This window comes from Desulfotomaculum copahuensis (assembly GCF_001655685.1).
Lineage (GTDB): Bacteria > Bacillota > Desulfotomaculia > Desulfotomaculales > Desulfovirgulaceae > Desulfotomaculum_G > Desulfotomaculum_G copahuensis.
Window position 1 is genome coordinate 1 of the sequence record NZ_LYVF01000178.1, and the last position, 50901, is coordinate 50901.

Sequence of the window (50901 nt, forward strand, 5' to 3'; positions counted from 1 at the left end):
GACGTCCTGCTTGAGCGTGCCGAACTCCTGCTTTAATTCATGCAATTCCTCGCGTACGGGTTTTAATTCTTCCTGAATGACGTTGCGGAGCATGCTTACCAATTCACTATTATCCGGCACTGTAATACCTCCTGCATGTCGGGTAAATTACTATTTAACAGGGCGGCATAATTTTCCTGCCATGGAAGATAAATTTTTCCGCCAATGTTTTTACCGCTTTAAGCGTAAAAAAGGGTTTTACCCGTGAAAGTAGAATATTTTTCCCGGGACGGAAAAACATTTGCTTTTTCCCGGATACTTGGGGGGATTTACTGTGGGTCGTCAGTTTACTTGCCGCGTCGAAAAAACTGGTCCGGTGCGGTTTTTGCGTCTGGATGGCGAGATCACCGGTGAAAGTGAAGCAAGCTTTAAAAACATGCCTGTGGGCGGGGCGGCAGACGGGGCGCTGGTGCTGGATTTTGCCGGAGTGGATTACATCAACAGTGCCGGCCTGGCGTTACTGATCGGTCTGATCCGGCGCTGCCGGCAGGAGAACCGGAGCGTGGGCGCGATAAACCTGTCGGATCATTACCGTAAAATTTTCCACATGGTCGGCCTTAATGATTACATCGCCCTGTTTGAAAGTGACAAGCAGGCCCGTATGGCCTTTTCTCCGCATTAAACCGGAGCGGGAAGTGATTGTTACCCGTGCATTTATCCAGGAGACTGCGGGCCGGACTGCTGTACATGGCTGCGGCAGCGGCGGCGGTGGCGGCGCTGGTGATCAGCCTGAGTAATTCTTTTCTCCAGGGGGTCACCCTGGAACAGCAGTTGAATTTTTACCTGCCGGTGGTGTTGGGGCAGTGCCTGTTTGTGGTGCTGGCCCTTTATACCATTTCGGTGGTTTACCTGAAACCGGTGTTTGGCACGCTGGACCTTTTGTCAGCCGGCCGGCCGGTGGCGGACGAATTGGCTGCCGCGGCCCGGCGGGCATCCTTCAATTATCCTCTGGATATGCTTATTTTCCTCACCCTCTGCGGTGCCGGGTTAAGCCTGATTTTTCATGCCGCCGAGTGGCTGTTCTTTTACCGGGGAAATATTCCGGCCCACTGGTGGGTATTGACCTTTCAGAATGCCGCCTTTGAATTGACCCTTGCCGTTTCCCTGGGTATGTTTTACTTCGCCTTTTCCCGCCGTCTCCTGCGGGAGCCTCTGGAGTTGACCACCGGCCTGGCCCCTGATGAAGGAAAAAGATTGACCGTCAAAGGGCGGCTGTTGCTTATCATCATTTCGCTGTTCATCATCAACGTCTCTTCTTTTTTTGCCTTCTACTTGCTTTTCCCCCTGAGCGGCCGGTCCGTGCCCGCCGGTTTGTACCTTGCCTATACCCTGCTGCTGCTGCTTTACTCTATGGTCGCCGGCCTGGCTGTCGCCGCCGATACAGGTGCCGACATCCTGCTGGTGGCCCGCCGGTTGGCTGAAATGGCCCGCGGTGCGGCTCCCGGCCGGCACCAGACTCTGACGGTGACTTCCCTGGACGAAGTGGGTGATCTGGTGGCCGCTTTTAACCGGTTGCAGCAGCAGGTAGCCCGGGTCTACCGTAATGTGGACCGTGAACTGGCCCTGGCCCGGGCCGTTCAAAAAGGGCTGCTGCCCCGGGAGTTCCCGGCGCTGCCGGGCTGGGAGGCCGCTGCTGTTTCACGGCCGGCCAGGCAGGTGGGGGGCGATTTTTACGATTTTGTATCTTTGCCGGAGGGCCGTTTTGGCCTGCTGGTGGGCGACGCCGCCGGAAAGGGGATGCCGGCGGCCCTGCTCATGGCGGCGGTGGTGGGCATCCTGCGTGCCGAAGCACCCCGGGGAGACAGTCCGGCGGCAGTGTTAAGCAAAGTGAATGATTTGGTCTGCAGCGTCCTGGCCGGGGGAATGTTCGTCACCGTCCTGTATGCCGTTTTTGAGCCCGCCAGCGGCCGCTGCACACTGGCCAGTGCCGGACACATGAGCCCGGTGCGTTTTTTTGCCGGCGGCGGCGAGCCGGAACTGGTGACTGCAGGTGCCCTTCCCCTGGGGCTGGAGCAGGGAGTGACCTACCGGGATACCACGCTGACCATTCCTCCCGGCGGGGGCATCGCCTTTTATTCCGACGGCCTGGTTGAGGCGCGGGACAAATCAGGTGAATTGTTTGGCTTTCCGCGCTTTCTCCGGCTGTTTCACAGCGCGGCCGCTACCGGCGGCGAAAGTTTTATTGCCATGGTGATGGATGAAGTGGAGCGCTTTGCCGGTGGTGAGCCGGCGGATGACCTGACCTTGTTGCTTTTGCGCCGGGCTGGCACCTCCGGCGGTGAAAAATCACCACCCGCCAGTGGACGGTGCTGACGGGTGAAACAAAAGCAGCGAGCAGGCTATATTTGTAAGGTTTTTGTAAGCCCGACCCCGTACTCTTGAAGAGGCGGGGATTTTTACCGCCCAAAAAAGAGGAGAAAGGGGCGGTTTGCGTGTATTAAGAAGCGAGCGAAAGGGAATTTGAGGTTGGTAAAAGGGTGTGGGAATCCGTTGGAATCGAGGGAGGTATATTTATCCATTCCGTCCAGCCCCGGTTTTGAGCGGGTGGCCATGGCAGCGGCCGCGGAACTGTTGCGGCTCAAAGGGGCCGGTGAGGAAGCGGCCCGGGATCTGGCCGCCGCCGTGGGCGAGGCCTGCCTCAATGCCATGGAACACGGCCACGGTTTCGACCCGCGCCTGCAGGTGCAGCTGAACTTCCGGGTGGCGGACGGTTGTCTGCAAGTGGCCGTCCAGGATGCCGGTCCGTCCTTTATTCTGCCGGAACGGGAGCCCTCGCTTCGGAATAAGATCGAAGGTGGGGAAAACCCGCGGGGTTGGGGTTTATACCTGATCAAAAAACTGGTGGACCGGGTGGAGCTGCAGCGTTATCCCGGAGGCAACCGGCTGCTGTTGACCAAAAAATTACCGGAAAGTTAACTGTTTGGCAGTTCGGCAAACTACTGAAAGGAAAGTGATCAATATGCCGGGCAGACTGGCTAAAATCATCGGCGGTTTCCTTTTCACTTTTGTTTGTATGCTCTTCCTGACCGGCGGGCAGTTGGCCGGGGCGGCCGTCTCACCCCTGGTTTTGGGACTGGGCGAGGCCCGGGAATATGGCTTTGGCGGAAGTTACAACAACTTCTGGGATCTGCGAAAAAACATTTCGGTCACCTACGGCAGTGGTGAATTCTTTTCCATCAACTACAGCAGCATTAGTCCACGTCTCACCTACCAGGGTGGAGAAGCAGGCGGTTTTCTGGATGCCGGCGCCGTACCAAAGCCGGCCGGGCAGGAAGCTTTCAATGTTACTCCCGCCTTGTTGTCCTATAGCAATACCAGGGACATTCAAGCCGGTCACCTGTACGTATTGCGGACGGCAACCCTGGGTTATTTTGCTTTATATGCCGATGACATTCAAATCGTTGATGACGAACCGCATTTGAACTTTACGCTTTATGAAATGAAAGGGCCGCCTTTCAAATCTCTCCCGCAGCCGCAACCACAGCCGCAGCCGCAGCCACAACCGGGTGAAAACAGTTCCGGGCAACAGCAAGCCGCTCCTTCCGGCAGCCAGACCATAACCCTGCCCGGCGGCGCGGTCTATACGGGCGAAGTCGCCAACGGCCTGCCCGATGGCGCCGGCAGCGCGATCTGGCCGGATGGAGCTACCTACCGCGGCGAGTGGAAAAATGGCAAGCAGCACGGCGAGGGTACCAAAACCTACGCCGGTGGAGACAAGTATGTCGGTGAGTGGAAGGACGGCCTCCGGGACGGCTGGGGTATTTATTCCTGGCTCGACGGGGACAAATACGACGGCAACTGGAAAGCGGGAAAAATGAACGGCCAGGGGAAATTTACCAGTGCCGGCGGCAAAGTTGAAGAAGGACTGTGGCAGGATGACCGGTTTATGGGCGGCGGTGTACCTGAGGGACAGAATTCCGCCCCGCCCGAAGGGACGAACAACCAGCCGGGGAATCAAGCGGTTCAGAAAACGCCGGCCGTTGTGCCTGCAAATCCGCCGGCTGTTGTTCCGGCAAACCCGCCGGCTGTTGTTCCGGCAAACCCGCCGGCTGTTGTGCCTGCAAATCCGCCGGCTGTTGTTCCGGCAAACCCGCCGGCTGTTGTTCCGGCAAACCCGCCGGCCGTTGCTCCGGCAAACCCGCCGGCGGGACAAAACCCGGTGGTGCTGCTGGACGGGAAAACTCTTTCCTTCGACGTGCCGCCGCTGGTTGAAAATGGCCGGACACTGGTTCCCCTGCGGGTGATCTTTACGGCCCTGGGGGCAACGGTGGATTGGGATGAAGCCACCGGCACGGTAAAAGCGGCCAAAGACGGCATCCAGATCAAGCTGCAACTGGGGGCGCGGACCGCCTACAAGAACGGTTCCCCGCTCAGCCTTGACGTTCCGGGCAAGACAATCAACGGCCGGACACTGGTTCCGCTGCGTTTTGTCAGTGAGGCCCTGGGGGCGAAGGTGGACTGGAACGAAAAATCGCAGACGGTTTCCATCGCCGGCAACAGCAGCAGCAACAGCAGCGGCCCGGCCCCGGCGGCGCCCGCCAATGCCGGCCGGCCGGGGACGGCCTGCTGGGTGGAAAGCGACTGCCGCCTGGTCCGGGACGGGCAGGTAATTTTTGAAGATCCACACTCCATTCAGTACCCGTTCATCAGTCCGGACGGAAAATGGCTGGTTTACTCGCACAATGAAGCGGAGGTTTACCTGGCCGGACTGGGCGACGGTTCATCCCGCGTTATTTACCAGCTGAAGGGAAATGATGCGGCTGGTTACGGGGTGATTCCCCTCGGCTGGTCGGCGGACGGCACCCGGATCCTGCTGCTCACTTATAACCATGGCGGCTTTAACGGCGGCAATGAACTGCTCATTCTGGACAAAAAAAGCGGTCAAACCAGCCTGGTGATTAAAGGAACCTCTTCCGCCAGTTGGGGCGGGGACGGGCGAATAGTAACGGCCGGTGCCGGCAGCATGAAAGTAATTGATCAATCCGGGCGGACCATCAAGGAATTGACCCTGCCCAAAGGGGGCTGGTTTTACCATGCCGAACATCCCTGCTTTACCCCGGACGGCAGCAAGGTGGTATATAATTTAGGCGGGGAATATTACCTGCACGATATCGGAAAAGACAGCTATCAGATGATCTTCAAGCTGGAAAATGATCCGGATTCCGGCAGCTATCCCCGGGTGGGCAATGACGGCCGCATCATCTGCGCCGATAACAAGGGAGCAGTATATGTATACGATCCGGCAAAGGGTACGGCCGCCGTCTTTTACGACAAAGCCCGGTGCAGCTATCCCAACTGGCAGTAGCCTGCTGTTCCGCACCATTATGCAAGACGCCGCCCGGTGTCCGGCGCAGGGTTTTTCGCCGGACACCCCTGACAGCGGCGGAGTTTTGGCGCAGGATGCACCAATTCACCCGAAGCACCGCTTATATCCGGCCGGGGCTTGACAATTCCTTGCAAAGGGCGGTTGATGACATGTTGCCACGCTTTCCGAAAAGCAAATTCCGGGCGCCGGCCCTGCCGGCTCACTACCTGCCCCGGGAGCGCCTGCTCACTGTTTTGAACGGGAACGCGGCCGGCCGCCTGACCTGTCTGGCCGCCGGCGCCGGCTACGGGAAAAGCACTCTGGCCGCCGGCTTCCTGCAACGGGTGCCGGATCTTTTTGTGTGGATCAACCTGGATGCAGATGATGCCGGTGGCGCTGTGTTCCTGCAGCTGATTCTAAGCGGCCTGGCCGGCGTTTTGCCGTCCTTTGGCGCGGTCCTGGAGCGGGAAGGCGTTCTGCACCAGGCGCACTGGCCGGGCCGGGGACGGCTGCTGGACATTGCGGCGGAGGTGCTGGAGGATGAACTGGCCGGACGCAGGCTTTTATTGGTGCTGGAGGACTACCAGCAGGTTGCCGGGTGCCCGGAGGCAGGCGCATTGCTGGACTCATTGCTCAAGCTGCTGCCTTCCCCGGTGCACCTGCTTGTTTTGAGCCGGCGGCCGGTGCATTTGCCATCCCTGCCCGCTCTGACGGCGGCGGGGCGGGCGGCGGTGCTGGGCCGGGAAGAACTGGCCTTCACCCGGGACGAGGCCGGGCGGTTTTTTGCCGCCCGGCCCGGTGTGCCCGTGCCGAACGCACTGATCGAGCAGGTCTGGCGGGGGATGGCCGGATGGCCGCTCGGCGTGCAGTTGGCCGCCCGGGCGATGGCCGCCGGCGGCGCATACAGCGGTCCGGACACAGGCGTCGCCTCCCTGATGGAGGAAGTGCTCAGGGGGGTTATAGCCGCCGAACCTCCGGCCGTCAGGGACGCGCTGCCGCTCACGGCTGTCTTTGAGGAGTGGGACGGCGAACTGTTTAACGCTGTTTTTTCCCGTCCGGACGGCTGCGCCCTGGCCGCTCACCTGTCCGGCAGCGGGCTGCCGGTGGAGCGCCTGCCCGGCGGCGGCTTGCGCTATCACCGGACTTTCAAGGCGTTTTTGCTCAAACTGCTCAAGGAAGACGGGCAGAAATACCGGGACACCCAGAGCCGGGCGGCGGATTATTTCCTGGCCCGGGAAAGCCCGGCGGAAGCCTTTCCCTGCCTGGTGGCGGCCGGTGAGCGGGGCCGGGCCGTCCTGGCCCTGCAACAGGCCGCCCGGCCGTTGCTCCGGCAGGGCCGCCTGCCAACCCTGGGCGCCATGCTGGAAACACTGCCCGGACCGGTGCTGGACACCCTGCCCGGCATTATCCTTGATTTCGGTGAAGCGTGCATTCACGCCGGGCGTTTTCGGGACGGACTGGCCTGGCTGCGCCACGCCGCCGGTGCTTTCGGCGCCGCCGGGGACGCGGCCGGCCTGACCAGGGCATTGTGCGCCCAGGGAGCGGCCTATGCCGCCCGGGGGGAGAGGGAAAACGCCCTGGCCGTGTACAATCAGGCGCTGGGGGAAGCCGCTGCGCAAAACAGCCTTCTGCGCAGCGTCGTTCTGCACTATCTGGCCGTCTGGACGGCCCGGGCGGGGGAGAAGGAGCGGCCGGAAAAATTTTTCCGTGCGGCGGCGGAATGCTGCCGGGAACATGGTGATCCGGCGGCAACAGCGGCGCTTCTTTTGGATCAGGCCTATTTTTACTATTATCGGCGCGGCCTGTTCCAGGAAGCACGCGCTCTGGTGGAGCGGGCCGCGCTGGCCGCGGCCACCGCCGGGGACCGGATGCTGACCAGCCGCAGCCGTCTGGTGGGCGGTGCGGTTTTGCTCCGGCTGGGACGGACCGCGGAGGCGCTGGAGAACTTTCTGCTCGCGGCCGGGGAGTGTCCGGAAGGGAAAGAAGACTTCCCGGCCGGTGTTCCGGCCCTGCTCGGGGCGGCGGAAGCTTTAAGCCGGCTGCCGGACCCGGATTGGCCGCGCATCGGTGAGCTTTACGACCGGGCGGCGACGGCGCTGGCGGCGCAGGAACCTTTTTTGGAAGCCGCCGTGCTGCTCTCCCTGGGGCGAAGCGCTTTTTACCGCCGGCGGGGGGATATGGTTCCGGCCCTGGAGGAAGCCGGGAACGCCCTGGAACTGGCCGCGGGCACCGGCGACTGCTGGCTGGAGGCCGTCGCCGGACTGAATCAGGCGGCAGCGTATATCCAAACCGGCGGTGAAATTGCAGCCGGCGCCCCGGCGCTGCTGGAAAAGGCGGCAGCCGCCTTTACTCTTGTGGGTGACGGCTATCATCTGGCTTTGATTGACTGCTGGCGCTATTATGACCGGATTTGCCGGAACGGCGGGGCGGACCGGAGGCTTGGGGAAAAATGCCTTTCACATTGCGGGCGGTTCCCGGCCCTGCTCCCGGGGGAAAAGGCGCTGGCCGAAAGTATCCCGGCCCGGCCGGCGGATGCCGGTGGGGAAAAGCCGGCAAAACCCCCGGAAAATCAACCGGCCGGCGGTGGCGGAAAAGCCGGCCCGCCGGTTACGGCAACAGCGGCATCGCCGCCGCTGCTGCGGATCTGCTGCCTGGGCCGGTTTCAGGTGTACCGGGGCGGTGTTTTGTTGGACGAGCGGCTCTGGCGCCGGCGCAAGGCCAAAACGCTGCTCAAATACCTGGCCCTGCACCGGGAAGGGAAGGCGCCCCGGGATGTAATCATGGAGCTGCTTTGGCCGGATCTGCCCGCTGATAAGGCCGCCAATGCCCTTTACGTAACTCTGCACGCCTTGCGCAAAGCGCTCAACCGGAGCCTGCCCGTGGAAGTGGAGTATGTGGCCGTTAAGGACGGCATGATTTACCTGGAGCCGGAGCTGCTGGCGGAAGTGGATTGCCGGCTGTTTGAAGAGGCCTGTGCCCGGGCCTTTGGCCGGGGGGAGGACGGTTCGGGCGGGGCGGCGGCCGATTTGGAAAGGGCGCGCCGTCTTTACCGGGGCGATCTGCTGGCCGAAGACATCTATGAAGACTGGCCGGCGGCCGCCCGGGAAAGATTGCGGCAGCTGTACTTGCAGGTGTTGACCGCCCTGGCCTCCCGCGCCCTGGCCGCCGGCCGGGAAGGGGAGGCGCTGGATTTGTGGCGGGAAGCGGTGGAGCGGGAACCGCTGGATGAAAAGGCACGCGCGCAGCTTGTCCGCCTGCTGCTGCGACTGGGACAGCGTGCCGCCGCCCGCCGCCACTTGCAGCAGATACGGGAACTGCTCCGGCGGGAACTGGGGATCAAGCCCGGGGATGAACTGACCGCACTTTCCCGGTTGTGCTGAGCGTTTCCGGCTACCTGCCGGGATAACGGCAAAGTTGTTTTTGTTTAAGGCGGAGCCTTTCTTATAGCACCAGCCGGCCGTCCCGGTACACGGGCACGACATCCAGGGCGTTGAGCCGGGCGCACCAGGCCAGGTCCGCGGCCAGCCCCATGCCGAGCAGTTTTTGCCCGTGGCGGGAGTCGTACATGATCTGCAGCGGGTTTTGCCGGTAGGCGCGGGCCAGGTGCAGGGCGGCCAGTGCCGCATCGGAAAGCTCCGGCCGGACGGCGGAGCCGGGAGCGTTCTTGCTGGTGGATGGCGCACGGAAGAAGGAGCCGCCCGCCCCGTCACCGGCGGATGCTGACCGCTCGCTGTGTCCGGCTGTTTTCGGCCCGGCGGGAAGAGCCCGGCCGGAGGAACCGGATGGCATCTGTCCGGCCGCTCCGGCGACCGCTTCGCCGCCAGCCGCCTGTTCGGCCTGGCCGGCGGCGGCCGCGCCGGCCAGGGCCAGCAGTTCCATGAGCACAAATCCCGCTGCGGCGGTGTCCTCTAGGGAAAAGCGCTCCCGGGTGCCGGCGCAGACCAGCGTCACATCCCGGCCGGCGGCCAGTGCCGCCGCAGCCGCCGCGCGGGCGTTGAGCAGGCTGCCGGCGTAGATCGCCGCCGCCGGCGCGGCGCCGTGGATGGCACGGGTGCCGTTGGTGGTGGTGAGCACCAGCGTTTTGCCCGCGATTACCTCCGGGCCGAATTCCAGGGGCGAGTTGCCGTGCGGGAAACCGGGCAGCTTCGCGCCGTCCCGTTCGCCGGCCAGCAGCACACCGTGGCTTTCCAACCCGTCCGCGGCATCTTGCCCCAGCCGCTCCGCCACCCGCCCGGCTTCGTCCACATCAACCACCGGCACCACCGCCCGGCAGCCGTTGGCCAGAGCGGTGACTATGGTGCTGGTGGCCCGCAGCACGTCAAAAACCACCGCCGTGCGTCCGGCCAGTTCCTCCGGAGCGATGGCGCCGGCGGTGAAAACCACGTCAATTTTCACATTTATCCCCTCGCAATGATCTTTCTGACAAGCTCCCACACCGCCCGCGGCGGTTCCATAAGGGAAAAGCGGGGTCATGTCCTGGTAATTCCGGGGCGGGCCCCCGCGCAGTCCACTGCGGCATCATCAGAGGAAACGAAAAGGGAAATACACCGGATTAATTCTTTGGCGGCCGGGGTGTTGCCTTTTGGGAAGGTGCATTTTTCCGGACAGATGAATGCAGTGCTCCCTTCCGGCGCCACCGCCGGAAAAAACATTCACGCCTCCGTCAGATTTGCCTTTTCACAAAAAAATATAATACCGCGCGGCGATTAAGTCAAACTACGTATATATGCACTGCCTGCCGTCGTTTCCCGGTTTATGTGCAAGAGCACGGATCCCTGCCGCCACCGGCCCGTCTGGAGCAACCGCTTTCACTTTTCCGGTCCGGGTGTAAAACCGGGAATGCTTGTAGTTTTGGCGGGATGGCGAAATGATTTCCATTATTGTATAAAGCATGGTAAGATATTGGGAGCATCGATAATACTGGGAGATGTCCCCCATGCAGCTTCACCTGCGCAAGCGCTACAAGCATTTCTCCCGCTACCGGGAGATCGCCAATGTTCTGGTACGGCACGGTTTCGGCTATCTGGCCCAGCAGTTCGGCCTGGCCGAATTCACCGGCCCGCGCCGTGAACACGCCGGTTCCCGGGAACAGCCGTCCCTTTCGCCCGCCGAACGGGTGCGCCTGGTGCTGGAGGAACTGGGGCCGACCTTCATCAAGCTGGGCCAGGTGCTGTCCACCCGCGCCGACCTGCTGGCGCCGGAATACATCCGCGAGTTGGAAAAGCTGCAGGACCGGGTGCCGCCGTTTCCCTTCGCCCAGGTGCGGGAGCGCATCCAGATGGAGCTGGGACAGCCGCTGGAGGAAATCTTCACCTCTTTCGACCCGGTGCCCCTGGCCGCCGCTTCCATCGGGCAGGTGCACCGGGCTACCCTGGCCGGCGGCCAGGAAGTGGCGGTCAAAGTGGAGCGTCCGGGTACGGAAAAAACTCTCTCCACCGACATCGAAATCCTCTATGACGTCGCCCGGCTGGTGGACAGGCACGGCCCCTGGCGCGAGTTTTACCGCTGGGAGGAGATGGTCGAGGAGTTTGAGCGCACCGTGCGGGAGGAAATCGACTTTGTCCGGGAGGGCCGCCACGCTGACACCTTCCGCCACCAGTTCGCCGGCGACCCCACCGTCTACTTTCCGGCGGTGCACTGGGACTACACCACCAGCAAGGTGCTCACCCTGGAATATGTGGAAGGAGTCAAGCTGAACGCCCTGGCGGAACCGGCCGGACAGGGTATCGACCGGCGCCTGGTCGCCCGCCGGCTGACCGACGCCCTGCTCAAGCAGATTTTACTGCACGGTTTCTTTCACGGCGATCCGCACCCGGGCAACCTGGCCGCCCTGTCCGGCGACCGGGTGCTGTTCATGGACTTCGGCATCGTCGGCCGGCTGGACGAAAACCTGCAGGAGCAGATCGGCAATCTGGTGCTGGGCCTGGTGCGCCGCAGCACCCCGCAGGTGCTGCGGGCGGTGGAAAGCCTGGGCGTGCTGCCGCCGCACGTGGACCGGGAAATGCTGCACCGGGATATCGACGCGCTGCGGGAAAAATATTACGAGGTGCCTTTGGGCGAGATCAGCCTGGCCGAATCTATGAGCGACGTGATGACGGTGGCCTTCCGCCACCGCATCCGGGTGCCCGCCCAGTTCACCCTGCTGGTGAAAACGCTGGTCACCCTGGACGGAGTGGCCGTGCAGCTCGATCCCGGTTTGAGCATCATCGAGCTGGCCCGCCCCTTCGGGCGGCGCCTGCTGGCCCGCCGCTTCAGCCCGGAAGGACTGCAGCGGCTGATTGTGGAGCACCTGGAGGACTATCACCACCTGTTCACCCACCTGCCCCGGCGGCTCGACCGGGTGCTGGACCAGGCCGGGCGGGGCGAAATCCGGATCAAGACGGTAAATCCGGAAATGAGTCGTATAGCCGGCCGGCTGAACGCCATGGTCAACCGGCTGGTGCTCGGCATCCTGCTCGGCTCGCTGATCGTTGGTTCATCCCTGCTGGTGGGCCGGGGATATACGGTCTTTTGGGGCCTGCCGCTGGCCGAAGCCGGTTTCACGGCCGGCGGGTTCACCGCCCTGGCCTTGATCATATCCATTCTGCGCTCCCGGCGGTTTTAGGCAGGCACGCGGGCAAAGCAGGCAAAGGGAAGGTTCTTTCGCCCCCCAATACATGCGGGCAAGGGGGCGGTTTTTTGTCCGCCCGGCAACTACCCGCCTTTTTGTCCAACAATCAAGCAGGCGGGCCACCACCTGTTCATATTCGCGCCCGGCAACTACACGCCTTTTTGTCCAACCCGGAGCCGGGTTTGGTGAAAATCCGGAAGCCGCACAAAATCAATTGCCCGGCGATCGCCACCACCGGGCATACGCCGTGTTCACGGCGGGAATGCTAAACGGCGGAGGTGGCGCCCGTGAGTCCCGTAAACCCGGAGAACCAGACCGGCCGGATCAAATGCCTGGTGGAGGAATGCAAGCACAACCGCGACTTTTACTGCACCGCCCCGCAGATCGATGTGCGCTCCAGCGGCGATCGCCTGGTGCACACGGAGGACGGCGTCAAATGCCACACCTTTGAAGCCGGGGAATAGCCGCGATATGCCGAATGAACTGGCAAGCTGAAATAATAGCGCAGCGCCATGGGTTGACGGGTTGCGGGCAGGTTCAAACGCCCGGGGGACGGCGCAAGGCCGAAAGGCGACAACGTAACCGCCCCCGTGTCGGCCGCCACCCGAACAGCCACGTAAAGGCAAGCGAACCGTCCCGGTTTGTCCCGTTTCCGTGCCCGGCCCGCTTTCCGCCGCCGGCTCCCCGGCTCTAAAGAAATTAATCCGTCAACCGACTATAAATATATGCCGGCCGGAAAGCCCGGTATGCCCGCGCGCACATGGTCGAATTTTTAGTCTTCCCGGCAGGAAGTTTGCCATTTGAAGAGAATACTGGTGAGCATACATATCTTTTCCCCCGCCCCCGGCCGTCAGAAAAGGTGAAAGGAGCTTCGCCATGAAACGGCCCAACCACAAGCCAAAATACGGCAGCATGGAACGCTGGCTGATTACCTATGCCGACATGATTACCCTGCTCTTGATTTTTTTCATCGTCATGTACACCTTGAGCCAGGTGGATATCAAGAAGTTTCAAAATCTGGCCGAATCATTAAGTAAGGCTATGGGTGGCGGGGGAGTCATCCTGCAAAACATGGGACCGTCGGTGGTGCCGGGGATCAGCGGCACCGAGATTCAGACGCCGCAAAATATGGCGGATCAAAAGGAAATGGAAAACATCCGCCGGGAACTGGAGCGCCAGATTCAGCAGAGCGGCTTGACGGCAAAAATTTCGGCCACCAGTGAGGAACGTGGTATTGTGCTCAGCTTCCAGGACAACGTGCTGTTCCAGCTGGGTTCTGCTGAATTGACCCCGCAGGCCGGGCGGATCCTGGCCAAAGTGGCGCCGATTATCGCGCAGACCCCCAATTACATCCGCGTGGAGGGACACACCGACAACCTGCCCATCCATACCCCGCAGTATCCGACCAACTGGGAACTGTCCACGGCCCGGGCCACGGCGGTGGTGGAGGATTTGATCAACAACGCCCATTTTCCGCCGCAGCGTCTGTCGGCCGTCGGTTACGGCGAATACCGCCCGGTGGCGCCCAATGATTCGGAGGCCGACCGGCAGAAAAACCGGCGGGTGGACATTGTGATCCTGCGCAGCAAGTTCACCGGGTCGGAACCGGGGGCGGTGCAGAACGGGCCGCAGGAATAATCAGCGGAGAAAGGGATGGCCATGGATTTTATCGCAGTAATCGGGTTTTTGGGCGCTCTGGCGGCCCTGGTGGGCGGCTTTCTGTGGGAAGGGGGACATGCCGGCGCGCTGCTGCAGCCGTCGGCGGCATTGATTGTTTTCGGCGGCACCATCGGCGCCACCGCATTGAGCTTTACCTGGCGCGATTTGATCATGGCGCCCAGATTGTTTACAGTGGCCTTTTTCCGCAGTCCGAAAGAGCCCGGCGAGGTCATCGAGCTGATTGTCGCCCTGGCCGACGAAGCGCGGCGGGAAGGCCTGCTCTACCTGGAAAACCGGCTGGACGAACTGAACGACGAATTTCTGCGCAAGGGCATCCAGCTGGTGGTGGACGGCACCGATCCGGAACTGGTGCGCAACATCCTGGAAGCGGAGGTCTATTCGCTGCAGGAGCGCCATCAGGTGGGCGCCGGCATCTTCGAGGCGGCCGGCGGCTACGCCCCCACCATGGGCATCATCGGCACGGTGATGGGCCTGGTACACGTGCTGGGCAGCATTCAGTCGCCGCAAAGCCTGGGGCCGGCCATTGCCGTCTCCTTCATGGCCACCCTCTACGGTGTGGGCAGCGCCAACGTGTTCTGGCTGCCCATCGCGGCCAAGCTGACCAACCTGAGCAAGAAGGAACTGCTGCTCCGCCAGCTGATGCTGGAAGGGATTGTCTCACTGCAGGCCGGCTACAACCCGATCCTGATCCGGGAACGCCTGACCTCCTTCCTGCGCCCGGAAGCCCGGGAACAGGCGGAGGAGCGTTACGCTGCGGAGGAGTAGCCCGTGCTCGCGCTGTTTACCGCCTCTTCCATTGCCGCCTGCCGGCATCCGGCGCGGGAGCGCGGATTGTCCCGGCTTGCTGAATTCCGCGCCCGCCGCTTTCCGCCCGCCGGCATGCCGGCTGCGGACCGCTTGCCACCGGTTGCCGGGGCGGAAAAACACCTCTTGCGCCGGGGCCGGACTTTCCGGATTTGAGTTGACCGGGCAGCATACATATATCGGGATGTCTTGATTAATAAAGCGCCGCTGCGGCCCATCAGCCGGCGCTTTTCCATAAGGAGTGGTTGTTTCCATGAGCGACGGTTCAAACCGGGAAAGCGCCGAACTGCAGCTGGTGGTTTTCCGGCTCAAAGAACAGGCCTACGGAGCGGACATCGGCCAGGTGCTGGAAATCATCCGGGCGACCGGCATCACGGCCATTCCCGGCGCCCCATCTTTTGTGGACGGGGTAATCAACCTGCGCGGGCAGGTAATCCCGGTGATCGATACGGCCCGACGGTTGGGACTGCCCCCCGCCGTCACCGGCGAGGGGACGCGCATTATCATCGTGGATGTGGACGGGATCACCGCCGGCCTGATTGTGGACGGCGTATCCGAGGTGCTCCGCCTGCCCGCCTCGTCCGTCCGCCCGGCGCCGGCCGCGGTGGGCGGGGTGAACGCCGCCTACCTGCAGGGCATCGCCCTGCTGGAAGAACGGCTGATCATCCTGGTGGACATGACCAGGGTGCTGCAGGCGGATGAAAAACTGGTCCTGCAGGAGATAGCGGCAGCGGGCACGGACCGCCCGGACGCGCCGGACGGAGCGCAGGGCGCCGGTCCGGACGGCGGCCCGGATGCACACGGAACGAGGTGAGGCAATTGTTTACGGACGAAGAAGTGGCCGTGTTCATGGAAGAACTGGAAGAAAAACTGCAGGTTATCAATGACAATGTGCTTGTCCTGGAACGGGAGGGCGAAAGCCCGGCCGTGATCCAGGAAATTTTCCGCGCCGCGCATACCATCAAGGGTTCTTCGGCGGTGATGGGCTACGAGAAGATGTCCGCCCTGACCCACGAAATTGAAAACCTGTTCGACCGCCTGCGTCAGGGCACCATGCAGGTGTCCGGACAGCTGGTGGACACTCTTTTTGATGCGCTGGACACTTTAAAGCTGCTCAAAGACGAAATTACCGGCCAGGCCGCGGATGTGGACGTTGCCGGCGTGGTGGCCAGAATCAGGGCCTGCCAGTTGTCCTGCGATGCTCCCCCGGCCGGGGCGGCGGGCGCTGCCGGAGGCGGCGCTTCACCGGCGCAAGCGGATGCCGGTGGTGCCGCGCGGGTGCCGGGCGGCGACGAACTGCAGCGCCTGCTGGCCGCCGGCCTGGAGGCGGCCGGGCATGCCGGAGGCGGCGGGGAGGGAGCAAGTGCGGATGGCGCCGGTGTCCGGGAGCGGGGCGGGATGCCCGCAACGGCCGGTGACGGTGGTATTTTCACCGGTACCGGCGCGGCCGGCATGGCCGCGGACGGCCGGGCGGGTTTGTCCGGTTCCGTTGACCCGGTACGGACTCCCGGAACCGGTCCGGACGCCGGTACGACGGGCGCATCCGCCGGAACCCGGCCTGCTGGAGAAGCCGGGGACAATCGCGTTACCGGAACCCCGCCTGCGGCGGAAGCCGGCCGGAACGCCTCTGCTCCCGGAGCGGCGCCTCCCTATCGCACCAGCCTGCCGCTGGAGGAAGCGGCGGAGGCGGTGGTGCGGGAAGCGGAGGTGCGCGGCTACCAGGCCTACTGGCTGGACATCGGCATCGACCGGGGCTGCCAGATGAAATCGGTGCGCGCCTTTTTGATCTTCGAGACACTGCAGCAGATCGGCGAGATCATCAAGAGCGCGCCGCCGGCCGAGGAGCTGCAGGAAGGACGTTACGGCCCCGGTTTTACGGTGCTCCTGATCACCAAGGAGGACCCCGGCCAGGTGCATGATCTGGTCTACTCGATTGCCGAAGTGAGCAGCGTGGAAGTGCGCCCGGTGCAGCCCGGCGCCGCCCCGGCCAACGGCCGGCCGGCCGCGGCCGCCGCGGCAGTGGGGGGCCGGGCGGCGGCCAAGACGGCGCCGGCCGCCGCCCCGGCGGCCAACGGCGGCGTCAAGACGGTGCGGGTGGATGTGCAGAAACTGGACACGTTGATGAACCTGGTTGGTGAGCTGGTCATCGACCGCACCCGCCTGGACCGTTTTGTAGACATTTTCGAGGGCAAATACGGCTCGGACGACCTGGCGGACAATATCGTGGAGATTTCCAACCACCTGGGCCAGGTGACCAACGATTTGCAGGAAGAAATCATGAAGGCGCGCATGCTGCCCGTGGCCACCGTTTTCAACCGGCTGCCGCGCATGGTGCGCGACCTGGCGCATAAAATGGGCAAGGAAATCGATTTCGTGATTGAAGGCCGGGAGACCGAACTGGACCGCAATGTGATCGAGGTGATTGGCGACCCCCTGATCCACCTGCTGCGCAACGCGGTGGACCACGGCATCGAACCGCCGGAAGAACGCCTGCGCCTGGGCAAACCCCGGGCCGGCCGGGTGCTTTTGAAGGCCGCCTACGTGGAAAGCCATATCGTGATCACCTTGAGCGACGACGGAAAAGGGATGGAACCGGCGCGCATCCGGCAAAAAGCGGTGGAAAAAGGCCTGCTCACGCCGGAGCAGGCGGCGCGGGCCGGCGACCGGGAGATTCTGGACCTGATCTTCACCCCCGGTTTCTCCACCGCCCGCCAGGTGAGCGACATTTCCGGTCGGGGAGTGGGTATGGACATCGTGCGCAGCCAGATCGAGCAGATCAACGGTTCGGTGGAATTCACCACCGCCCCCGGCAAAGGCGCCACTTTCACGATCAAGCTGCCCCTCACCCTGGCCATCATCCGGGCGCTGATGGTGGCCCTGGGCGAGCAGGTCTACGCCTTCCCGCTGGCCAACGTGGTGGAGACGCTGGCCCTGAAAACGGAAGAAATCCGGCGCGTCCGCCGCGCCGAGGCGATTGTGGTGCGCGGCCGGGTGCTGCCGCTGGTGCGCCTGACCCGCCTGTTCCGGGAAAAGGGCCGCGAGGAAGGCCGCCTGTCGGTGGTCATCCTCGGTTCGGCGGAGAAAAAGGTGGGCGTGGTGGTGGACCGGCTGATCGGCGAGCAGGAGATAGTGATCAAATCTCTGGGCGGCTACCTGGGCCAGGTGCCCGGCCTGTCCGGCGCCACCATCCTGGGCGACGGCCGGGTGGCGCTGATTGTGGACGCGCGGGGGATTGTCAAGGAAACGGGCGTGGAGGAAACGGTTTACGAGGTGAACCGGGCGATGTAGAAGTGGGAAGTGAAAAGTTGGAAGTGGGATGGCCGAAGGGAATAACGGGAATTTTACGGGCTCTAAATCCTTTAATACCGTAAACGCGGGTATGTCCATAATGCTGGAAAGAATAATGGGATTTTCACAGGGACATCCGGGCCTGCCGGGGCTAAAATCGGGGTGCGACGGGATTTGGTTGCGGCAGGTGGTTTTACCCGGATAGATGCCAGGTGTATACAGTACGCAGCGTTTATTGATTGGATACCGTAGATATAACGCGGACTGGGGGTAGCCGATGGGGCGGATACGTGTGCTGGTAGTGGACGACTCGGCGCTGATGCGCCGTTTAATCAGCCGCCTGTTGGAAGAGGGCGGCTTGTTTAAAGTTATCGGCACGGCGGTGGACGGGGAAGAGGCGGTGCGCAAAATTTGCGAATTAAAGCCGGATGTGGTCTCCCTGGACCTGGAAATGCCGGCGCTGGACGGCCTGGGCGTGCTGCGCCGGGTGATGAGGGAATGCCCGGTGCCAGTGGTCATGCTCAGCTCCCTGACCACTGAAGGCGCCAGGGCGACCATGCAGGCGCTGGCCCTGGGCGCGGTCGATTTCGTGCCCAAACCGTCCGCCGCCGGCCACCTGGATGAGATGACGGCCGAACTGCGGGTGAAACTGCGCACGGCGGCCGGCGTCAATGTGCACCGGGTGCTGCGCGGACGCTGGCCAAAGCCTGCCGGAAGCGGCATGAAAGGCGGCCGGCCGGGCGGTGTTTCCAACCCCCGCCGGTCAACGGCGGCAGACGCGGAAACGGACGGCGGCCGCCCGGGCGGCGCTTTTGCCCCCCGCCGGCCGGCCGGGCCGCCTGCGGAAACGGACGTCGGCACGCCGGGCGGTGTGTCGGGCCCCCGCCGGTCAGCCGGCGCGCCTGTGCAAACGGACGGCGGCCGCCCGGCAGCTGCTTCCGCCCCTCACCGGCCGGGTGGTGCGTCTATTGAAGCGGACGGCGAATGGCCGGCCGCCGAAGAGGCGAAGCGTGACACCCGGCCGCCGCTGCATGTTGTATCCAGCCGCCGGGCGCGCGTCGATCTGGTGGTAATCGGCTGTTCCACCGGCGGGCCGGCCGCCCTGCAGGCGCTCATCCCCGCCCTGCCGGCCGGTTTTCCCGCGCCCGTGGTGGTGGTGCAGCACATCCCGGCCGGCTTTTCCGGCCCGCTGGCCGAACACCTGGACCGGCGCAGCGGGCTTGCCGTCCGGCACGCCGCCCACGGCGACCTGCTGGTTCCCGGCCTGGTGCTGGTGGCCCCGGCCGGCTTTGAGCTCACCTTCACCGGCCGCCCCGGCGCCGCCACCGTGCACCTCAGCCCCGGCGACGGACCGGTACCCAAAGGCGGCTTCCGCCCCGCGGTGGACGCCGTCATGCTGGCCGCGGTGGAAACCTTCGGCGCGCGGGTGATGGGTGTACTGCTTACCGGTATGGGCAAAGACGGCGCCAAAGGCATGGCCGCCATTCACGCCCAGGGCGGCCCGACCATTGCCGAGGACGAGAGCACCTGCGTGGTCTTCGGCATGCCCCGGGCAGCCATGGAGTTGGGCGCGGTCCGGGTGGTTGTGCCCCTGGACCGGGTGGCGGAGGAAATGGTGCGGCTGGTGTGAATGCTCGCAAATGAGTTGACGGTACGCCGCCGCCCGCACCCGGATATTGCGGTGCGTGCGGCCGGTCTGAACGCACACAAATGAGCGGCTTTGCCTGCAGGCGCCGGGCGCATCAAGTGACATTAAAACTGCAGCAAAAGGGCAAGACCGCTCGGCATTGCCGGCGCACGACCCGTATATAAAAACCCCGCGGTGCGCTCCTTATTTCGCCGGACGATCAAACGGCCCGGCATGTCTCATGAAATGCCAGGCTATATGCCGGGTTTGTCGCCCGCCTGCCGGCATTCTTTCGCCGGCATGTCTCATGCGTGGCCTGGCTTTTATCCCGTGAGACGCCACTGGCTTTCCACCCGTCCCTGGTAAATTTTTTCGGACCGTCAAGGTCCGCTTGCATATGCCGAAGTAAGTGGTAAGAGCAGCATTGCATAACCCAGGACGGCCGGTGGTGCCTGATTGCCCGCGGCGTTCCGGAAGAGGTGAGGACCCATGAAAATAAACGGACTGGATCCCCGGCAGGTGGCCGGGTTATACGACCGGCTGAAAGCACAGCAGAAGCCCGCTGCTGGTAAAACCGCCGACGTACCGTCGGGCGACCGGGCGGAAATCTCCGCCGCGGGCCGGGAGTTGCAGATTTACCGCGCCCGACTGCGGGAAATGTCCGGTGTGCGCACGGAACTGGTGGCGCGGCTGCAAAAACAGGTTGCGGACGGCACCTACCGCCCCGACGCGTACCAAACAGCCGCCGGCATCATCGCAGAACGGCGCCTGGACGGGCGGGTGTAGCATGACCGGCGAACGCAACGATGCTAGCGGCGGGCCGGACAAGAAGAGTGAACTGCGCGGCATGACCGGCGAACACAGCGTGAGTGCCCGCCCTGATCAAGGAAGTTTGACAGGCGGCAAAACCGCCGGACGCAAATGCTCCGGTGGCGGCAATGCCGGAACAGGTGCCACCGGTTGGGCTGAGAGGGGCAATAAGGCCGCTAAAGACAACACCGCCGCGGATGCCGCCGGCGATGCCGTTATCGCCAGTAGCGGGACGGACGAACTTTTCCACCGCCTTGCCGCCGTTCTGGAAAAGCAGAGCAGTCTGATCAGCGCCCTGAGCGAAGCTGGCCGCCGGCAGACGGAAGCCCTGCGCGTTAACGACCTGACGGCCTTCAACGAAACCGTGCGCCTTCAGGAGTCACTGGCCGGCGAACTGGCCGCCCGGGAGAAAGAGCGGCTCAAACTGCTGGCGGGGCTGCCAAAACCCCCCGGCGGGGAGGAAGAGAACCGGTTGGCCGTTCTGGCCGCCGGGGCGCCCAAACCGCTGCATGATAAGCTGCTCGCCCTGCGGGCGCAGCTGCGCGCAGGCGTGCGGGAACTGCGGCAGGTGACGGACGCCAACCGCTACATCATCCACTGGTGCCGCGATTTCAACGCCCGGCTGCTCAAAATCACCGCTGCGGCCCGGGGCGGCACCTACGGCGCGGACGGCGGCGTGAGCAGCGGACAGGCGGTAACGGGACTTGACCGCTCGGTTTAAGAGTGCAGAATGGAGGGAGCGCAAATGAAAATCGGCGCAGGCGGCCTGCAGGCCCTGATCACATCCGATTCGTCAATCACCCGCAAGGTGGAGCCGGTACAGCCGGTCCGTTCCGTCACGGACACAAAGGAACAGGAGCAGAGCGCCATCTCCGCCCACCAGCCGGCCTACCAGGCCACCGACCTGAACAAAGCGGTGGCCATGCTGAACAAGGCGGCGGAGATGTTCAATCAGCCCTTCGCCTTCCAGCTGGACGAAAAGACGCAGTCGGTCGGCGTATCCGAAAGAGAAAGCGGCCGGCCGCTGACCACGCTGAGCGCGGACCGGACCCTGGCCATGATGGACCACATGCAGCGCGCCGTGGGCGTGGTCATCGACCAGTACATTTAGCCCGCGCATCCCGGGCGGCAGCCGCGGCTGCCGCCCGGGATGAACGGATCGTCGACCGGCATATTTAGCCCGCGCGGTTCCGGGGCGGTGAATGTTCAGCCGCCGGAAACGGCCGGCTCTGCAGCGGCGCCGGCAGGAATGAAGCCCCGCTCTTCGCCTCCGGCCGCGAAATATGTTGGAAACCAGTAGATAACGATACCGGTATTTTTCATCGGCGCTTGCGCCCGATCGTCCGGGACTTTATACCGATGAATAACGGATACCGGCTCGCGGCAAACGGACGACGCGTACAATGTTCGCCGGCCAATACATAGATCGGAGTGAAGAAACTTGCTTTCCACCTTTTTCGGCCTGGAAATCGCCCGCCGGGCGCTTAATGCCGAGCAGGCCGCCACGGATGTCACCGGCCACAATATCGCCAACGCCAGCGCGCCTGGTTACTCCCGGCAGAGAGCCGACCAGGTGGCCAGCGATCCCTACACCATACCTTCCCTGGGCAGTCCGGTAATGGCCCAGCAGGTCGGCACCGGGGTGATGGTAAGTCAGATCGAGCGCATTCGCGACAGCTTTCTGGACGGCCAGTACCGGGAACAGAACTCCCTGCAGGGGCAGTACCAGATCATCAGTCAGACCTTGAACGAAGTGCAGACTATTTTCCTGGACCCGTCTGCCAATGGGCTCAATCCGGTACTGGACAACTTTTTCAATTCCTGGCAGGAACTGAGCAAGAACGCGGAAAGCATGCCTATTCGCACTTCACTGCTTGGCAGCGCCGAGACCCTATGCGCCACTTTCAACAACATCAGCAGCCAGTTGAAAACGGCGGAAGACAACCTGGCCGCGACATCGCCCGGGCCGTCGCCGGGTACGGATCTGCTGGTGGCCGATGTGAACAAAGTCAATAAAATTGCCTCTCAGATCAACGACTTGAACACTCAAATTATAAAGATCAAAGGCATGGGTGAGCAGCCGAACGACCTGCTCGACCAAAGGGACAATCTGCTGGATCAGCTTTCGCAATTAATGAATATCACCGTCACCCAGGAAAGTAACGACGGGATAAAAGTAACATTCGGCAGTGCCAATGCCACCTTGATTACCACAACCGCTTCCGCCACGGTGAATACCTTGTCGGCTACAGCCACTTTATCCGCCGGGGGTGCATTGACCATTTCTTATCACCTTTACAACCCCTCGAATAACATTACCGCTTCCGGCAGTATTTCCAACACGGGCGGGGAACTGACAGGAATAGAAAACGCTTACGAAAATATCATCTCATACCAGCAAAACATGGATAAGCTGGCGAAAACATTGATCTCGGCTGTCAACTACCTGCATGCCAAGAATGGGCTGACTTTAAAGGTATCGGCCGGCGGGACCATCACAGTCGGTTCGGCGGGCGGGACCTTTTTCACCGGCAGTGCGGCCGGGAACATTCAAGTGAATGCCCAACTGCTCACATATCCGAACCTGGTGGCCGCCGCCTCCGCCGGAGCGACCACTTCCGCAATCGGCTCGGCGGGCAATGCTTTGGCCATGGCGAATTTGCAGAACAGCGCCATCCTGAACGGCGCCACATTTGACGGCTATTACCAGTCGATTGTTACCGGTATCGGCTCCGACACGCAGCGCAACAGTCAGTTGGCCGCCAACCAGCAGACACTGGTGGATCAGGTGAATAACCTGCGCCAGTCGGTGTCCGGCGTGAATATGGACGAGGAAATGACCAACCTGATGCAATATCAGCACGGCTACCAGGCCGCTGCGCGTCTGGTCACGGTGCTGGACGACATGCTGGACACCTTGATTAACAAGATGGGCTAAAGGGGGCGGCTATTTTGCGGATAACCAACCAGATGACGGCGACCCTGGTACTGAATGATCTCAACAACTGCATGGAGCAACTGCAAAATACACAGTTAAAACTGTCGTCCGGGCACAACATCAACCAACCCTCCGATGATCCGGCGGGAACAGCCAGGGTGATGGCATATAACACCGCTCTTTCCGCCAACGGACAGTACCAGCGGAACATCAACGACGCCAGCGGGTGGCTGAAAACCACGGACCAGGCGCTGGCCAATATCGGCAGCGCCCTGCAGCGAGTGCGGACGCTGACCGTGGAAGGGGCCAACGCCACTCTGACCGGCAACGACCGGCAGGCGCTGGCACAGGAAGTGGACCAGTTGATCAATAATGTGGCTGACAACGCTAACGCCAGTTATGGTAGTCGCTACATATTTGGAGGCAACCACACCGGCGGCAGGCCCTTCACGGTAAACAACGACGCCAACGGCGAGCCGCAAAGCGTGACCTATACTGGCGACCAGGGCCAGTTGAACTATGAGATCAGTCAGAATGTAACAATGCAGATCAACGTGAACGCCGACTCAAGCACATCCGGTAACATTAAGATGAGCGATATATTCAGCGATCTAATCAATATCCGTGACCACCTGAAAAACAGTGACACCAACAGCTTATCCGGCTCCGACCTGTCAAACCTGGATCGGGACATGAACAACCTTCTCTCCGCCCGGGCCAGCGTCGGCGCCAGGCTGAACCGGCTGTCCCTGTCCCTGGGGCAGGCGCAGACGGCCAATCTCAACCTGACCGGTTCGAAGGCCGACATTTATGATGTGGACATTGCCCGGGCCATTACCGATTTCAATATGCAGCAGAACGCCTACCAGGGTGCCTTGAACGTGGCCGCCCGGATCATCCAGCCCACTCTGGTGGATTTTTTGAAATAGGCGGGAAAATAGGACTTCATCCTGGTTAGTGCCACTAAAGCTTGTGTTGGAGAGCGCCGATTATATTATTGAAGCGTGAAATCCAACTTTCGCGGCCGCGGATTGCTTGGATAAGCAAATGATCACTTGAAAGGGAGGAAAAAAAGCATGTTTGTCAACACCAATATCAGCGCACTTTTCGCCGCCGACCAGTTGAACAATACCCAGAACGCTTTGTCGAAAGATTTGCAGCAGTTGTCTTCCGGGCTCCGGATCAACAGCGCCTCCGACGACGCCGCCGGGCTGGCCATTTCCCAGCGGATGACCGGGCAGATCAACGGCTTTACCCAGGCCAACCGCAACGCCCAGGACGGCATCAGCCTGATCCAGACTGCGGACGGCGCCATGGCCACCATCGGCAACATCCTGCAGCGCATGCGCACACTGGCCGTACAGTCGGCCAACGCCACAAACACCACCAGCGACCGTCAGAAGATTGTGGGCGAGATGAAACAGCTTCAGTTAGACATAAACCGAATTGCCCAACAGACTCAGTTCAATACCCAGTACCTAATGACTGGCTCCTTTAGCAGCCGGAAATTCCAAATTGGAGCCAATACAGGACAGTTTATATCCCTGAGCATCGCTAACATGGTTGCTGGTTCGGGCGGACTCAAAGGAATGTCCGGTCTCGGATTAACGCAAATAAGCAATTTGGGGCAAGGTAAATTGGGTTCACAGGCTTCTTTATCTTCAGCCATGATTACAACTATTGACAATGCTATTGATAGTGTGTCAAAAGAGCGTGCCAACTTGGGCGCTGTGCAGAATCGTTTGACATACGCTTCAAACAATATGCAGACGGCTGTGGAAAACCTCTCTGCTGCGAATGCCCGCATCACCAATGTGGACATGGCCACTACGATGGTGGACTTCACCAAGAACCAGATCCTGCAGCAAGCGGGCACCTCCATGCTCGCCCAGGCCAATGCCATGCCGCAGAGTATCCTCAAACTGCTCGGTTAGACGGAAAGCCGCTTAGCCGGAGAGCCGGCCGGAAAACGGCCGGCTCTTATCACATAATTAGCACCTACATTAAAAGGGGCGCTGAATAGTGAAAATCTTTCTGAACGAAAGCGCGGTTTGCGATGAGGATAAACCCGCGGCTATGTCGCATCTCGGCACGATCATGCGCGAAATTGAACAAAATAACCTGGTAGTGCGTTTATTTAAAATTGACGGCGTTGATTGTGAGTTTACGCGAGAGGGAAGTGTTGATGCCTGCAGGGATGCGGACCTGGTTGAATTGAAAATCTGCTCCCTGCCCGAGTTGCTGCGGGAAGCGTTGGACGACGCGAAAGAATACCTGCCCCGGTTGTCGCGTGGATTACGCCGGGCGGCGGAATTTTTTGTTACCGGTCTGGAAGGGGAGGGCGTGAATATCTTCCTGCAGTCGCTGGACGGCCTGGGGTGGTTTGAACAACTGAACGAATCGCTTGTTAGTGGTATTCATGCTTTTCTGCCGGAGGGTTTTACAGACCGTTTGAGCGGGCACCGGAGCAGCATGGCCGACCTGTTGGCGGCCTGGGAGAACCAGGATTATCTGTTGGTTGGTGACATCCTTGATTACGAACTGGCACCCTTTCTGGAATATTTTACTGAACAGCTGCCATTATTAAAGGAACTTATGAGCAGTGAGAAAAATGTTATTGGAGACAAATCTTAATGCACTGAAGAAAACCGATTCTTATTTGGCCTCAATAATTGAACAGGCGCGGGCAGATCAAAGCTGTCGCCTGCTCAAGGCTGCGAACGGATTGCCCACCGCGGTTGCCTTTGATGGCGGTAAGCCGGCATTTTTGCATAGCCGGTATGATCCCGTGCGTGAGGCCATGTCCTGGGCGGAAGTGCAAAAAATTGCATCTGTTCAAGCACTGGCTCTCTTGGGCTTTGGCCTTGGCTACCACGTAAGGGCTTTAATAAACCGCTTGCAGCCGGATCAACAGTTGCGTGTATATCAATTTGGCCTGGGCAGTTTTAAAAGGGCTTTGGAAAGTATGAACCTTGTGGATTTGCTGCTGGATCACCGGTTGTCACTGATTGTAGAAGACGATCAGGCCGTTCTGGCCGGTGATTTGGCGGGATTGTTGAAATCCGGCGCGCAACTGCTCATTCACGAACCGAGTCTGCGCGCGTTTCCCAAAGGACCGCTTTGGGAGACTATAAATGAATGGCGGATTAAGAAAGCTTCAGTCATCCGTTTTGGCAGATTGCTGGAGGATAATTACAATGCCAACCTGCCGGTTTTAAGCAGCATTCCGCTAATTAACGATTATTTCGGCAGGCTTGCCGGACAGCCGCTTTTGCTGGCGGCAGGTGGTCCTTCCCTGGATGAAATTATACCTTATCTACATTGTAAGAAAGAGCTTTTTGTGCTGGCGGTGGGCACCGCCCTGGCCCCGCTGATGAAGGCGGGAATTCGTCCGGATATGGTGATAGTAACAGACCCGCTGCCGGTTATAGCCAGACAGCTAACTTCGATTGATGCCGGTACACCACTAATCATACTGCCAACTGTTTCTCCAGCTGTGATTTCCGGTCGTTTTTCTCAGTTAATCCTTGCTCTGCAGGAAGGGTTTGGCCCGGCGGAAGAGATGGCGGAGCAAAGAGGGGCGGAGCTGATCGCAACAGGCGGTTCAGTGAGCACCACCGCCCTGGATATTGCCATCCGGATGGGGGCGAAACCGATCATGCTGGCCGGGTTGGATTTGGCCTACCCGTCCGGTAAAATGCATGCCACCGGCACCATGCATGGAGATAATGTTTTGTGGGTACAAGATGAAATGGTTGTTACCGGTGTTGATGGATCTCCGGTGGTTACAACCCCGGTATTAAACATCTACCGCCGTTGGATCGAACGAAGGATTGCGCAGGCGGAAGATCTGGAAGTTGTAAACCTTTCCCCGTCCGGAGCGTGCATAGCAAATACAAAGGCTTTGGCGCCCGCGTTTTTGCTAAATTATTTTGTTGGGGGCAAGCAGTGTAATCATGTCCAGATATAAGCAGGATTCGAATTGTTATCAAATCGTGCGTTCCCGTGCCGGCCTTCCAACCATTAAAGCAAATGCCGACGGGCGGGAAATATGGCTGCACAGCCCTTATGACCCGGTACGTGAGGCTGAACGGTGGGCTTCCGGGGTGACTCTGGATGACAGGCACGTGCCAGTGGTAGTGGGCCTCGGGCTCGGTTACCACGTGGCGGAATTGGCTCGCAGGTTCCCGCACAGAAAAATGCTTGTATTGGAACCGGTACGAAAGCTATATGATATGGCTATAAGCGAGCCGCAGGTTACCGGGTTGCTTTCCAATAACGATATCAACCTTTTCGTGGGCGATGACGCGTCAGCACTTGATAGCTTTTTGACCCAAAATGTAAATCTCTATGGAAAGGAAGAATTGGAGTTTATTGAATACCCTCCTCTGGCGCGGTTTTTCAGAGAAGAATTTGACCAGATTGAGCGCAGAATGGTGGACGGGTTGAATACACTTTCGCTTTCATTAAATACAACGCTGGCTCTATCCAAGGCGTGGACAGATAACTTTTTTGCCAACCTGCCATATATAATTGACAATCCGGGTGTGAAAGAGCTTTTCGGCGCATTTTCGGGACGGCCGGGTGTAATTGTTTCCGCCGGGCCGTCTTTGAGTAATAATATTCACCTGCTCAAAGACGTTAAGGGGAAAGGTTTAATCATTGTCGTGGGTACAGCAGTTAAACCTGTGCTGCAGAGCGGGGTTATTCCCGATCTGGTGGTTACAATTGACGGCAGTCTGCCGAATTACCGCCATTTTGAGGATCTGGTCACCAGGGACTTTCCGCTTGCCTTTTACCCTTCAGCGTATCCGATCATAATTTCTGAACATTCCGGGCCGCTCCTGACTATGAACGACGTTTTCTTCGGCCATTGGCTGCAGAAAATAACAGGACAGGATAAGGGCTGGATTTCCACCGGGCCGTCCGTGGCCAATGTGTCTTTTGATATAGCCGTTCAATTAGGTTTGAACCCCATAGTGTTTATTGGACAGGACCTGGCTTTCACCGGTGGGCACACGCACGCCTCCGGCACAGTTTACGCCAAAGACGCGCCGGATGGTGCCTTGCTTGAGGTTACGGGGATCAACGGGGGGACGGTCCGGACTGACAGAACGCTAAATGCCATGCGGGATTGGTTGAATAAAAGGATATCCCTGCTGCCGGACAATATTGAGGTAATCAACGCCACCGAGGGCGGGGCAAAAATTGAAGGTACCAAGGTCATGACTTTCCGTGAAGCGATCGATAGATACTTTAATGAGGACTTTCCCGCGGGAGAAATCATCAGGAAAACCTGCAATAATGCGCCTCCGTTATCTGAGAAAAAGAAAGCTCGATTAATAAAAACACTGATCAAGGCCCGGGCGAAAATGTCTAAAATATCCGCTTCAGCTTCCAAGGGTATGCTTTACGCTGAGAAATTGAAAAGATGTTATGAAAAAAAGGCAATCAATCAATCACGGGTTGATACACTGCTCCAAAAACTGGACCGCGTGGATGAGAAAATTAAAAAATGCCGGGAGGCCAGCCGCCTGTTAAATTTGCTTTATCAACCGGCTCAATTCAGGTTGGAAGTGTCCTTCGAACCGGCTGATGATGAATCGGAGAAAGACAAGGGCCGCCGCCTGGCGGACAAATCCCAAATTCTTTATTTAGGAATAAAGGAAGCCGCCGAACACGCTGCAGAGATAATTGGTGCGGTGGTGAGTAAATTGGATGGCAGAAAGGATGGTTTATCCGGTGCAAGCACCCTTTCAGAATCCATACCGGCGTTACCGGGAACAGAGCATTCAGACCGCCTCCCCGGGCAAGTTGATTATAATGCTTTATGACGGACTGGTTAGTTCCTTAAGTCAGGCCGGGGAGGCCATCCGTGACGGACGGATTGAGGAAGCACACAACAAGCTGATCAAATCGCAGGATATCATTCTGGAACTGGATGCCAGTTTAAATATGGAGTTCGAGATTTCCCGCCATCTGCACGCGGTTTATGATTTTCTTTACCGTCAGGCTGTCAAGGCCAATGTGGACAAGGATTTCAAAATAGCGGAAAGCTGCCTGGTTATGGCAAGGGAATTGAGGGACGCCTGGCTTCAAGCGGCTAACAGCCAGGTTGGCTCTACCCTGGCAAGTTCCGCAGATGCGAAATGAAATGTTATTGGGAATAAGGAGTGTGAACAGGGATGAAGTTGCCGGAAGTTGCCCCTTTGCCAATCCCGCAAAGTGAAAAAATATCCAGTGATAAAGGTGCGCCAACAATGGTGCCCGTAGCAATAACGCAATCAGCCGGGCAAAAAAACGACGCCAATCTTTTGAACAAAACGGAATTGGAACAGGCGGCAAAAAAGGTCAACGATACCCTGTCCGCCTTCAACATCCAGGAAAGGTTTGTCATCGGCGACAAAAGCGGCGATGTGGTTGTATATTTAATCAATACGGCAAAGCATGAAATAATCTGCCGCATCCCGCCAGAACGTGTTTTGAACGCCGCCAGGCAGCTCAAAGAATATATCGGCATGTTTCTAAACGAGTGGATTTAAGAGGGGGGTAATCTCATGACCAGTCCGATAAGTCTGACCGGCCTGTCTTCCGGCTTTGACTGGGGCTCTCTGATTGACCAGTTGATCCAGGCCGACAGCGCGCCCGTTACACAGATGCAGCAGCAGCAGAGTCAGATTACCACGCAGCAGAGCGACTGGAACAACCTCAGTCAGAAGTTAAATACACTGTCCTCGGCATTGCAGGCCTACAGCAGCTTAACCATCGACAGCACGTTCAACGTCCAGTCGGTGACGTCCGGCAATCAGAACCTGGTTACCGCCAGCGTGGCCACCGACAGCAACGGGAATATCATTTCGCCAGCCAACGGCGCCTATACCTTGAGTAATATCGTTCTCGCCAAGCCAGCGTCCATTCTATCCACCACTTCGAACGGTACTTTCCAGAGCGGGCTGTATAATTTTAAAATAATTAATAATGAGTACCTGGCATCCTCACACAGTACAATCAGTGTAACCGCCACTATTACAGTTAACGCCTCTTCCCTTGGCGACGTGGCAAATGCGATTAACAAGGTGACCAGCGCCAACGTCTCTGCCACTGTCATCAATAATAAACTGATTATCACGGATAATTACACCGGCCATGTGAATTCCATTGCCATAACCAATACTGCGAATAACAGCCTGGTGGCGGGACTCGGGTTGACTGCCGCCGGAACCAGGGCGGGGACAGACGGCAGCTTTAATGTTACTTACAACGGTATAATCACTTCCGTTACCACCTATTCCAACACAGTTAATAATGCTATCAACGGCTTAACCATAAATCTGCTTAATAATGTTACCTCAGCTTCGGTGACCATCACCGTGGCCAATGATGCAAGCAAGGTCATGAGCGGCATCCAAACCATGGTCAATGATTACAATGACGTCATGGACTATATCAATCAGCTTTACTACGGCACGGCCAGCAAAACAGTAAGCGCCATGGCCAGTTCATCAGCGGCCCAAACCTACGGGGCACTGAATGGTGATTTTACGCTGGTCAACATTCAGTCAACGCTGCTGTCCAAAATGCAGCAGGATTTCTCCGGAAGAACCGGTGTTGTTAATCAGTACAACACGCTGCGCTCCATCGGCATTTCGACTGATGACGCCAGCGACTCGATGGGCTTTAACGAAGAAGGCAAAATGTCGATTGACACTACCCAGTTGCAGCAGGCCCTCACAAGCAACCCGCAGGCGGTTAAAGCCCTGCTGCAGCAGCTCAGTTCCGATTTGACCGACCTGAGCAGCGGATATATCACCAACCTGGTTTCTACCACCGCCAATGGCCAGGGATTGATCCCCACGGTGGTGCAGTCCCTGCAAAACAATTATAACGATTTGAGCGATCAAATTCAGGCGTTGCAGGATAATCTTACCCAGGAGAGAAATATGCTTACGCAGCAGTTTACCGCCATGGAACAGGCCATGGCCCAGGCCAAGGCACAGAGCAACTGGTTCGCCCAGCAAATGGCAGCGTTGCCCGCAGGGTAGGGAGACAAAAATGGATAACAAAAACCGGCAAGCGAGGGGAAACTTTTTAGAAGCGATGGAGGCTTTGAACCGTCTGGAAGGGTTGCTGGAGGAACAAAGCCGGCTCATTAAAAACGATCAAATTAAGGACTTACCTGCTGTTTTTAAATCAATACAGGAAATCCAGGCGATTTACGAAAATGCGTCCAGAAACATGTCCGTTATAGCTGTCAATGATCATGGTATAAATCGTCAGTATCCTGAGTCGAATTATATATCTGACGAACAAAGAATGGCCATGGCAAAGAAATTGGACGAGCTAAAAAAAGGGAACGACGGGTTGGTTGTCGAATTAAATAATGCTATGGATAGATTAAAAGGACAACTTGAAGGCGTAAACAAGGGATTGCAAATAATCCAGACTTACCGTAACATGCTTAAATATTATAAGTTCCACAGAATCGATAGGTTTGGATAAGTCCAAGTTTATTTGTTAAAAAACGCCGGGCCATTTACGTTGATATTTCAATCGTTTTTCGATAGAAAAGAGTTAAGGCAAGTAACATTATTGTGGGAGTGAAATAAATTAAATGACATGCCGGATACTCGCATTAAAAGCAACAGGTGTGGCAGCACCGTATGTTATAGCTGATATGGCCGAGGCCTTATCTGATCTAGGACATGAGGTGCATGTTATTGAACTGACAGAGTTATTTAAGCTTCCGGCCAACCTAATTATAGAAAGATTGCATTCAATTAACCCGGATTTTGCTTTAATGTATGGCGTTTCCGGATTAATACATATAAGCCATAATTCAAGAGAGATTAATTTATTGAACGATTTAGACATTCCTTTTGCCTGCCTCATATGTGACAATCCCGAGCTAATAATGAAAACATTAAAATGGGCAAATTGTTCATTGATGCATCTTTTTGTATGGGATGAGGTTTATGAGTCTGAGCTTAGGAAGTTGGGATTTAATCATACGTATCCCTTCGCCCTGGCTACAAACGCCAGACGGTTTGCCCAAATTGCAGCAAATGTTAACAAGGAACCTGAATTTCGTGTTCCATTGGCTTTTATTGGATCCCTCCCCAATTCAGAGTCCATATTCAGGCTTCAAAATGAAATTGGGTTGCCATCTCTTCTCTTGGAAGCCCTTTTAAGAGTAAGGAAACATAATCCGTTATGGACTTGGCGACATTGTATACATTCCCTTTGCGAAAATCTAGGAGAAGAATCGGCAAAAGAGCTTGAATTGCTTGTAAATAGTCCGGGTTTTGATAAGGTTAATTTATTTTTGGACTGGCATCTGACTTATGTGAACCGCTCAGGCATAGTGCAGTTTCTTGAGTCAGAAGGATTGAATATTTGGGGCGGTGAAAACTGGCGCAGTGTGTTACGTGATGCTAACGCCTACCGGGGTAGAATCGATTATGAGACCGAAACGCCAATTTTGTACCGGTCAGCAGATATAATTATTGATGTTCCTTCAGCGCAGCTTTTAACCTCTGTTAATCAGCGAGTTTTCGATGTGTTGGCAGCAGGGGGATTCGTTGTCACGCATCATCAGCCTGATCTAGACAAGTTTTTTAAGGTGGGGAAAGAGATATGCTCTTACCGCTCTAAAAATGAACTAATAAAAAGAATTAAACATTATTTGACATGCCCTGACGATAGACAGGAAATAATTGATGCCGGACGCGCGCGCGTTTTGAAGGAGCATACTTATGAGCTGAGAGCAAAATACCTCATTGATATTATGGAAAAAGTTATAGAAAAGCGGCGATCGGTTGTCCCTCAATTGGCTTCAACCTATTTCCGACACATTTCATGTAACATATGTGAAAGAGGTCAGAGTGTAGATCTCTTTACTATACAGTATCCCTACGGGGGAACAGAACTCGAATTTAAAATGGTTCTCTGCCAAAACTGTGGTCTCGCCTATAACAACCCCCAGTGGAATCCTGAGTTAATTGCGGATTTTTACAGAGAGAAATACCACCGTACGCCCAACCAGCATGAACAAGATGTAAAGGTGATAAATATCGCTGTTCCCTGCTATGAACAGGAATTGGATTTTTTGGAGGAGTATATAGGATCTCCGGCAAGGATACTTGATGTAGGTTCAGGAACAGGAAGCTTTACTGCCGTGACTGCTGCACGCGGCTATGAGGCCTGGGGAGTTGAACCTTACCGGAAAGCCGTTGAGACTGCGATCAGACTATTTAGTAAGTGTGGTGGTCAGTATCTTGAAGGGTATTTGGAAGATCTCGTGTTACCTAAAGCATACTTTAATGCCTTAGTGTTTAACGATGTTCTCGAGCATTTGCATAAACCGAAGCAAATCCTACTCCTGGCCAGAGATTTACTTGTGTCTGGTGGTTTCCTATTAGTGACAGTGCCAGACGTTGAAAGTGTGATAGCTAAAGTACAGGGTTATTTAGGTCAACTATGGGGCCCTCCTTTTCACCTTTATGGATTTACAAGGCGAACAGTTAAAAAGTTATTAGAATCAGCAGGTTTTGAAGTATTGAAATGTCGTACCGGCTTAATGTATTCCGGGCAGATAATGGTTATTGGTAAAAAATATTTCGATTAAAAACATTCCAATGCCTTCATTACGCATTTGTGTTTTTGATTGGCTGGGCGAGAGAACGAGAAATCAAATACTTTCGAGCCATCTTAAAGACACTGAGAGAGTTTCAACGCGATCTTGCTAAGTTGATGGGGGCATACTATTTCAGGAATCTTCCGTTTCTAATGGTCAGTGAAAATATGCCAGTGTTTAACCTGGAATTGCTAAGACTGAATGCATAATTAAGAATTGTGACTTTAATACGTATGTGCCTAGACCTAATCTTAAACAGACCTCAATTTAGAAAGCTGTATAGCGTGAAATGATTTTTATTTGGTGATAATATAACGTGGAGGTTTTACTGAATTGCGGATATTAGTAACCGGTGCTGGTGGATTCATAGGATCGCATTTGTGTGAACAACTAGTCGAACGTAGTCATAAGGTGCGTGCATTTATTCGTTATAATGCCCGTAGCAACTGGGGTTGGTTGGAAGAAAGCACTGTCAAGGATCTAATTGAAATATATGCCGGGGATATTCGGGATTACGACAGCGTAAAAAATGCACTTTCCGGGATGGATGTGGTATTTCACTTGGCGGCATTGATAGGTATTCCGTATTCCTATGTATCACCGCTGGCTTATATAAAAACTAATATTGAGGGTACATATAATGTTTGTCAGGCTGCCAGAGAGTTAGGTATAAATCGAATGGTTCATACTTCTACATCAGAAGTTTACGGTACGGCCCGGTATGTACCTATCGATGAAGAACACCCTCTACATGCCCAGTCTCCTTACGCGGCTTCGAAGATTGCCGCTGATCAGTTGGCTTTAAGTTATCACCATTCCTTCGGACTGCCCGTGGTAGTGGTAAGACCATTCAATACCTTCGGTCCCCGCCAGTCGGCAAGGGCTATCATTCCCACCATTATCACCCAGGTTTTGTCGGGTGCCCGATTAGTACGCCTGGGTAACCTCAACCCGACCCGTGATTTTAACTATGTGCGGGATACCGTTTCCGGAATGATAGCGGCAGGTTTTTCCGATCAGACATTGGGTCGGGTGGTTAATATAGGGAGCGGTCGGGAAGTGTCTATAGGTGAACTGGTGGGGATGATCGAAAGAGTTACCGGAAGAGAAATTGCTGTCCAGCAGGAGGATGTACGGGTCAGACCAGGGAAAAGCGAAGTGGAGCGCCTTCTGTGCGATAACCGCTGGGCAAGCAAATTAACCGGGTGGGTTCCCCGCTATACTTTGGAGGAAGGCCTTTCGGAAACCGTAGAATGGTTCAGGAAAAAACTTCACCTTTACAAGCCGGAGGTTTATTATGTTTAAGCAATCATACCAGAAAAATATGGCAATCAATAGATCCATAGGTTAAATGATTTAAATTTTGACCAGGTACTACAATATACCTGGCTGACGACTCACAATGCTTGGAACGAACAGGGCAGGGTCTAATTTTAATCGTTTTATAGTAAGCATATGTGACTTTGAGTTAAAAGCTCAGGAGGAATTTTCTTTTGACCGTTTTTAATATCCCTTTAGATGCCCCCAATATTGGTGAGTTGGAGAAAGAATTTGTAATCCGTGCTCTTGAAAGCGGCTATGTTTCCTCGGTTGGACCAATGGTTGCCGAGTTTGAGGAGCGCTTTGCCTCATATGTGCGTGTCTCACATGCCGTGGCTACTGTAAATGGCACAGCGGCCCTGCATCTCGCTTTAAGACTTTTAGACATCGGTCCGGGGGATGAAGTTATTGTTCCCGCCCTTACCTTTATTGCCACCGTCAACCCGGTGCTATATGTGGGTGCCACCCCGGTGGTAATCGATGTGGATCCTTTGACATGGAATATTGATCCCGTTGAAGTGGAAAAGGCAATCACAGAACATACACGGGCTATTATTCCCGTCCATTTATACGGCAACCCGGCGGATATGTGCCGGATAGTGGAACTGGCCCGTAAGTATAACCTTTTTGTGGTGGAGGATGCCACTGAAGCACTGGGTGCCACATACGAAGGGCGGTTTACTGGCACCTTTGGCCATATCGGGGTATTCAGTTTTAACGGTAATAAGGTGATTACCACCGGCGGCGGGGGCATGCTGGTGACCGACGATTCCGTCCTGGCCTCACGGGCGCGATTGCTTGTCAACCAGGGGCGGGTACCCGGGGTAATTGAATATGAGCACGTCGAAATGGGGTACAACTATCGGTTGAACAATCTGCAGGCTGCACTGGGTTTGGCCCAACTGGAGCGGTTGCCGGAGTTTTTGGATGCCAAACGGCGTAACACTGCTCTTTATCGCAAACTATTACAGGAAAGATCTGGTCTGAAATGGCAGTGTGAAATGGAGGAGTCAGTCAGCAACTGGTGGCTTTTCTCCATACTGATCGAGCCGGATAAATTTGGTGCAGGCAGGAATGATGTAATGGAAAAAATGAAATCGGCAGGCATTCAAGTGAGGCCGTTATTCATGCCCCTTACAAAGCAACCGGCATATAATCGGTACAATATGAATGAATGCCCGGTGGCTGATTTTTTGCACAAAAACGGAATTAACTTACCAGGCACCAGTCTTCTTAAGGAAGAAGATATTCGGCAGGTATGTCAGGTATTGCTTGAGGTGAAGTAAATATGCCTAAGCCGGCTGGGCTAATCCCCATTGTAATCGTTGGCGCGGGAGGCCACGCAACGGTAATAGCGGAAATAATTAAGAAACAAGGCAAATATGATATAATTGGTTATACGGCTCCCGGTGAACGAGTTCCTGGCGACGATTGGGGGCATGAGTACCTGGGTAATGATGGGATTCTCCCTGATTTGCAGCAAAAAGGTATTGTTTTAGCCGCTATTGGTGTCGGCGGAACCGGTGATAACCGTCTGCGAGCAAAGCTATACAAAGAGGTCAATGAATATGGATTTTCCTTTCCAGTTCTTATTCATCCGTCGGCCACTATTTACAGCAACACGCTCCTGGGAGATGGTACTGTAGTCGCACCTTCTGCGGTGGTCAATCCAGGAGTGCAAATTGGTGTAAATGTAATAATAAACTCCGGTGCCATAATAGAACATCACTGTATAATCAGTAATCACGTTCATGTTTCTCCGGGTGCTGTAATTTGCGGAGGCGTTAAGATGAGTCCCCTGGTCCATGTAGGCGCTGGTTCTGTTCTGGTTCAGGGTGTCAGTTTAGGGGAGGGCGCTATTATTGGAGCAGGGGCGGTTGTGCTACATGATGTGGAGCCATGGACGGTAGTAGCAGGGAACCCGGGGAGGGTTATTAAAAAGCTTAAGCTTAAGGAATGAAATAGATTGAGAAAAAAAATAATGGCATTTACGGCTACACGGGCCGAATACGGTTTACTTAAGCCTATATTGAAACGAATCATTAATTCCTCAAATTTAGAACTATCCCTTATTATTGCCGGCTCTCACCTTTCACCTGTACATGGACGGACAGTGCAAGAAATCCAAAACGATGGCCTGCCAGTTTCCTATCTGATGGAAAACCTTCTAACCTCCGATACCCCAGGGGCTCTTATAAAGTCTGTTGGTTTGGGATTGATGGATACGGCGATTTTTTTTCCAAAACAAATCCCGGATATTGTCTTGCTTTTAGGCGATCGTTTTGAGCTTTTTATCCCACTAATTGCGGCACTAATTTATAGAATACCTGTTGTTCATCTCTGTGGAGGAGAAACAACGGAAGGTGCACTTGATGAGCAGGTGCGTCATGCCATCACCAAGATGGCACATCTCCATTTCCCCAGTACTTTTGAATACGGACGGCGCATCAGAATGATGGGGGAAGAGGCATGGCGCATACACGTTGTTGGTGCGCCGGGCGTGGAGAATATCCGGCATGGTGAGATAATGCCTCCGGAAGATTTGCAAGCCAACTATAATATTGATGTCAATCATCCCACATTATTAATTACTTATCACCCTGAAACCTTAACCATGGATTGTGATCCTATGGAGCAGGTTTCAATTATTATTGATGCTTTAAAGGAATTCCCAGATCTTCAGCAGGTTATTACCTACCCGGGCATAGAGGTTGGATCCAGTAAAATTATACAAGCATGGGAATCATATGCTGCAATGTATCCGAATGTTAAGCTGCATAAAAGTTTGGGTTCCGGTGGCTATCTGGGAGTCATGAAGCATGCAGCGGCTGTAGTGGGTAATTCTTCAAGCGGCATCATCGAGGCACCTTCTCTCAATGTTCCTACAGTTAATATCGGCGAAAGACAAAAAGGCCGGGTTCGGGCGAAAAGCGTTATCGATGTCCCTTGTTATAAGGAAGACATTTTGACTGGGATACGAATAGCATTATATGATGAACAATTTCGCTGCGAGGTGAAAAATGTTCTAAACCCGTATGATCCTTATGGAGATGGCAATGTAAGCGGGCGGGTAGTTTCCGTTCTGGAATCAACTCCTATTGACAGGCGGTTGCTTGAAAAAAAACTTGATTATCCAACACCGGACGAGGTGGATTCCCTTGCTTACTGAAAAAGGTGTTTTTATTATTGCTGAAGCAGGTGTTAATCATAATGGTTGTATCGACACCGCAAAGCGTCTAGTTGATGCAGCCGTAAAATCAGGCGCGGATGCGGTAAAATTCCAAACATTTGTACCAGAACAGGTGGTCGCAAAAGGTGCAGAAAGGGCGCCTTACCAGCAGGCGAATATCCAGTACAACGCAGAATCGCAGCTTGAGATGTTACGGCGCCTGATGCTTCCAGTCGAAGAATTTGGCGAAATAATGGCTTACTGCGACCGAATGGGTATTATGTTTTTATCTACACCGTTCGATTTCTATAGTGTAGATCTTTTGGACAGGATGGACGTACCTATCTTTAAGATTGCTTCCGGTGAATTGACCAATCTGCCATTTTTAAAATATGTGGCAGCAAAGGATAGGCCGTTGATTCTGTCTACTGGCATGGCTACATTGGGTGAAGTTGAAGAAGCCTTACAGACACTGCAGGATGCAGGGGCGCAGGAGCTCACTCTCCTGCACTGTACTTCGAATTACCCGGCGCCTTTCGAGGAAGTAAATCTGAAGGCAATGTTCACCCTGCGGCAGGCTTTCGGTTTACCGGTGGGTTACTCGGATCACACACCGGGTACGGAAGTGGCCGTAGCGGCCGTAGCTCTGGGGGCTTGTGTGATTGAAAAGCACTTTACTTTAGACCGCAATATGGACGGCCCCGACCATAAGGCCTCCCTGGAACCCGGTGAACTAACGGCGATGGTTAAAGCCATCAGGAACGTGGAAAAGGCCATTGGAGACGGTTTTAAGAGGCCCGGCCCGGGTGAAAAAGAAATTATGCGGGTGGCCAGGCGCAGTCTGGTTGCTGCCGTGGATATTGCCGCAGGGGAAATAATCACCCCGGAAAAATTGGCCGTCAAAAGGCCGGGGACAGGTATTCCTTCAAAGATGTGGGACGTGGTTGTCGGCCGGTTGGCCAAGACAGATATACCGGCAGATACAGTGATTACATGGAAAATGATTTGATTTTGGTGGCTGCTTTTTATATTTTTCATGAACGACTATTCCTTTTGATCTATTAATTACGAAAATAGTGGAAAATATGGGGGCTCAATCCATGGACCGCAGCGACATAGTAAAGAATGTTCAGGTACCGCCCGAACTGCCTGTCGTCCAGGCGCTGGAAAAAATGGACCGTGCGGCCCGGCAAATATTGCTGGTAACGGATGGAGAGGAGCACCTGATTGGTACTGTTACCGATGGAGATGTGCGCCGGGCACTGCTGGAGGGTGTAAATCTGCGCGAACCGGTGAAGCGAATAATGAACCCCCGGCCGAAAGTCCTTCCAGCAGGCTCTACACCGGAAGCTGTCCGTCAGTTAATGGTTGAATGTGGTATCCGTCATGTTCCGATGGTGGATAATCTTGGGCGTGTCGTCGAATTGTTGATGTGGCAGGAAATGTTTCTGTCCAAAACGGAGGCTCATCCGGAAAAAGTGGTCATTATGGCCGGCGGGAAGGGCACCAGGTTGGACCCTTTTACCAGAATTCTGCCCAAGCCAATGATTCCTTTGCGCGATAAGCCCATCATTGAAGTCATTATGGATAAGTTTTACCGTCAGGGACTCAGTCAGTTTATCTTATGCCTGGGTTATAAAGCCGAAATTATCCGCCTTTATTTCAATGGCGATTCCCGCCCGTATAATATTGATTTTGTTCAGGAAGATGCTCCCCTTGGTACGGCCGGCGCTCTTTCCCTGCTGGCCGGTAGTCTTAATAAAACGTTTTTGCTAACCAACTGTGATATTATAGCGGAAATTGATTATGCCCGTTTACTCCAGTACCATCGTGAGCAACAAAATATCATCACCATAGTCGGAGCGCTGAAAGAATTTGTGGTTCCGTATGGTGTTTTGCGTACTGACGATAACCGCTTCCGGATTGAAGAGAAGCCTAACTTTCACTTTTTGGTGAATACAGGTGTTTATGTACTGGAACCAGACGTGCTATCCCTGGTGGCAGACGGAAAAAAGCTGGATATGCCGGATTTAATTCATGCCGCGCAGGAACAGAATTTCAAGATTGGAGTTTACCCGCATCATGGCCGCTGGTTTGATATCGGACAGTGGGACGAATATCAGCAAACGCTCAAGTTTTTCGAGACCATTGGTTTTGGAGGGTAACGATTTGTATAGAGGTCTGTCAGTCCTGGGCTTAATTCCGGCCAGAGCGGGTTCAAAGGGGATTCCCGGAAAGAACATTCGCCCACTGGCCGGAAAGCCGCTGATCGTTTATTCAATAGAAGCGGCCAGGGAAAGCGGTGCAATTGATTATCTGTTGGTTTCTACCGATGGGGAAGATATCGCCCATATTGCCCGGCAGGTTGGAGCGGAAGTGCCTTTTATGCGCCCCGCTAAACTGGCTTCTGATAATGCAAGGGGCATGGATGTGCTTTACCACGCTATGTCCTGGTTGGAAGAGCGTGGCAAAAAGTATGATTGTGTAATAACCCTGCAGCCTACCAGTCCCTTGCGTACAGCTGAGGATATTACGAAAGCGATGGATTTGCTAATTGAACATAATGCCGATGCCATCGTTTCGGTTTGTAAAGTTGACCATCACCCGTGGTGGTGCAATACCCTGCCGGAAGATGGTTGTATGAAAGATTTTCTTAAGCCTGGCATCCCAAGTAACCGTCAGGAGTTGCCTTGTTTTTATCGGATTAACGGCGCAATTTACCTGGCACGCTGGGATTATATAAGGAATCGTGATAACTGGTACGGACCTGGTACATATGCTTATGTTATGCCTAGAGATAGATCAGTGGATATTGATGATGAAGTAGATTTGCGGCTGGCAACTTTATTATTAAAACAGTAAAAGGTAACCTTTTGAAACCCAGCTGATTAATGTAATAAGTTTATCAACTTTTAAAGTAATATTAACATTGGGAGGGTTTTATTTTTACCCATGAGTAACCTCTTTACATTAAATATTTTAGATTTTTTATTCCTAAAAGATTTGGATAAAAAAGAAAAAATTTTTTCAAAAAAATTTAGATCTATAAAAAGCACATATAGTAAGTATTCTTTAGACTACCTAAAAGAAATGTCTTTGCTACTAGAGAATAATTTATCAATTAACAGGTTGAATGTTCATTATTACCCTCTCATGGTAACATTTATTGTTTCAATGCTTGCAGTTATTTTTAGTCCTATTCTGACGTTGTATATAAATATTCCATCAGTAGCAGTAAATATTCTTGTGCCTATTATCGAGGCTAAGCTTAATGGTAGTGGCACTAGTAAAACGCAGATTGGGCTAGTTGGTAAGGATGTATCCAATTTGATGACAGACTTATATAATAATTTAATTTATTACCTTGGTCATGCGTTTTATATAATAATAGGTTTGTATACTATAATTTCAATTTCTCTCTCCATAATATTTTACTTTAGAGCTAAAAGAATCGCTAATCTTCAGTTGTTGCATTCTATTATTAAGCAAATTATTGCCGAGCGAGAGGAAAATAATTACGTTACGTTTAATAATGCTGTATATGTGTCCCGCAAGATCGAAATCACGAGCTTGGAGTGAGTAACTATTTTCAATTTACATTAAAGGAAGAGCCATTCATATATTCGTTCCGGAATAAATATTTACACCGGAACCAGTCCCTTGATATTGGTAATCCGGACATAAAAAGGAGAATACTGATGGCCGTTAATAAAGCGGAACCGAATATATTCGACATCTACCAGGCCAATATAAAGGCCTTGAGCGGTCTGCATCCCGAACTGGCCCGGCGGGTGGAGGCATATCGGTTCAAGGGCGCCTACCGGGCGGTGGTGACCGACGAAAAGCAGCCGGTGATCAACCTGGAGCTGCCGGGGACAAATACATACTATTACCGTCCGGAAGACCCGCTGGGTGACGTTTACCGTCAACTGCAGAGCCAGCCGCGCAAAAACAACCTGCTTGCCGTGATGATGGGTTTCGGCCTGGGTTACCAGGTGTCGGTTTTCCTGCAGCACTTCGCCGCCGCGCAGCATACCCGCTTTCTGGCTGTGATTGAGCAGGATATGGAGCTTTTTAAGACGGCATTATATTTAAACAACCTGGCGCCCCTTTTTATGACTAAGGGAGTGGTTTTTTTCGTCGGCCTGGACGGGGAGGAGCTTTACCTGGCCCTGCGCCGCTATCTGGAAGAAAACCAGAAATTCATTTTACTGCGTACCATGAAGCCGGTCTACTACCTCACACCATTTCTTGGCTTGCAAAAAGACTACTACCTGCGGGCTGCCAACATCCTGTGGGAAGCCGGCGCACATCAGATGATGCATTATGGCGACAGCCCGCAGGATTCGCTGATCGGCGTTAAAAATATGCTGGACAACCTGGATGTGATTATTGACTCGCCGGGCATCAACCTGCTTTACGACAAGTTTAAAAATCGTCCGGCTGTGATCGTGGCCACCGGCCCTTCGTTGAACAAAAACAAGCACCTGCTCAAGGGGTTGGAAAACCGCGCTTTAATGATCAGTGTGGACGCCTCTTTGAAGGTGCTGATGGAAATGGGAGTCAGGCCCCACATGGTCACCTCGCTGGAGAGGGTGCCGGCGGTGCGGAAGCTGATTGACGGCTTCCGCACTGAAGAAGTGCGGGACGTTTATCTGGCCGCCTGTCCGGTGATCTGCCAGGAGGTGTACGCCGCCTATCCCGGACCCAAAATCATCGTTTACCGCAACTTCGACCATTTCCGCTGGATTGAAATTGAGCGGGGCATCCTGGATACCGGCCCCTCGTCTGCCAACATGGCCTTCAAAGTGGCCGAAGCCCTGGGCTGCAACCCGATCATCCTGCTCGGCCAGGATCTGGCCTTTGGCGCTGACGGCCTCAGCCACGCCGCAGGTACGCCCTACGGCACGCAGCAGGAGCCGGTTGAGAACCGCAGCGATCTTCTGGCCGTGCCGGGCAACAACGGCCAGCTGGTGCTGACAACACCCACCTGGTACCGGTTTTTGAAGTATTTCGAGCAGGATATCGCCAATTACAGCGGGGAATGTCTGAACTGTACGGAAGGAGGCGCCCGTATCGCCGGGACGAAAGTGATGCCGCTGCAGGATGCCGTTGACCGCTATATGCGGGAGCAATTTGATCCGGCCGGCATCATTTGTGCCGCCACCGCCGGTTTTCAGCAAAACGCCGCGGCGGACAGGGCACGGGTACGGGCGATTATTGCGGATACGCGCCGGGCCATGCAAAATGTGGTGGACGAGTGCAGCAAAGGGCTGGACGCGGTGGCCGAATACGCTGCGATACTGCATCAGGTTATCCAGGAAAGTAATGCTGGCGGGCCGGAGAATACAGCGGTAAAAGCTGAAGACGGCAGTGATCAGTCGGCAGCGGCCGGCGGATTGTCACCGGAACAAATGGCGGCGGCCGGTGCGGGCGCAGAAAGCCACCAGACGGGTGCAACCAAAATCTTGCTGGGAGAAATAAACGCGCCGGGGGATAAGTCCATGACTTCCGGTACGGCTGATGAAAGCTTTCAAACGGGCGCCGAAAAAGCCGCGCCGGGGCGGGGAACCGCGCCGGCCTGGCCGGAATCTGCGGAGCGGGACGCGCTGGCCCGGATTGCCGCTGAAATCCTGAAACACAAAGAAACCTGCATTACCGCCCACCCGTCGTTTCAGCTGTTTTTCACCCATATCTTCCAGTCGTTCATGATCCGCTTCGAGATGGAAATGTGCGCCGTCTCGGAAAAATACGCTTCAGAGCAAGCCGCCAAAGCGGAGATGCTTCTCCGTCAGGCCGAATGGTTCACCGCGGCCAGGGACCTGGCCATGGCCTGTGTGGAGATGCTGAGAAATATTTAAAAAAGTGCGGAACAATCTCATTTCGGCTCGCATTGACTCCGGATCGCTTAACGAATATAATAATGAAATAAATAATGTTCCCATGGAGGAATAATTTATGGAACGCATTATCGGTATAAATGAAGCGCGTCCGAAGCTGACTGCCATAATTGATTCCCTGGTCGTCGGCTCGGAACCGGTGATACTCACTGTCAACAGCGAGCCCAAAAGTGTGTTGATCAGTTATGATGAATATTGCCGGTTGCGCGATGCCGAAAAAGAATGTAAAAAATTATCGTTGAAGCTTGCCCTGCAAAAAATCAGGACAGCCGCCGGGCAGGCAAATATTTCCGGACAGGATGTTCCGGGAGAGGTGCAAGCGCTAAGAAACTCAAGAAAAGGATGCACCAATGAAAATAGTTCTGGACACTAATGTGGTCGTTTCAGGTATTCTTGTTTCCAACGGACCTCCGGCAAAAATTTTAGATCTGTGGATTGAGAACAAGTTTCGCGTGATCATTAGTCAGGCGCTGATCGAAGAATATTTTGATGTACTGCTGCGGCCCAAGTTCAGAAGGGCAGGGACAATTATTGAACGCCAGGATATTTTAATGGGATTGCTTAGTTTGGAAAACACTATTATTGTTTTTCCCGGAACAGAACTTGATGTTATTAAGAGCGATCCAGAGGATAACCGTGTACTTGAATGCGCGCTGGCGGGGGAAGTGCAATATATCGTTTCCGGTGACGAGCATCTGTTGAAACTTAAGGTGTTTCAGGGGATCATGATCATTTCACCAACAGATTTCGTCGCCAATCTGCCCCAGGGCATGTGAATGGGCGGAGTCCTTCTCGCCGTTCATAGCCTGCTTAGGATGAAAATGTGCTCCGGCCCGGGTTATATGACGGTTTTAAACGGCACAAATGTTGTTTATGACGATGTTGAGCCTGGCACGGTTTATTGGATTGCTTCCGCCGCCGGGTCCATGATGACATTTCCCATGCAAGCCCGATATGTACTCCCGGCGGGTAAAACCGGCCGGACCGTCCCGGATAAATTTCATCCGGGTTTTTTTAATGTATAAATTGGGTAACATAATCCCGGTGTTTTACCGGAAAGAAATCTGCGGAAAGGATGGTCCGGTTGAAAGCCGTTGTCTACAAAGGGCCTTACCAGGTGGCCGTGGAGGATGTGCCGGAACTGCAAATTCAAAGGCCTGATGATGTGATCGTAAAAATCACTTCCACCGCCATTTGCGGCTCCGATCTCATGTGTATGAACGGTTTTAAGCGCCATGCTGCGCTGTGCCGCCCGGGTTTTCTGCGTCGACGGCGTGCCGGAGCGAAAGTGGTCCTGCATCCCTGAGAAAGCGCCGGCATTTGTGTGGGCGGGCAAAACAAACAGGAGGGCGGAACATGTGCGGAATTACCGGCTGGATTGACTGGGAGCGTGATTTGAGCGGACAGGGGGCATTGATCGAAGCGATGACCGGCAAACTGCGCCATCGCGGTCCGGACGCGCAGGGATGCTGGCTTTCCGCCAAGGCCGCCCTGGGGCACCGCCGTCTCATCGTCATCGATCCGGAAGGCGGCGCCCAGCCGATGGTCAGCAAAGAAGGCGGCCGGACCTGCGCCCTCACCTATAACGGCGAGATATACAACTACCGCGAACTGCGCAAGGAATTGGCGGACCGCGGACACCGGTTCCGTTCCCAATCCGATACGGAAGTGCTGCTCCGTTCCTACCTGGAGTGGGGTGAGGACTGCGTTCGCCGTTTGAACGGCATTTTCGCTTTAGGCATTTGGGATGAGCAAAAGCAGCAGTTGTTTTTAGCCCGGGATCATTTGGGCGTAAAACCGTTGTTTTATGCCCGGCGCGGTAGCGCCGTACTGTTCGGGTCGGAGATAAAAGCGCTGCTGGCTCACCCGCTGGTTGAACCGGAACTGGATGCGGACGGCCTGGCCGAAGTTTTTAATTTTTTCCCGCTGCATACGCCCGGGAGCGCTGTCTTCAAAGATATTAAGGAAGTCCGTCCCGGTCACTGCCACATTTTTGCCCGCGGCGGCGAGCGCGTTATACAGTACTGGTCGCTGCACAGTGCGCCGCATAACGATGATTTGGCAACGACCACGGAGCATATCCGCGCCCTGTTGGAAGATACCGTTGGGCGGCAGTTGATTGCCGATGTGCCTGTGGTCACCCTGCTGTCGGGCGGCCTTGATTCCAGCGGGCTTACGGCCATGGCGGCCGGCGATTTTCAGCAAGCGGGAAAACAGCTGCATACTTACTCGGTCGATTTCAAGGAAAGCAGCCGCTATTTTATGGCGAGCGCCATTCACAAAAGCCTGGACGCGCCCTGGATCAATCGTGTGGCGGACTATCTTGGCACAAAACACCATACCATAACCCTGGATACACCCGAACTGCTGGACAACCTGCTGATTCCCATGTATGCCCATGATCATCCGGCCTACGGCCAGATCGAAACCTCAATGTTCCTGCTGTTCAAGGCGATGAAACAGGAGGCCACCGTCGCCTTGTCCGGCGAGTCGGCCGATGAGATTTTCGGCGGCTATCAATGGTTTGCCGGTGAGGATCTGCTTGACGCCGCCACCTTTCCCTGGATTGTGGAATTCGGCAAAACGGAGGTGGCCCATGAAGCCTTTTCCCTGCTGTCGCCCGAACTGCTGGAAATAATTCAACCCCGGCAGTACCTGGCCGCAAAGTACCGGGAAGCAGTCGCCGAAGTGCCCCGGCTAAAGGGCGAGGATGCTGTGGAGGCGAAGCGGCGCGAGGGTTTTTACTTGAACCTGACACGCTTTTTGCCCATACTGCTGGATCGCAAGGATCGGATGAGCATGGCCGTCGGCTTCGAGGTCAGGGTGCCGTTTTGTGATTACCGGCTGGTGGAATATGTCTGGAATGTGCCGTGGGAATTAAAAGTGGCCGGCAATATTGAAAAGGGCATCTTGCGCCGCTCCTTCGCCGGCCTGCTGCCGGACGACGTGCTCTACCGGCATAAAAGCGGTTATCCCACTTCACAGCACCCGTCATACATCAAAGGGGTGCGCGACGCATTGTTACCGATCTTAGACGACCCGCAGGCGCCGGTCAGGCCGTTTCTCAACATTCCTTTCATCAAAAGCCTGCTGACTGATGAGGCGCCGTCGCTGACGCACGTCTTCAACGTAAACCCGCTGGAACGCATCATTCAGATAAACTCCTGGCTTAATGACTACCATGTGCATATAGGAAACGCCGGGCGCTTAACTCATTAGCTTATCCGCCTTGGGGCGACCATGTGGCGGCCAATTGTCCGGCATTTCCGGCACAATGTTATTCCAGTGAAAACAAGGTTGAGGTTTAAGAAAACTCCCGTAAGATATACTCCTGAAACATGGGTTCAACGAACCTATAGGACCCGCGCCCGGTTTTTTCGATTATTATTTTGGAAACGAGGAAATCTATAACTCTTTTGGTTTCATTGGGGTTCAGTTTTTTATCGTAAACATTTTCTCCAGCGGCTATTCGTTTTAAAATATGACGAACTTGAAAACGCTGGCTTAATTCGTCTAAAACCTCATCAAAAACTTGAACCAGAGTTTGTAAAGCCCGATCATACCCCAAGCGAAACAGGCCATGAGTGACAACATTTTTTTCCGCCTCAAGAAGCGCATAATAGGTTTCAGAACAAACCAACATGGTATCATGAGGATGACCACCAGTATTTTTTAGGATTTCCTTGATAATTTCCGTGCTAACTTTAATTTTTCGTTCAGCAAACTTTTTTGTAATATAACCCATCCATGATTTTTCTGAAATGGGGGGGATGGGGAGAATTGTAGCGAAACGGTAAAACGCCTCTTGCCGGTTGCTGAACAAAATATTCATCATGCCTTCCTTTGAACCAAGGAATAAATAAGAAACTTCCTGATGATTCTGAAAATAAGAACGCATTTTCTTGTAAATATTTACGTCAGTAATACGGAGAGCGTCTTGAAACTCATCAAGCAAAACCACCATCGGTTTTCTATCGTGTTTTGCAAGAACCTCCGGAAGATCCAGGGCATAATCGAGAAGTGTATCGTCATTCGTTTCGTCAAGGAATTTTAGGCTAAACTCAAGGTCCTCAAGTTTAACAGTCAGCCTGGCCATACCAGCAATTGTTTTGGCCCGGTCTTTCATCGCATCGAATGTTTTACGAATCCCTGTCCTGTTTTCCAGGCAAGAGTTAATCATGGAAATGGCAAATTCCCGTTTGTTTGAAAGCCGGAAGAGATCAATCGAAGCAGTATAAAATCCCTGTTTTTTCATGCGTCTTAATACTTCGTAAGCAAGTGAGGTTTTGCCTGTTCTGCGGGGACCGGCTAGCATGATGCTATGGCCTTCAGACAATCTGATTTGCAGAGAGGACAAAAATTCCTCCCTGTCCACAACATCTTGTTCCGATACGGGACCGCCAAGGGGAAACAGCTTACCTGGCATAGCATAGACCTCCAGTAACAATATTACTCCGGTAGTAATATTATATTACATGGAAGGTAATATGTCAATGATTAACCGGCCTGCTTGCTGGTCAGATGTCTTTCTATTTACTACTCTTTATGTTTAAATTATATCCCTGCTCACCAGGTTTTGGCAACCACTACCGGACACTTGAGCCGGCTGCAATTACTGTCTGACGAACATCCGGGCCGTTCCGGGTTTGGCGGCCATGGCCCGTCTTTCTGAGCCTGGCAAAAAAGGAGATGCAACGAAAATCACTAAGCATATCGCAGATTAATGGGCAATAAACGTAAGCAACGATGGCTGCTCATTGCCGGTATCTTTTCTTTTTTCCTTTCCGGCCCGTTTTTGTCACGGTAAACCTGCAGAAGGAACCGGAATATCTTTTTGATTTTTTTATTGAACACTTACAGGAAATGAATGAGGCCTGGAAAAAGGGGCGGCCCTGGGTAATACCCGAAGCGTTTTTTAAATCAGACCGCTATGAGCGGGATAGTATTTTTTAAGATTTTTCGTCTTTTGGATTTTTTGCCCGGAAGGTATTTGCCGGTTCATGTACAGCTGACGGAAAGATCAGCTCTTCTTTTTTTTTGCCGGATGCACTGGGCACCTTTTTTTCTTCGATCAGTAGATCCATTTCCCAGTGCTCCAAAACGGAAAGCCGGGCCTCTTCAGGCAGGACCAGACACCGCGCGACAAGCGACGAAAGCAGTTGTTCATCCTTTACGACCGGCAAGAACTCCGGATCATCATCTATGACAGTGTTGACGACCAGGCTTTGGCAACGGTTCAGCGCTCTTTCAATCCGGACTGACATGGTTTACCACACGGCGGCGGAAACGATGCCGGCAAAAATCTTGTTCCCGGCGCCTCTTGTATGGCCGGTCCGCCCGGCATATAATGGATTTGTTGTCGAAATCATGTTAAAGGGGTGCCGGACTTTGGACTATAAGAATGATTCCGCCCTGCCCGCCATCGAGGGCGGAAGGCCGGTGCGGGATAAGATGCTGCCCTACGCCCGCCAGCTGATCGAACAGGACGATATTGATGCGGTGACGGAGGTACTGCGCAGTGACTGGCTGACCACCGGCCCCACGGTGGCCGAATTTGAGCGCCGGTTTGCCGCCCGGGTGGGGGCGCGCTACGCGGTGGCCGTATCCAGCGGCACGGCGGCGCTGCACGCGGCCTGCTTCGCGGCCGGGCTGGGGCGGGGGGACGAGGTGATCACCAGCCCGCTCACCTTTGTGGCCAGCGCCAACTGCGCCCTGTTCCTGGGGGCGAAGCCGGTTTTCGCCGATATCGATCCAGATACATACAATATCGACCCGGCGGAAATAGAAAAAAAGATCACCGCGCAGACGAAGGCGATCATCCCCGTGCACTTCACCGGCCAGCCCTGCGACCTGGACGCCATCCACGACATTGCCCGCCGGTGCAAGCTGTCGGTGATCGAGGACGCCGCCCACGCCCTGGGCGCTGAATACAAGGGCCGGCCGGTGGGCGGTCTGAGCGACATGACCGTGTTCAGCTTCCACCCGGTGAAGCACATCACCACCGGCGAGGGCGGCATGGTGACCACCAATGACGAAGAGCTCTACCAGTGGCTGCTGCTTTTCCGCAATCACGGCATCACCCGTGACCCGGAAATGATGACGGAAAATCACGGGCCGTGGTATTACGAGGCGCTGGATCTGGGCTTCAATTACCGGCTGACGGACATCCAGGCCGCCCTGGGCCTGAGCCAGCTGCGCAAACTGGACCGCTTCCTGGCCCGCCGCCGGGCGATCGCCGCCATTTATAACGAAGCCTTCGCCCAAATACCCGCGGTGCGTATCCCCTGGCAGGCGCCCTACGGCCGGACGGCCTGGCATCTTTATGTGCTCTCCCTGAACCTGGAGCAGCTCAAAAAGGACCGGGCGGAAATTTTTGCGGCGCTGCGGGCGGAGAACATCGGAGTCAACGTGCATTACATTCCCGTCTACCGGCATCCCTATTACCGCTGGTTGGGCGACCCGGACAGCTGCAGCCTGCAGGGGTTTTACTGCTACCAGGCGGAGGAATTGTACCGGCGCCTGATCACCCTGCCCCTTTTCCCGGCCATGACGGATCGGGATGCGGCGGATGTAGTGGCCGCGGTGCGCAAGGTGCTGGCCCGGGCGGCGGCTTAGCAAGGCGCCGCCCGGTTGCATTTTTTTGTAAAGTAATGCAGGAAATTAAACCAATATGTAGAAAGGGGTAAAGCATATCTGGGAAGAAGGTTGTTTATCATGAGCATAAAGCACCAAAGTAATTGCTGCTATGGAACCCATGTTCGGGGGGGGGGGGGGGGGG

44 protein-coding genes are annotated in these 50901 nt (G+C 55.4%); 41 read left to right on the forward strand and 3 right to left on the reverse strand.

All coding sequences use genetic code 11. The annotated features are described in order from the left end of the window. Nucleotides 1-313: 313 nt before the first annotated feature. The 5 genes from A6M21_RS13710 to A6M21_RS19310 all read left to right on the forward strand — a co-directional run bounded on the left by A6M21_RS13710 (nt 314) and on the right by A6M21_RS19310 (nt 8724). Nucleotides 314-661: an STAS domain-containing protein gene (locus tag A6M21_RS13710; RefSeq protein WP_161486079.1), complete on the forward strand. Its 348-nt coding sequence runs from the start codon at nt 314-316 to the stop codon at nt 659-661. A gap of 26 nt (nt 662-687) precedes the next feature. Then, nucleotides 688-2352 carry a PP2C family protein-serine/threonine phosphatase gene (locus A6M21_RS13715; protein WP_161486080.1) on the forward strand — a complete coding sequence of 555 codons (1665 nt, stop codon included), beginning with the start codon at nt 688-690 and terminating at the stop codon, nt 2350-2352. A 177-nt stretch (nt 2353-2529) separates the two neighbouring features. Next, complete coding sequence (locus A6M21_RS13720; protein ID WP_066669774.1) at nt 2530-2955, forward strand: ATP-binding protein; 426 nt, start codon at nt 2530-2532, stop codon at nt 2953-2955. Between the two features lie 4 nt (nt 2956-2959). Beyond that, complete coding sequence (locus tag A6M21_RS13725) at nt 2960-5344, forward strand: stalk domain-containing protein (RefSeq protein ID WP_151191951.1); 2385 nt, start codon at nt 2960-2962, stop codon at nt 5342-5344. A gap of 170 nt (nt 5345-5514) precedes the next feature. Continuing rightward, complete coding sequence (locus A6M21_RS19310) at nt 5515-8724, forward strand: BTAD domain-containing putative transcriptional regulator (RefSeq protein ID WP_066669778.1); 3210 nt, start codon at nt 5515-5517, stop codon at nt 8722-8724. Nucleotides 8725-8785: 61 nt separating this feature from the next. Here A6M21_RS19310 and A6M21_RS18830 read toward each other — a convergent pair whose 3' ends face one another. Continuing rightward, the gene (locus A6M21_RS18830; protein WP_066669780.1) at nt 8786-9739 is read right to left on the reverse strand and encodes a 2-phosphosulfolactate phosphatase; all 954 of its coding nucleotides are present in this window, start codon (nt 9737-9739) and stop codon (nt 8786-8788) included. Between the two features lie 541 nt (nt 9740-10280). On the opposite strand from A6M21_RS18830, the gene A6M21_RS13750 reads away from it, so the two are divergent. The 35 genes from A6M21_RS13750 (at nt 10281) to asnB (ending at nt 47342) form a co-directional block, all read left to right on the forward strand. Continuing rightward, nucleotides 10281-11948, forward strand: a complete 1668-nt coding sequence (locus A6M21_RS13750; protein WP_066669790.1) for an ABC1 kinase family protein — start codon at nt 10281-10283, stop codon at nt 11946-11948. Between the two features lie 293 nt (nt 11949-12241). Next, the gene (locus A6M21_RS18025) at nt 12242-12418 is read left to right on the forward strand and encodes a DUF1540 domain-containing protein (protein ID WP_078060710.1); all 177 of its coding nucleotides are present in this window, start codon (nt 12242-12244) and stop codon (nt 12416-12418) included. 412 nt (nt 12419-12830) lie between these two features. Next, nucleotides 12831-13592 (forward strand): OmpA/MotB family protein, encoded by a 762-nt coding sequence (locus A6M21_RS13755; RefSeq protein WP_066669791.1) that lies wholly within the window; start codon nt 12831-12833, stop codon nt 13590-13592. Between the two features lie 21 nt (nt 13593-13613). Continuing rightward, nucleotides 13614-14399 carry a flagellar motor protein gene (locus A6M21_RS13760; RefSeq protein WP_066669851.1) on the forward strand — a complete coding sequence of 262 codons (786 nt, stop codon included), beginning with the start codon at nt 13614-13616 and terminating at the stop codon, nt 14397-14399. A 3-nt stretch (nt 14400-14402) separates the two neighbouring features. Next, on the forward strand, nt 14403-14594 hold the full coding sequence (locus tag A6M21_RS13765) for a hypothetical protein (RefSeq protein WP_066669792.1): 192 nt from the start codon (nt 14403-14405) through the stop codon (nt 14592-14594). Nucleotides 14595-14691: 97 nt separating this feature from the next. Continuing rightward, complete coding sequence (locus A6M21_RS13770; RefSeq protein ID WP_078060712.1) at nt 14692-15252, forward strand: chemotaxis protein CheW; 561 nt, start codon at nt 14692-14694, stop codon at nt 15250-15252. Nucleotides 15253-15257: 5 nt separating this feature from the next. Next, complete coding sequence (locus tag A6M21_RS13775) at nt 15258-17726, forward strand: chemotaxis protein CheA (RefSeq protein ID WP_078060714.1); 2469 nt, start codon at nt 15258-15260, stop codon at nt 17724-17726. A 277-nt stretch (nt 17727-18003) separates the two neighbouring features. Next, entirely contained in the window at nt 18004-19356 is a 1353-nt protein-coding gene (gene cheB / locus A6M21_RS13780) for a chemotaxis-specific protein-glutamate methyltransferase CheB (protein WP_066669793.1), read from the forward strand. 486 nt (nt 19357-19842) lie between these two features. Next, complete coding sequence (gene flgM / locus A6M21_RS13785; RefSeq protein WP_066669795.1) at nt 19843-20139, forward strand: flagellar biosynthesis anti-sigma factor FlgM; 297 nt, start codon at nt 19843-19845, stop codon at nt 20137-20139. Between the two features lies 1 nt (nt 20140). Then, entirely contained in the window at nt 20141-20884 is a 744-nt protein-coding gene (locus A6M21_RS13790) for a flagellar protein FlgN (RefSeq protein ID WP_066669797.1), read from the forward strand. Nucleotides 20885-20908: 24 nt separating this feature from the next. Next, on the forward strand, nt 20909-21274 hold the full coding sequence (locus A6M21_RS13795; protein WP_066669799.1) for a flagellar protein FlaG: 366 nt from the start codon (nt 20909-20911) through the stop codon (nt 21272-21274). 330 nt (nt 21275-21604) lie between these two features. After that, on the forward strand, nt 21605-23101 hold the full coding sequence (gene flgK / locus A6M21_RS13800) for a flagellar hook-associated protein FlgK (RefSeq protein WP_066669801.1): 1497 nt from the start codon (nt 21605-21607) through the stop codon (nt 23099-23101). Between the two features lie 14 nt (nt 23102-23115). Further along, nucleotides 23116-24030 (forward strand): flagellar hook-associated protein FlgL, encoded by a 915-nt coding sequence (flgL, locus tag A6M21_RS13805; protein WP_066669803.1) that lies wholly within the window; start codon nt 23116-23118, stop codon nt 24028-24030. 147 nt (nt 24031-24177) lie between these two features. Next, a complete protein-coding gene (locus tag A6M21_RS13810; protein ID WP_066669805.1) occupies nt 24178-25035 on the forward strand; it encodes a flagellin N-terminal helical domain-containing protein in 858 nt (285 codons plus the stop codon). A gap of 88 nt (nt 25036-25123) precedes the next feature. Then, complete coding sequence (locus A6M21_RS13815; protein ID WP_066669807.1) at nt 25124-25735, forward strand: hypothetical protein; 612 nt, start codon at nt 25124-25126, stop codon at nt 25733-25735. Then, nucleotides 25713-27071, forward strand: coding sequence for a motility associated factor glycosyltransferase family protein (locus A6M21_RS13820; RefSeq protein WP_066669809.1), 1359 nt, complete (start codon nt 25713-25715; stop codon nt 27069-27071). Before A6M21_RS13815 ends, A6M21_RS13820 begins: the two co-directional genes overlap by 23 nt. After that, nucleotides 27058-28935 carry a motility associated factor glycosyltransferase family protein gene (locus A6M21_RS13825; protein WP_078060718.1) on the forward strand — a complete coding sequence of 626 codons (1878 nt, stop codon included), beginning with the start codon at nt 27058-27060 and terminating at the stop codon, nt 28933-28935. The genes A6M21_RS13820 and A6M21_RS13825 overlap by 14 nt, the downstream gene beginning before the upstream one ends. Beyond that, nucleotides 28832-29254 carry a flagellar export chaperone FliS gene (gene fliS, locus A6M21_RS13830; protein WP_066669812.1) on the forward strand — a complete coding sequence of 141 codons (423 nt, stop codon included), beginning with the start codon at nt 28832-28834 and terminating at the stop codon, nt 29252-29254. Before A6M21_RS13825 ends, fliS begins: the two co-directional genes overlap by 104 nt. A 107-nt stretch (nt 29255-29361) precedes the next feature. Beyond that, entirely contained in the window at nt 29362-29643 is a 282-nt protein-coding gene (locus A6M21_RS13835) for a flagellar protein FlaG (RefSeq protein ID WP_161486082.1), read from the forward strand. Nucleotides 29644-29658: 15 nt separating this feature from the next. Continuing rightward, a complete protein-coding gene (gene fliD / locus A6M21_RS13840; protein ID WP_066669814.1) occupies nt 29659-31143 on the forward strand; it encodes a flagellar filament capping protein FliD in 1485 nt (494 codons plus the stop codon). Nucleotides 31144-31153: 10 nt separating this feature from the next. Then, nucleotides 31154-31600: a hypothetical protein gene (locus tag A6M21_RS13845; RefSeq protein ID WP_066669816.1), complete on the forward strand. Its 447-nt coding sequence runs from the start codon at nt 31154-31156 to the stop codon at nt 31598-31600. A 112-nt stretch (nt 31601-31712) separates the two neighbouring features. Then, nucleotides 31713-33725 carry a glycosyltransferase family protein gene (locus A6M21_RS13850; RefSeq protein ID WP_078060722.1) on the forward strand — a complete coding sequence of 671 codons (2013 nt, stop codon included), beginning with the start codon at nt 31713-31715 and terminating at the stop codon, nt 33723-33725. Between the two features lie 342 nt (nt 33726-34067). Further along, nucleotides 34068-35039: an NAD-dependent 4,6-dehydratase LegB gene (locus A6M21_RS13855; protein WP_066669820.1), complete on the forward strand. Its 972-nt coding sequence runs from the start codon at nt 34068-34070 to the stop codon at nt 35037-35039. A gap of 188 nt (nt 35040-35227) precedes the next feature. Next, on the forward strand, nt 35228-36340 hold the full coding sequence (locus tag A6M21_RS13860) for a LegC family aminotransferase (RefSeq protein WP_066669822.1): 1113 nt from the start codon (nt 35228-35230) through the stop codon (nt 36338-36340). 2 nt (nt 36341-36342) lie between these two features. After that, a complete protein-coding gene (locus A6M21_RS13865; RefSeq protein ID WP_066669824.1) occupies nt 36343-37014 on the forward strand; it encodes an acetyltransferase in 672 nt (223 codons plus the stop codon). Nucleotides 37015-37020: 6 nt separating this feature from the next. Continuing rightward, nucleotides 37021-38223, forward strand: a complete 1203-nt coding sequence (gene neuC / locus A6M21_RS13870) for a UDP-N-acetylglucosamine 2-epimerase (protein ID WP_078060724.1) — start codon at nt 37021-37023, stop codon at nt 38221-38223. Further along, the gene (neuB, locus tag A6M21_RS13875; RefSeq protein ID WP_151191952.1) at nt 38213-39232 is read left to right on the forward strand and encodes an N-acetylneuraminate synthase; all 1020 of its coding nucleotides are present in this window, start codon (nt 38213-38215) and stop codon (nt 39230-39232) included. The genes neuC and neuB overlap by 11 nt, the downstream gene beginning before the upstream one ends. Before the next feature lie 91 nt (nt 39233-39323). Beyond that, nucleotides 39324-40388 carry a nucleotidyltransferase family protein gene (locus tag A6M21_RS13880; protein WP_066669826.1) on the forward strand — a complete coding sequence of 355 codons (1065 nt, stop codon included), beginning with the start codon at nt 39324-39326 and terminating at the stop codon, nt 40386-40388. 4 nt (nt 40389-40392) lie between these two features. Continuing rightward, nucleotides 40393-41085: an acylneuraminate cytidylyltransferase family protein gene (locus A6M21_RS13885; RefSeq protein WP_066669830.1), complete on the forward strand. Its 693-nt coding sequence runs from the start codon at nt 40393-40395 to the stop codon at nt 41083-41085. A 90-nt stretch (nt 41086-41175) separates the two neighbouring features. Then, nucleotides 41176-41802 carry a hypothetical protein gene (locus tag A6M21_RS13890; RefSeq protein WP_066669834.1) on the forward strand — a complete coding sequence of 209 codons (627 nt, stop codon included), beginning with the start codon at nt 41176-41178 and terminating at the stop codon, nt 41800-41802. A gap of 119 nt (nt 41803-41921) precedes the next feature. After that, nucleotides 41922-44084, forward strand: coding sequence for a motility associated factor glycosyltransferase family protein (locus tag A6M21_RS13895; RefSeq protein ID WP_066669835.1), 2163 nt, complete (start codon nt 41922-41924; stop codon nt 44082-44084). 97 nt (nt 44085-44181) lie between these two features. Further along, nucleotides 44182-44496, forward strand: coding sequence for a type II toxin-antitoxin system Phd/YefM family antitoxin (locus tag A6M21_RS13900; RefSeq protein ID WP_066669837.1), 315 nt, complete (start codon nt 44182-44184; stop codon nt 44494-44496). Beyond that, nucleotides 44474-44899 carry a putative toxin-antitoxin system toxin component, PIN family gene (locus A6M21_RS13905; protein WP_066669838.1) on the forward strand — a complete coding sequence of 142 codons (426 nt, stop codon included), beginning with the start codon at nt 44474-44476 and terminating at the stop codon, nt 44897-44899. Before A6M21_RS13900 ends, A6M21_RS13905 begins: the two co-directional genes overlap by 23 nt. A 308-nt stretch (nt 44900-45207) precedes the next feature. Further along, nucleotides 45208-45429, forward strand: a complete 222-nt coding sequence (locus A6M21_RS13915; RefSeq protein WP_066669840.1) for an alcohol dehydrogenase catalytic domain-containing protein — start codon at nt 45208-45210, stop codon at nt 45427-45429. Between the two features lie 50 nt (nt 45430-45479). Beyond that, the gene (gene asnB / locus A6M21_RS13920; RefSeq protein ID WP_066669841.1) at nt 45480-47342 is read left to right on the forward strand and encodes an asparagine synthase (glutamine-hydrolyzing); all 1863 of its coding nucleotides are present in this window, start codon (nt 45480-45482) and stop codon (nt 47340-47342) included. Nucleotides 47343-47427: 85 nt separating this feature from the next. Here the strand turns inward: asnB and A6M21_RS13925 are convergent, their stop codons facing one another. Both A6M21_RS13925 and A6M21_RS13935 read right to left on the reverse strand, forming a co-directional pair. Continuing rightward, nucleotides 47428-48549: an AAA family ATPase gene (locus A6M21_RS13925; RefSeq protein ID WP_066669843.1), complete on the reverse strand. Its 1122-nt coding sequence runs from the start codon at nt 48547-48549 to the stop codon at nt 47428-47430. Nucleotides 48550-49072: 523 nt separating this feature from the next. Continuing rightward, complete coding sequence (locus A6M21_RS13935) at nt 49073-49387, reverse strand: hypothetical protein (RefSeq protein ID WP_066669848.1); 315 nt, start codon at nt 49385-49387, stop codon at nt 49073-49075. 187 nt (nt 49388-49574) lie between these two features. On the opposite strand from A6M21_RS13935, the gene pseC reads away from it, so the two are divergent. After that, on the forward strand, nt 49575-50738 hold the full coding sequence (gene pseC / locus A6M21_RS13940; protein ID WP_078060728.1) for a UDP-4-amino-4,6-dideoxy-N-acetyl-beta-L-altrosamine transaminase: 1164 nt from the start codon (nt 49575-49577) through the stop codon (nt 50736-50738). The last annotated feature ends 163 nt before the right edge of the window (nt 50739-50901 follow it).

Bases quoted from the DNA above. Each gene is read 5' to 3' on its own strand.
- A6M21_RS19310 (WP_066669778.1), top strand. From the start codon at position 5,515: ATGTTGCCACGCTTTCCGAAAAGCAAATTCCGGGCGCCGGCCCTGCCG.
- A6M21_RS13750 (WP_066669790.1), top strand. From the start codon at position 10,281: ATGCAGCTTCACCTGCGCAAGCGCTACAAGCATTTCTCCCGCTACCGG.
- A6M21_RS13755 (WP_066669791.1), top strand. From the start codon at position 12,831: ATGAAACGGCCCAACCACAAGCCAAAATACGGCAGCATGGAACGCTGG.
- A6M21_RS13760 (WP_066669851.1), top strand. From the start codon at position 13,614: ATGGATTTTATCGCAGTAATCGGGTTTTTGGGCGCTCTGGCGGCCCTG.
- A6M21_RS13770 (WP_078060712.1), top strand. From the start codon at position 14,692: ATGAGCGACGGTTCAAACCGGGAAAGCGCCGAACTGCAGCTGGTGGTT.
- cheB (WP_066669793.1), top strand. From the start codon at position 18,004: ATGGGGCGGATACGTGTGCTGGTAGTGGACGACTCGGCGCTGATGCGC.
- flgM (WP_066669795.1), top strand. From the start codon at position 19,843: ATGAAAATAAACGGACTGGATCCCCGGCAGGTGGCCGGGTTATACGAC.
- A6M21_RS13790 (WP_066669797.1), top strand. From the start codon at position 20,141: ATGACCGGCGAACGCAACGATGCTAGCGGCGGGCCGGACAAGAAGAGT.
- A6M21_RS13795 (WP_066669799.1), top strand. From the start codon at position 20,909: ATGAAAATCGGCGCAGGCGGCCTGCAGGCCCTGATCACATCCGATTCG.
- A6M21_RS13810 (WP_066669805.1), top strand. From the start codon at position 24,178: ATGTTTGTCAACACCAATATCAGCGCACTTTTCGCCGCCGACCAGTTG.
- A6M21_RS13820 (WP_066669809.1), top strand. From the start codon at position 25,713: ATGTTATTGGAGACAAATCTTAATGCACTGAAGAAAACCGATTCTTAT.
- A6M21_RS13825 (WP_078060718.1), top strand. From the start codon at position 27,058: ATGTCCAGATATAAGCAGGATTCGAATTGTTATCAAATCGTGCGTTCC.
- fliS (WP_066669812.1), top strand. From the start codon at position 28,832: ATGGTTTATCCGGTGCAAGCACCCTTTCAGAATCCATACCGGCGTTAC.
- A6M21_RS13835 (WP_161486082.1), top strand. From the start codon at position 29,362: ATGGTGCCCGTAGCAATAACGCAATCAGCCGGGCAAAAAAACGACGCC.
- fliD (WP_066669814.1), top strand. From the start codon at position 29,659: ATGACCAGTCCGATAAGTCTGACCGGCCTGTCTTCCGGCTTTGACTGG.
- A6M21_RS13845 (WP_066669816.1), top strand. From the start codon at position 31,154: ATGGATAACAAAAACCGGCAAGCGAGGGGAAACTTTTTAGAAGCGATG.
- A6M21_RS13850 (WP_078060722.1), top strand. From the start codon at position 31,713: ATGACATGCCGGATACTCGCATTAAAAGCAACAGGTGTGGCAGCACCG.
- A6M21_RS13865 (WP_066669824.1), top strand. From the start codon at position 36,343: ATGCCTAAGCCGGCTGGGCTAATCCCCATTGTAATCGTTGGCGCGGGA.
- A6M21_RS13880 (WP_066669826.1), top strand. From the start codon at position 39,324: ATGGACCGCAGCGACATAGTAAAGAATGTTCAGGTACCGCCCGAACTG.
- A6M21_RS13890 (WP_066669834.1), top strand. From the start codon at position 41,176: ATGAGTAACCTCTTTACATTAAATATTTTAGATTTTTTATTCCTAAAA.
- A6M21_RS13895 (WP_066669835.1), top strand. From the start codon at position 41,922: ATGGCCGTTAATAAAGCGGAACCGAATATATTCGACATCTACCAGGCC.
- A6M21_RS13900 (WP_066669837.1), top strand. From the start codon at position 44,182: ATGGAACGCATTATCGGTATAAATGAAGCGCGTCCGAAGCTGACTGCC.
- A6M21_RS13905 (WP_066669838.1), top strand. From the start codon at position 44,474: ATGAAAATAGTTCTGGACACTAATGTGGTCGTTTCAGGTATTCTTGTT.
- asnB (WP_066669841.1), top strand. From the start codon at position 45,480: ATGTGCGGAATTACCGGCTGGATTGACTGGGAGCGTGATTTGAGCGGA.
- A6M21_RS13925 (WP_066669843.1), bottom strand. From the start codon at position 48,549: ATGCCAGGTAAGCTGTTTCCCCTTGGCGGTCCCGTATCGGAACAAGAT.
- A6M21_RS13935 (WP_066669848.1), bottom strand. From the start codon at position 49,387: ATGTCAGTCCGGATTGAAAGAGCGCTGAACCGTTGCCAAAGCCTGGTC.
- pseC (WP_078060728.1), top strand. From the start codon at position 49,575: ATGCTGCCCTACGCCCGCCAGCTGATCGAACAGGACGATATTGATGCG.